Here is a 57,245-nt window from a genome sequence, read left to right as displayed (position 1 = left end):
CGACGAAATTGCCGGCCAGGCTGCGCCAACGGGTAAACCGGCGCAACGACCGGTCGATCGCCGCCGCATCCGCCTCGTCGCGCTCGTAACGGGCGACGAAGTCCTTCGTGCGGCCGCTGATGACATAATCGCCGATGCCGAGCACGGCGTCGGTCAGCGTGCGATAGAGGCCGCCGCGGGCCTTCTGCATCTTGAGCTGCGCCGTCTTGGTCGCCTTGAGCGACGCGTAGGGGAGCACGGCGACCAGGAAGAACAGATAGAGGGCAATCAAGAGCGCGAACGGAACATCGAAGAATCCGAGCGCCGCCACGACAGCCGCATACAGGACCACCGCCACGGCTGCGGGAAACACGGTGCGCAGGTAAACGTTCTGAAGCTGCTCGATATCCTCGGCCAGGACGCCCAGCAGGTCGCCCGTCCCGAACCGGGAGCGGACGAACAGCGCCTGCGGCTCCAGCACGCGGTACAGCCGGACCCGCACCTTCGACAGCACCTTCAGCACGGCGTTGTGGCTGACCAGCCGCTCTACGTATTGCAGGACGGCCCGGCCGATGCTGAACGCGCGCACGCCGACGATCGGCACGTAGACGAGCAGGATGTTTTCCGGCGGAATCGAGGACTTGGAGATCAGGAAGCCCGAGGTGAACATCAGCATGGAGGCGGAAGCCACCGTCAGGATGGCGAGCAGGATGATGAGCGAGAAGCTGTAGGCGTTGCGCTTCAGATAGGGGCGAATCCAGCCCTCCGGTTTCATCCCGTCACCCTCCCCTCTTGAGCCTGGATCAGGCTATAATACACGCCGCGCCGGGCGAGCAGCTCCTCATGGGTGCCCGTCTCGGCGATTCGGCCCTTGTCGAGCACGAGAATCCGGTCCATGTCCGGCATCCAATGCAGCCGATGGGTTGCAAGGAATACTTTGCGCCCTTCGAAGAGCCGGAGCATGGTCTGTTTCAGTTCGTGCTCGGTCTCGATGTCGAGATGCGCCGTCGGCTCGTCGAGCAGCAGCACCGGCCGCCGGCTGAGAAACGCGCGGGCCAGCGCCACGCGCTGCTCCTGCCCGCCGCTCATCGCCCGGCCGCCGCCGCCGACTCTCTCGTTCAGCCCCTGCGGCAGGCGGGCGATCAGGGAGGCGAGACCGGCGGCGTTCGCCGCCGCCTCGACCTCGGCGTCCGTCGCCTCCGGCACATAGAAGCGGATGTTGTCCGCAAGGCTTCCCTCGAACAGATACGGCTGCTGGGGGATGTAGGTGATCTGATCCTTCCAGCCCTTCGCCGCTAGCGAGACGGGCTCGCCGTTCAGGGAAACCTGTCCGGAAACGACGGGCAGGAAGCCGCCCAGCGCATCGATCAGCGTCGTCTTCCCCGCTCCGCTCTCGCCGACGATGCCGACCTTAAGCGGGCCGTCTACCGCGAACGTCGCCTCCTCCAACGAAGCGTCGGCTTCCGACTCGTGCTTGACGGACAAGCCGCTCACCTCGAGGCGGTCGCCGGGGTCAAGGGGGACCGGCCCGGCCTGCGCACCGTCCGCATCGCCCGTGTCCTCGGGAAGCGCGAGGATCGACTCCATATCCGCCGCCGCCGTCTTCCCGTTCTGGGTCGCGTGGAAATCGGCGCCGACCATCCGCACCGGCAGGAAATATTCCGGAGCCAGAATCAATACGGTCAGCGCGGTCACGAGCGTCATATCGAGCTGAATCAGCCGCAGGCCGAGGTTGACGGCGACGATGGCGACGGACAGCATGGTGAAGAAGTCCAACGAGAACGAGGACAGGAACGCCACCCGCAGCGTCTTCATCGTCGCCGCCCGGTACTTGTCGCTCACCCGCCGGATGCTCGCCGCGTGGTCCTTGGAACGGCCGAGCACCTTCAGCGTCTCCAATCCGCGCAGGGAGTCGACGAAGTGGTTGGACAGCAGCCGATAGGAGGCGAGCTGGCTCTGCGTCTGCTTGCTCGCGGCCAGGCCGACGAGGATCAGGAAGATGACCAGAATCGGCATGGTCACCGTCAGGATCACGCCCGAACGCACGTCTCGGTAGTACACATACGCGAGGATCAGCCAGGGGGTGATGCCCATGCCCAGCATTCTGGGGAGGAACAGCTCCAGGTAAGCGCGGAACTGGGTGATTCCTTCCAGCACCAGGGTAACGAGTCCGCCGCTGCCCCGCTTGGCGGTGAATCGCGGGCCCAAGCGGAACAACTTGTCCATCAGCCGCCGGCGAAGATCGGCGGAGGTGGTCTCCGCGAACCGGTAGGCGACTTTTTGCTGCAGCAGCCCGAGGAGATGCCGGCCAACGAACGCGACAAGGAACAGCAGGCTTACGCCATACTGTTCCTTGACGGGGCTTCCGGCAAACAGCGCGGACAAGGCTTCCGCGAGCCACTTGGCCTGAAGGATAATGGCCGCGGTCTGGGCGAGCGTCAGAAGGCCGAGAAGCGCCATCACCGGCCGAATGCCTTTGTAGTTCATCAAGTCTTTTCCCATGCCGAGTCCGTCCTTAGTATTCCAGGTGGTGGTCTTCGTGGATCCGTTTATGGAAGATAAAGTAGCTCCAAATCGTATAGCCCAGCACGAAAGGCAGCAGGGTCAAAGCGACGATCGACATGACCTTGAGCGAGTACGGGTTCGATGCCGCATTGTGAATCGTCAGGCTGAACGCATTGTCGATCGAGCTGACCATCACCCGCGGGAACAGGCCGATGAACATCGCCGCCACCGTGAGGACAATCACGGTTCCGGTCATCCCGAATGCCCAGCCGTCCCGCTTCTTGATCATGAATAAGCCGGAGAGCAGGAAGGCCGCCACGGCGAGCAGCGATACGATCGTCATCGCCGCGCGGTGCTGCGTGAACAGATCGGTCTCGTAGACGGTCCACACGCCGAAGGCGATGACCAGCACGCCGACCGGAATCAGCAGCTTCTTGGCCAGGGAGCGGGCGCGGTCCTGCAGGGGATTGATCGTCCGGAGGCTGGCGAACATCAGGCCGTGCACCAGGCACAGGAGCGTGATCGTGACACCGCCGAGCAGGGTATACCCGTTAATGATGTCGCCGAACAGGCTGGCGCTCATTTCCATATCCTGCCCAATCGGCAGGCCCCTTATGATCGCCGAGAAGGCGACGCCGAACAAGAGCGGCGGCAGCAGGCTGCCGAGGAAGATGCACACGTCCCAAGTCTTGCGCCAGGCCGGGTTGTCGACCTTGTTGCGGAATTCGAAGCCGACCGCCCGCACGATGAGGGCGAGCAGCACGAACACGAGCGCGGTGTAGAAGCCGCTGAACATCGTGGCATACCAGTGCGGGAAGGCGGCGAACATCGCTCCGCCCGCCGTGATCAGCCATACTTCGTTGGCGTCCCAGAACGGGCCGATCGTATTGATCAGCACCCGTCGGTCGTTGTCGTTCTTCGCGATGATTTGGGTGGACATGCCGACCCCGAAATCGAAGCCTTCGAGAAAGAAAAAGCCGACGAACAGCACTGCGACGAGGATGAACCAAAGCTCATTAAGCGATATCATGTTACCCCTCCTTGCCCGTAAAGGAATCGTTGAACGGGTCCTGGGCCATCCGCTCGTCGGGCTTTTGATCAAACGGGCCCTTCTTGATGACCTTGACGAACAGGTACGCCGTGAGGATGCCGAGAATGGCGTAGATCGTCGTAAACGAGATGACCGAGAACAGCACCTGTCCGGCCGTTACGCTCGGCGAGACGCTGTCTTCCGTCCGCATGAGGCCGAATACCGTCCAGGGCTGACGGCCGATCTCCGTCATCACCCAGCCGGCGGTATTGGCGATGAAGGGCATCGAAATCGCGTATACGGCGGCCATTGAGAACCATTTGGGCGCGTTGTCCATTTTCTTTTTCCAGTGCAGATACAGGCCGTACGCGAACAGCAGGAAGCTGATGACGCCCGCCGCGATCATGATCCGGAAGCTCCAGAACGTGGTCCGCACGGGAGGAATGTAGTTGGCTTCGCCGTATTTTTGCGTATATTCCGCCTGCAGCTCGTTGATGCCCTTCACTTCTCCCGAGAACTTGCTGTAGGAGAGGAAGCTGAGCAGGCCGGGAATGTTGATTTCAAAATCGTTCTTCTTGCCTTCCGTATCGATCGCCGCGATGAGGTTCCAGCCGGCAGGGTCGCCGCTCTTGCCCCACTGCGCTTCGCTTGCGGCCATCTTCATCGGCTGGGTCTGAACGAGGTACTGGGCCTGGGCGTGCCCGGAGAAGGCGACGCCGAAGAAGCCGATCAGGCCGAGAATCCCGGCGATTTTGAAGGTGCCTTTAAACAGCTCCGCATCCTGCTTCTTCATCACCTTCCAGGCGCTGACGCCGAATACGAAGGCCGCACCGGTCAACAGAGCTCCGGAGAAGGTGTGCGGGAATTCGACCAAGAGCTGTCCGTTGGTCAGGAGCGCGAGGAAATCGTTCATCTCGGCGCGGCCGTTATTGATCGTATAGCCGACCGGATGCTGCATAAACGAGTTGGCAAGCAAAATCCAAAGCGCAGAGATCGTCGTGCCGATGAAGACGAGCCAGATGGTCAGCAAATGGACCTTCTTGCTCAGCTTATCCCAACTGAAGATCCAGATCCCGAGGAACGTGGATTCCAGGAAGAAAGCAAGCAACGCTTCAATGGCGAGCGGAGCGCCGAAGACGTCCCCGACAAACCGGGAGTAATCCGACCAGTTCATTCCAAACTGAAATTCCTGCAGGATCCCGGTGACAATGCCGACGGCAAAGTTGATCAGGAACAGCTTTCCCCAGAATTTGGCCAAGCTCTTATACGAGTCCTTGCCGGTTCTTACATACATCGTTTCCATGATGGCGACATACAAGGCCAGGCTGATGGATAGAGGTACGAAGAAAAAGTGGAAAATCGTGGTTGTCGCAAACTGCAGCCGCGACAGGAATACTACGTCCATCCTTGCCCCTTCTTTCATTGGTTTATCCTCATGTAGGCTTACTGTATCCCACGGGATTTTTCTTATATATGATATATATCACATGAATCCCGGACGGATCGAAATTAAAAAAGGCGATATTATGTCCAAACGATAAACATATTGTGAAAATCGACGCAAACAATAAGAATATTCAAATTTATTGGTTAATAATTCCTAATCTTAATTGTGAGAAAAATCCGCTGCTTGTCGGTTTATGACGAGTTATGCCATAGGTTGCCCCTTCACGTCCTCCCTTACCAATGGGCTTCTTCTGATTTCCCCGCCAATTCTTCCGGGTGCCGCCAACCCAAAAAACCCCTGTGCCGTATGGGAATACGGACACAGGGGCAATGGTCGGGACGGGGCAGACGTTTAGTCGGCCAGTTCGATCGTAAGCCGGAGGTTGCGCTCGCCGGCCGGAACGCGGATTCCTTCGGCGGTAAGCTCGGCGGAGGCACCGCTCACGGACGAGGCTTGCTCCATGCCGTGCAGGGAGATCGAGAACGGCTTTCCGCCGCCTTCGACGGTCACTTCGACGGTTTTTCCGTTGCGGACCGCACGGGCCGTAAGCTCGATCTCACCGGAGCGATTCCGGATCGACGCTTCCGCCGCCTTCCCGTCTTCCAGCGCGTAGAGACCCAGATCGGCGCCGTCGGCGTGATCGTAGTCGGGCCGGACTTCGTTCGCTCCGGTCGCCAGGATCGAGTTCGGCCGAACAAACAGCGGCAGGCTGAAGAAGTCGTAGGTTTCCTTGAACCAGCGGCCGCCCTGCACGGTCTTGCCGCTCAGGAGGTGCGTCCAGGTTCCTTCCGGCAGGTAGTATGTCACCCGGCCGGCTTCGTCGAAGACCGGAGCGACGAGCAGGTTCGATCCGAGCATATACTGCCGGTCCAACTGATCCGCGGTCGGGTCTTCCGGGAACTCGAGCAGCATCGCACGCATCGACGGGATTCCCTGCTCGTGGGCCGTTCCGGCCGTGTCGAACAGATACGGCATGAGGCGGCATTTCAGCTTGGTGAAGAAGCGGGTGACGTCGACGGCTTCGTCGTCGTAGACCCACGGAACCCGGTACGATTCGCTGCCGTGCAGGCGGCTGTGGCTGGACAAGAGGCCGAAGGCCAGCCAGCGCTTGAACACATGCGCCGGAGCTTTGTTCTCGAAGCCGCCGATGTCGTGGCTCCAGAAGCCGAAGCCGGACAGGCCGAGCGAGAGGCCGCCGCGCAGGCTTTCGGCCATCGATTCGTAGTTGGCGTAGCAGTCGCCGCCCCAGTGAATCGGGAACTGCTGGCCTCCGGCCGTAGCCGAGCGGGCGAACAGCGCCGCTTCGTTCTTGCCGAGCTTTTCCTCCAGCACTTCAAAGACGACCTTGTTGTACAGCTGGGTGTAGTAATTGTGCATCTTGAACGGATCGGAGCCGTCGAAGTAGACGACGTCGGTCGGAATCCGCTCGCCGAAGTCGGTCTTGAAGCAGTCGACGCCCATATCGACGAGGCCCCGCAGATAACCGGCGTACCAATCGCAGGCGTCCGGGTTGGTAAAGTCGACGAGCGCCATGCCCGCCTGCCACATGTCCCACTGCCAGACGTCGCCGTTCGGCTTTTTCACCAGATAGCCGCGCTCCATTCCTTCCTGGAACAGGCGGGAACGCTGGGCGATGTAGGGGTTGATCCAGACGCAGACCTTGAGACCCTTGTCATGGATGCGGGACAGCATGCCGACCGGATCGGGGAATACATCCTTATCCCACTCGAAGTCGGTCCAGTGATAGCCCTTCATCCAGAAGCAGTCGAAGTGGAATACGTGCAGCGGCAGGTCGCGCTCCGCCATCCCGTCGATAAAGGACATGACCGTCTCTTCGTCGTAGCTGGTCGTGAACGAGGTGGTCAGCCACAGGCCGAAGGTCCAGGCGGGCGGCAGTGCAGGCTTGCCGGTCAGGTCGGTGTATTTGACCAGCACATCCTTCGCGGTCGGGCCGTCAAACAGGAAGTATTCCAGCGATTCGCCTTCGACGCTGACTTGAACCTTTTTGACCTTTTCGGAGGCCACTTCGAGGGAGACCTTCTCCGGCTGGTTGATGAACACGCCGTATCCCTTGTTGGTCACATAGAACGGGATGTTCTTGTAGGCCTGCTCGGAGCTCGTGCCGCCGTCTTCGTTCCAGATGTCGACCGTCTGGCCGTTCTTGACAAAAGCGGTGAACCGCTCGCCGAGGCCGTAGACGTATTCGCCGACGCCCAGGTCGAGCTCTTCGCGCACATAGGCGCGGCCGTTCTCGGTGAGGTAGCCCATCGCTTTGAAGCCGCTGCCCGTCAGCCGCTCCCCGCCGCGGTAGAAGGCGACATCCCAAGGAATCGTCTTGGCGATGTGCACGCTGAGCGAGCCGCTGGTCATCACCTTGTGGGTATCGGTCTCCGTGATGACCGCGTGGCGGCCTGCCGCATCCTCCCTCAATTGGAAGACCGGGCCGCGCTCGCGGACGCCGAGGTTATGAATGATCTTGACGCCGATCACGCCGGGAGCGGGAGAACGGAATTCCACCGTCAGGAGCGGGGAGTTGAGCGTATCGCCGCGGTGACCGACCGGCCGGGGAGAGACGAATGCCGTCAAGATGCCGTCCCGTTCGGCAAAATCGACCGCTTGCACCGCGCCTTGAAGATCGACGCCGTCGCGAAGCATCCAATAGCCGTTGTTGAATTTCATGAGTGTTCCGCCTTTCTCTAGCAGATATGGGGGCTGAAAGCCTTTTCAACCCCTTATAGTTTGTATTATACTGATATCGAATGCGAACAACTAACATATCTATGCTTGTTTGTAACACGATATTGATGTTTCGAGGTGAACGCCATGGACCGCACCGCACGTCGGCTGCTGAAGGAAACCCGCGTCCACGGGAGCGACCGTTTTCCGCTCGCCGTCTATCAGTTCGACTATCCTGCCGGGCAGCATGTACTCGATACCCATTGGCATCCGGAGGCGGAATTTTTCCGGGTCACGGCCGGCGAGGTGCTGATCCAGGCCGATACGGAATTCTTCCCCGTCCGGGCGGGGGAGATGGTGTATTTCGACGGCGGCGACATCCAGGCCGGGTATGCGCTCGGCGATGCCGGCTGCAGCTTCGAAGCGATCGTGCTCGATCTCGGCTTCCTCGCCGGCGGAAGCTTCGACGCCGTCCAGGAGCAGGCTCTCTTGCCCCTGCTGCAGAAAAAGCGTACCTTTCCCCGCGTCCTCAGGCCCGACTCCGCCAGCGAGCGGCGGATGGTCGCCTGGATCGGGGAAGCCTGCCGGGCCGCCCGCTCGGAACAGCCGGGGTACGAGACCGCGGTGAAAGGCTACCTCTATCTGGCTCTGGCCGAGCTTCAGGCCAGCGGCCTCGGCACCGACCGCAGCGGCAGCGCCGGAGGCGCGGACAGCGTCAAGGTGGAGCGGTTGAAGAAGGTGATCGGGTATATCCAGGACAACTTCCACCGGCCCGTCCGCATCGAGGAGCTCGCTTCCCTCATCCCGATGAGCGAGGGGCAATTCTGCCGCTTCTTCAAAGCCATGACCGGCAAGACGCCGATCGAGTACGTCAACGCTTACCGGGTCCGCCAGGCGGCCGAGCTGATCCGCTCCACCGACCGCAAGCTGTCCGACATCGCCCTCGATACCGGCTTCGACAACCTGAGCTATTTCAGCAAGGTGTTCCGCCAGGAGACCGGCGACACGCCCTCGGGCTTCCGCAAAAAGAAGCCCTCCGCCTGAACGGGGAGCCTCCTCCTTATTCTGCCGATCACATCGCCGCCGCTTGCTTTTTCCGTCAATTCTCCGCAGCTCGCCATTCCGCCCGCTCCGGCGCGAGGCGGCCGTCCGTCAAGCGGTACGTCACGGCGAGAACGCCCGCCGTCTCGCGGGCGCCGTCCAAGCGGACGGTGCGCTCCGTCACCAACCGGGTTTGATCCGCAGTAAGCCGATACCCGGTGAGCTCGGTTTCGGAGACGGCCACCCGGATGCTTCCGGCCTTCTTCTCACCGCCGTACTTGGCGGTAAACTCGGCCGAAAGGGGCAGAGTCCCGCCCGCGGCAAGCCCGAGGAATCGGACGGTTCCCTGCGTATCGCCCGCATTCCAGTCAAGCGTTCCCCGCTGGATCTCCGCGCTGCTCCACAATACCCGCCAACCCTTCTCTTCCCATGCGCATACGTACAAATCCGGTTCAAGGCCTCTGATCGTCGAATAAGGGGAAACCACCAGCACAGCGGCGCGGCTCCCTGCGGAATCGCGCATCTCCAGCAGCTGCTGAGCTTTCACCGCCGCCGCCCCGGCTTCGTCTGCCAATCGCCGCGCCTGCCCCTCGTTGAACGGCTTCAGGGCGATCCGCTGTCCGGCTCCTTCCAGCACCAGGCTCCCGTTGTCCCGCAGCCGCAGCACGTCCTTTTTCCCATCTCCGGTGACGTCGAACTCCCCCTCGAACAGGACTTTCCCCTCATCCAGCCAATAGAACCGCCGGTCCGCCGGTCCGTCGAGCCGCAGCATCCCGAATATCGCCTGGGCATGGACGGGATCGGCGGCGAGATAGAGCCGGTTGTCGCCGTCCGCATGAGAGATCCCGCACTTCACCGTATACAGCAGCTCGCGGGAATCTCCGGGCCGCTTCAGCCGGTAATCGTACTGCTCCATGCTTTTAAACTGATCGTTGCACTCATAAGCGATATTGAAATCGGCAGGCATGGCCGTACGGAGCAACAGGTCCAGCTCATCGGCCGCTTGTCCGCGAACCGGATGCCAGCTTCCCCCGGGCTCCGCCAGCTGCAGCTCCGGTTCGTTTCCGTTCTCGTGTCCTTTGCCGCTTCCTATCCGGTCCGGTCCAGATGCGGCATTCGACGGCAGGAGGGCAATTGCGATGAGTAGGAACCCGCATACGGCGATCCGAAGCAGCCTGCCGATCCTTCCTTTCTCCACGACATCTCCTCCTTCTTCCTCTATTCATAGGACGTTTAGGATTCAGGAAAGGTTTGGAAACCCGGAACGGGAAGCGCTGCGGCATCTGGTTCTTCTTCCCGGGACAAGGGTAATAGAGAGCACATCCCAAAAGCCTAAGGAGGAGACCGCGATGCCAAGCAAAAAGAAAAGCCTCATGATGACGGCCCTCGGTATGGGCGTCACCTACCTCATGAACAACAAGGAAGCCCGCACGAAGGTAGTGAACGCCGCCAAGGCCGCCGCCGGGGCCTTATCGAATAATACCAAATCGAAGGTAAATTGACGGCCGCAGACCATGCGGTCAACCCAAAAAAGCATCGCCCCGTCTCCGGCGGCCCATCCGCAGGGAACGATGGCGATGCTTTTTTAATCCTGTCTTCGATAGGCTTTACAGGTCGAGATCCTTCAGCACTTCGCGCTTCTCGCCGGCTTCGAAGAGGGTCTCGATCAACCGCAGAACGCGGTACACTTCCTCGTTCTTGACGATCTGCGAGGAATGGCCGTTCAGCGTGGCGACAAAATTCTGATAGAAGGTTTGCGCGGGAGCCGGCGCCTTCTCGACCGGGAAGCGCAGCGTCGATTCCTCGGACGGCGGGGCCATCGTCTTGGTGAGCCCCTGTCCGGCTTGAATCGGCTTCGGCTCGACGCGGGCGACGTCGGGGTTGGACCGGACGACCTCCCCGTTCAGCTCCCAGTCGCGGATGACGACGGTCCCTTCCGTGCCTTTTACATACCAGCGAGGCAGGGTGACATAATTGGTCGTACCCACCTCGATCACCGCAATCAGCTCGTCCCGGAAACGGATATGCGCCGTAAAGCCGTCGTCGACTTCGGTGCCGAGAATGGTGCTGAACTCGGCTGCGACGCTGTCGATCTTGCTGTCCGTCAGGAGCAGGAGCTGGTCCAGCAGATGCACGCCCCAGTCGAGCAGCATTCCGCCGCCGTAAGCCTTCAGCTGGCGCCAGTCGCCGGGAATGCCGTTGGCGCCCTGCACGCGGGATTCAATGCGGAACACCTCGCCGATCTGCTTGGTTTCCGCGATGTGCTTAACGATCAGGAAATCCTCGTCCCATCGGCGGTTTTGGTGCACCGTAAAGATTTTGCCCGCCTGTTTGGCCGCCTCCACGATCTCCAGGAGATCGGCGCTGTGGATCGTCACCGGCTTCTCGCAGATGACATGCTTGCCCGCCTGCAAGGCCTTGATTGCGATTTCTTTATGCACATCGTTCGGCGTCGCCACCAACACGACATCTACGCTAACGTCGGCGAGCACGGCGTCCAGGCTCTCGTAAGACTTGAAGCCCGCGGCGGCGGCCAGCTCCATCCGGTAAGGCACGACGTCGTAAGCGCCCGTTACCTCAATTTGATCGACCGGTTCGATCAAGTGCGCATGATAGCTTCCCATGCCGCCGTATCCGACGATGGCGACACGATAGATCGTTTTATCCACCCGTACCTCTTCCCTTCGCTGGAATATCCGGTACTCATTTTAACACAAGCGCCGATTGCACCGATACGGCTAAAGTCCATAGAAACATGGCTAAAACGAAGAACAACCCACCGCTACTCAAAGCCTGAGTGGCACTGGGTTATTCTCCGCTCGGAACCTAATGAATATCCTTCTTCTTGAATCGCCCACCCATGACGTCGTGGATGTTGCCGATGGCGACGAAGGCGGTCGGGTCCTTCTCTTCGACAATCGATTTGAGCTTCGCTTCCTCCAATCGGGTGATGACGATGAAGATCACCTTTTTGTCATCGCCGGTAAAGGCGCCCTCGCCTTGCAGGAAGGTGACGCCGCGGCCGAGCCGGTAGGTGAGCGCTTCGCCGATTTCCTGGAACTTGTCGCTGATGATCCAGACCGATTTCGACTGGTCAATGCCCTCGATGGTGACATCGATCATCTTGAAGGCGATGAAGTACGCGATGAGCGAATACATGGCGCTGTTCCAGTTGAACACGAAGCCGGCGCTGCCGAGAATGAAGAAGTTGATGAACATGACGATCTCGCCCACCGAAAAGGGCGTCCGTTTGCTGACGAGGATGGCGACGATTTCCGAACCGTCGAGTGAGCCGCCCGCCCGGATGACCAATCCGACACCGACGCCCAGGCAGACGCCGCCGAAAACTGTAGCGAGCAGAGGAACGTCCGTGAGCGCGCGTACCGGATGCAAGAGTTCCGTACCGGCCGACATGACGACGACGGAGAAGAGAGTGGAGAAAGCGAAGGTTTTGCCGATTTGCTTGTAGCCGAGAAAGAGGAAGGGCAGATTGAGGACGAGCAAAAAGATGCCGATCGGAAGCCCGAACAAATGGCCGAGCATGATGGAAATCCCGGTGATCCCGCCGTCGATGATGTTGTTCGGCACGAGGAAAATTTCCAACCCGACCGAGAAAAGCAAGGACCCGAAGATCATGATAATCCCCCGGGACAGCAAGCGTGACGCGGTCATCCGGTTGTGCTGGATTTGAGCGATGGAGCCGTCTTGTGTCACATGAGCCAAAAAGAATCCCCCTTTATCCATCCGTATACTATAATTATATACTAAAGATTCGTAACCTTAATAGCAAAAATTCCGTCTCCGGGTTAACAAAGTTGCCATTGCATTGCGGCACCCGCGTTGTTATAGTGGAAATGTAAATAATTTTCTTGAAAATAGACTTTTTTATGAAAATAATTTTCGGGAAGTGATTCCGTTGAATTTGCTGAACGCGATCCGCGAGAAGGCACCCGCCCTCCACCCGCGCGAGCGGGAAATCGCCGCCTTCGTGCTGTCCCATCCGCAGGAAACGGTGCAGATGACCATCACCGAGCTGGCGGAGCGTTCGGGCGGAAGCACGGCGACGGTTTCGCGGTTCTGCCGGCTGTTCGTGGACGCCGGCTTCGGCGAGTTCAAGATGCAGCTTGCGGCCGACCTCCTGCAGTCGCCGCCGCTGAGCTATCAGGACATCGTCGCCGGCAATTCGCTGACGAGCATCGCCGCCGCGATCGAAGCCAACCACCTGCGCTCGATCGCCGACACCACCCGCTGCCTCGACCTGAAGGAGGTCGAGCGGGCCGTCGAAGCGCTGAACCGCGCCAGGCAGATCGACCTGTACGGTGTCGCCACCTCCGGGGTGGTCGCCCAGGACTTTTATCAGAAGCTGATCCGCATCGGCAAACGGGCCGTCATGTTCAGCGACTCCCACATGCAGCTTACCTCCGCTTCGGCTCTGACGAGCGAGGACGTGGCGCTGGCCATCTCGTACTCCGGCGAGACTCCGGAAACGGTGAAGGCGCTCCGCTCGGCGGCGGAAAGCGGAGCGACGGTCATCTCGCTGACCAAGTTCGGTCCGAATACGCTCGCTTCGCTCGCCTCCATCCGGCTCTGCACCTCGAACCTGGAGGCCGGGGTGCGGCGCGGCGACATGGCTTCCCGAATCGCTCAGCTGCATGTGCTGGATATCCTGTTTACGGCTATGCTCAGCTCAGGCTTTGAAGAGTATGTCCCAAGGCTGGAGCGCTCATTCCAGGTGATCAAAACCTATACCGGCAAGGAGGAACGCTGACATGAACGTCCATGTCTTCGATTCGAACGAGAAGCTGAACGAAGTCGGTGCCGGCATTATCACCGGCACCGTCCAGACCAAGCCGCGGGCCGTGCTCGGCCTCGCGACGGGCAGTACGCCCATCGGCATCTACGAGGAGGTGGTGAAGGAATACCGGCGCGGCCTCGTCAGCTTCAAGAAGGCCAGCACCTACAACCTCGACGAGTATGTCGGCCTGCCCCCGGGCCACCCCGAAAGCTACCTGGAATACATGAAGCACCACCTGTTCGATCACATCGACCTGCCGGCGGAATCGGCCCATATTCCCGACGGAGCGGCTCCCGATCCGCAGGCCGAGTGCCAGCGCTACGACGCCATGCTGGCCGATGCCGGCCATATCGATCTCCAACTGCTCGGACTCGGCCACAACGGCCATATCGGCTTCAACGAGCCGGATCATTCCCTGAACAGCGCCACGCACGTCGTCACGCTCCGCGAGGAGACGCGGATCGCCAATGCCCGCTTCTTCGGCTCGCTTGCCGAAGTTCCGACCCACGCGATCACGATGGGCGTCGGCGCCATCCTGAAGGCCAAGACCATTCTGCTCGTCGTGCGCGGAGCCGACAAGGCGGAGGTCGTCCACCGGGCGCTTACCGGGCCGATCAAGACCGAGCTGCCCGCCTCGCTGCTGCAGACCCACCCGTCGCTCGTCGTGCTGCTGGATTCCGAGGCGGGGAGGCTGTTCCGATGAGCGATTCCGGTATCGGGTCAAGCGGAGCTCTCCTGATCGAGCATGCCCGGGTGGTGACCCCGGAAGGCGTGCTCGAAGACGGCTCCGTCTTCGTGAAGGACGGGCGGATCGCCGGCGTGTGGGCCGGCCAATCGGCCGAAGCTAAGACCTGGACGGCGGAAGCGGCGGCCTTGCCCGAGCCTCAGCGGCTGGATGCCCGGGGAGGCTGGCTCGTGCCCGGCTTCGTCGACGTCCATGTCCACGGCGGCGGAGGCTATGATTTCATGGACGCCACGGAGGAGGCGTTCGATGCGATCACGGCCTTCCACGCCGCGAACGGGACGACGTCGATGCTGGCCACGACCGTGACCGGCTCGAAGGAATCGCAGGACCGGGTCCTCGCGGCGGTGCGCCGCTACCGGGAGCGGACGATGCCCTACGCGCAGCTTGCGGGAGTGCATCTCGAAGGGCCGTTCCTCAATCCGAAGATGAGGGGGGCGCAGAATCCCGAATTCATCGTTCCGCCCCGCGAGGACTGGCTGGCCGACTGGCTCGGCCGCTTCCCGGACGAGGTGAAAATTCAAACGCTCGCCCCCGAGAACGAAGGTGCGCTGCCTTACATCGGCCGGCTGGTCTCCGGCGGCGTCGTCGCGGCGGCGGGCCATACCGACGCCACGTACGGGCAGGTCGAAGCGGCGGCGGATGCGGGCCTCACGCATGCCGTTCACTGCTACAACGCCATGCGGGGGCTCCATCACCGCGAGCCGGGCACGCTCGGCGCGGTGATGACCGACGAGCGCATCATCGCCGAGGTCATCGCCGACGGCCATCACGTGCACGAGGCGGGCGTGCGGCTCCTGCTCGCGGCGAAGGGCGTCGATAAGGTGATCCTGGTCACCGACGCCATCTCCGCCTCCGGCCTGGGCGACGGCGATTACGAGCTCGGCGGGCTTCCGGTCGTCGTCCAGGGCGGCGTGGCCCGGCTGAAGGACGGCGGCGCCCTCGCGGGAAGCACGCTGACGATGATCGGCGCGTTTCGTTTCGCCGTCGAGCGGGCCGGCGCCAGCGTTGCGGAGGCGAGCCGGATGGCAAGCGGCAACCCGGCCCGGCAGATCGGCATCGACAGCCGGACCGGCTCGATCGAGCCCGGCAAGCAGGCCGATTTGCTGCTCCTGGGCAGCGGCCTGGCGCTGGAGCGGGTCTGGATTCAAGGACGGCCGCTAACCTGACAAGGCGAATAAGCCCCGAGAGTTCCGCCGGTCCTGGCGGCCTCTCGGGGCTTTTTTTGGCATCGGCCGCATCCGGACGCGGCGCTATCGGCAGGGCCGGCTCCCCCGCCGTTCCGGAGTTACCAGCCTACGCGAAGGATGACTCCCTTGGGGTCGCCGACCTCCAGGTAGGCGGCCTGTCCGTTCACATCGTCATAGGCGAAGCCGTAGGCCAGCTTGTCGATGGAATGCTCGTGCCAGAACTTCGCGTAATAGTTGGCCGGAGCTGCGTTGTAGTAACGCGAGACATTGTTCCAATCGCTCTCCGTGTAGACATGGCGGTTGATCGCCGCGCAGGTCGCGGCATTGGTCAGCGCTCCGTCGCAGCGCAGGATGTCCTGCGTGCTGTACCCCGAATACCCGGCGAAGTAATTGGCGTTCGCTCCGCCCGCTTTAAAGGACCCGTGGATCGGAGCGACGATGCGGTAAGGGGCTTGGTCGGTGGCAAGCGATTTGAACGCGGCGGGAACCTCGTTCTGGTATTTGGTGAAGAGGCCGGACCGCGTCTCCGATTCCAGTTCGCCGACCGTATGATCGTAATTGCCGGCCTTGTTGACCAAGCGATGCTGAATGGGGAAGCCGAAGCCGTCGACCCGCGTCGTGTTGCCGTGGTAGCCGTCTTTGTCGACGGTGAACTCGACGAAGTCGAAGTAGATATTCAGGTTCGGGTCGGAGGGGTTGTTGATGTCGGGCCCGGCGAAGCCGTCATCGTAGGTTTTGATGTAGAGCGGAGAACCGGCGCTGAGGAACAGCCGGCCGGAGGTGATCTTCGGCAGGCTCGCCCAGGAGGCGTCGCTGATCTTGTGATAGATGTTGGCGTAGTTGACGCCGTTCTTGGTGAGATGTCCGGCGGCATCGTTCAGGGCGTTCGAGATCGGCAGCAGGTTGCCGTTCAGATCCAGGTAGCACCATTTGCCGGTCGCCGGGTTTATGCCGATCACTCCCCAATAAATCTGGCTGTCGGCGTACACGCCGCCGGTGCCGTTCAGGATTTTGAGCGAGATCAGGCCGGTCGCCGGGTTCGGAATCGAGGAAGCGGCGATCGAATAGATCGAATTCGAGCCCGGCGTACCGGTGTTGCCGCCGCTCGCGGTATAGGTGAACCAGCCGGTATCATAGGCCGGGTTGCCGTTGTTGTAGGTGAAGGAATATGTGAGCTTGGCTCCGGACGAGACATTGGCCAACGTCTGCTCGTAGCGGGCTTTGCCGCTGTTGTAAGCCATGCGGATATTCTGCTGGCCGTCTGCGTTGAGCAGGTAGTGAACATCGACCCAGGACGTGGACACGTTCGATTTGAACCAGATCGTCGCCGTCGTTCCCGACAGGTCCACTCCCTGGGTGTAATCCGCCGCCGCGTGGGCCCTTAGTCCGAGCGGGGGCAGCGCGAGCAGCACCATCAGCAGCACGAGCAGAATGGCCTTCATCGTTTTCCCTTGCGCACGTTGTACCCGTTGCCCATTCCATGTACGCATATCATTTCGCCTCCTAGTGGATGTTCCTTGCTTCGATTACGGGTTTGTCTGGAACGCCTCGTAAGCAGGCCCTCTCCTTCCTTGCATCCGAACGTCGTCCCACCTCCCTTCTGCCGAATCGCTTGGATCGGGCTGATGGCAAGCGCGATGGTAACGCTTACAGCATGAGTATAGGACATCCTTTATTTGGAAAATACTCTCCGATTTTCGGATTTGGTGATGGAATTACAGGTTTTGGCAAAAACAAACCGCCGCTTGGCGATTTCTCGCTCAAGCGGCGGCAACTCTGCCGTTCTATTCTCTTAACGCGTCGCGCAGCCGGCTGGAGGCGTGATCGCCGTTTCCCCGGGTCGGCCTGGCCTGCCTCAGCTTCAGCAGCTCCTTGCGCAGCCGTTCATTCTCTTGTTCCAGCTCCTGAATCCGTTCCAGGGCTTCCTTCAGCGCGGAAGGTTCGGGGGATGAGGTCATTCGCGCCCATCCTTTCCTTGGCCATTCTCCGCCGCTCCGCCGCCCACGATCGCCTGAACGCGGCCCACCTGTCCGTCGGTCAGCCGGACCTTGATTCCGTGAGGATGCGTCGGCGAGTTGGTCAGCAGCTCCTTGACAAAGCCCCGGGTCAACCGCCCTGTCCGCTGATCGGCTTTCAGGACGATGTCTACCTCGAGCCCGGGGCGGACATCGCTTCGTTTACGCCCGTCCATCCGGCGTCCGCCTCCTTCTGTCGCGGCAGGCGCGAGAGGCGGCTGTTCCGCCGCCCGCGGCCTGCCGGAAAAATCTTATCGGCCCCGACGTCCGCCGGAGCTCGGCCGGCCACCGCCGCTTTTGCCGCCGCCGCTCTTGCCGCCGCCCGGCCGGCTTTTCCCGCCGCCTCGGGGACCGCCCGTCCGCGGTCCCTTCGGTCCGGTTCCTCCCGGCCCGGCGGAACGGCGGTCACCGCCGTTTGCCCCGGTACGGAAGCCGCCGCCGGCTCCATTCCGGGAACCGCCGCCCGCTTCCTTTCGGGGACCGCCGGTCCCCGAGCGCGAGCCCGCTTCCGAACGCGAGCCCGCCCCCGGGCCGCCGCTTCTCGCCGGACGTCCCGACTCCTGGCGGCGCGTCTCGCGGCGGCCGGATTCCCGGCTGTCCGCACTCCGCTCCCTGCCCGCGGAACGGGTCGAGCTGCGGCCGGCGGAACGGCCTCCCGCCGGAGCGCTCGCTCCGTCCATCCGCCGCTTCTCCAGCGTCATCTGGATGTCCCGCTCGATTGCGGCGAGCTTGTCCCGGTCGCGCGAGGTGACCAGGGTGATGGCCATCCCGGTCTGATTGGCGCGGCCGGTCCGCCCCGTGCGGTGGATGTAGCTCTCGCCGTCCAGGGGGATGTCGTAGTTGATGACGTGGGTCACGCCTTCGATGTCGAGGCCCCGTGCGGCTACGTCCGTCGCCACCAGCACCTGCAGCTTGGCATCGCGGAATCGCTTCATCACCTGCTCGCGCTTGGCCTGGGACAAATCGCCGTGCAGCTCGTCGGAATTATAGCCGTTCTGAATCAGCACCTCGTTCAGCTTCTTCGCCCGAATCTTCGTCCGGCAGAAGACGACGGCCAGGTAGGGCCGGTGCTGGGTGATGAGCTGCATAAGCGCCTGCTGCTTGCCGCGGTCGGTCGTCTCAATCGCGAGCTGCTTGATGCTGTCGAGGGTGATTTTCCGACCCCGGACGATGATATCCTCGGGCTGGAACATGTAACGCGTGGCCAGCTTGCGGACGTTATCCGGCATGGTGGCCGAGAACAGCAGGGTCTGCCGCATACCCGGCATCTGCCGGATGATCCCCTCGACCTCGGGCAGGAAGCCCATGTGCAGCATCTGGTCGGCCTCATCCAGCACCAGGATCGACAGCGTCGACAGCGACACGGTGCCCCGGCCGAGATGGTCGATAAGCCGCCCGGGGGTCGCCACGATCACCTGCGGCGCCGTCTTCAACTTGCGGATTTGCCCTTCCACATCCTGCCCGCCGTAAGCGGCGAGCACCGAAGCTCCCACTGCCGGAGCCAGCTTGCGGATCTCGTCGGTGATTTGGATGGCCAGCTCGCGCGTCGGAGTCAGGATGAGCGCTTGAACTTCCTCGCGCTGCGGTTCGACCTTCTCCAGGATCGGCAGGACGAAGGCCAGTGTCTTGCCCGTGCCGGTCTGGGCCTGTCCGATCACATCCTTGCCCGTCAGGATCAGCGGAATCGTCCGCTCCTGCACCGGAGTCGGCACCGCCACTCCGTTCTGTTGAAGCCTGCGCGCCAGAGCCGGGCGAATCCCAAGCTCGATAAAAGTATCTGCCATATCGTAATTTCCTCGTTTCTTCCGGTCTCTTCCTCGCTTCGCCCGAGGCCGGCTGTCGGTTTCCCGTGAGATCAGCGAAGCAGAATCTCAAGTATAGCATGAAAGGGCGTCCAACCGCCTGGGGAATTTCAAGAATGTTCCTCTGTGCCGATTCCGCAAGGCGGAAACCGATCAAGCAAAAGCGGAGTCAAGTCAATGCTCTTCGCCAACAGGTTGCCCAAACACTCGCGCAAGTAAGCTTCGTCATGCTCGGGGTAGATGGGAACGGCGCCCTGGGAAGGGAGCAGCATGTCCGGTACCTCTCCGTCCGATCCCTCCCTGTCCGATCCCTCCCTGTCCGATCCCTCCCTGTCCGATCCTTCCCTCTCCGATCCCTCCCTGTCTGATCCTTGCTTGCCTGATCCTTCCCTCACCGATCCTTCTCCGTCCGGTTCCCAAGCGGGCCGGCGTTTCCCGCGGTATTCCGCTGCTTTCCACAGCGGGTCGACCCGATATCCCCGCCGTTCCATCTCGTCCATGACCAATCGGTGATACCGGTACAAGCTCTGCCAGGGATGCAAGAAGACGTAATTCACCGTCCGGTGCGGCTTGCCCCAGCCGCCGCCGCGCAGAGCCGCGCATTCACGGTGCTGGCCGAGGAGCTGGCTCCGCGGCAGCAGGGGAATCAGGCTCTGATGCCACAAGCGCATGGCTCTCTCCTCCAAGTTCAGGATTAACGGTGACCTGCCGTGAGCGTGCCCGGCGGATATTTGCCGTTCTTCAACTGGCGAAGCGAATACCCGAAATCCAGCTGCAGGTGCGGATAATCGGGAAAGCTCTCCCAGTCTCCTCCCCACGAAAAGCCGAGCTTCTTGGCGATCTCGACGACCTCGGTCCAATCGGCTTTGCCGTTGCCGTTATCGTCGCGCTCCAGGTCCCAGACCACATCCTTCTGCTTCGTGCGCAGCGCAAAGTCCACCGCCAGACCGTAGTTGTGGTACGAGTCGCCGCCCTTCGCCTTGGTGACGATGGGTCCCTCGGTCACCCGGCCCTGATCGTAGAGAGCATCCTGCTCCTCCATGCTGCGAAAGCCGCCGGTGAGCACGACGCGGATGCCGCGCTTGGCGCTGAGAGCCACCAGCTCGTTTCCTTTCTCTTCGACCTCCGGATGAAGACCGATGACGGCGGCCGGCTCCCGGAGGGGTTCCTTCACGAGCCCCAGCTTACCGAGCGTCAGCCATAGCAGCCCGGCCAACAGCAGCGCAAGCGTCCATCGCAGGAAGCGCCGCCGGGGAGTCCTTCTCCCGGGTATACCGGCCGGGCGGTAGCTCCTCCCTGGAACGCTTGCGGGTTCTCTTTGCAGCATGCGAATCTCCTTCATCTGTTTGTTTTCCCCAGTGTACCATATCCGGGGAAGCGGGCGCACCGATCTCGGGCAAGAAAGCGTTTGCTCTTGGCCCCTTGTCCAGGCTGCCAATATCTTCTATTCTGGAGATAGGGAGATTCGTCTAAAGGAACGGCTGGAAGATGCCTTTCTCCCCCACCCCAACGGAAAGAAGGCTGTCGCATGCCCACATCGGCCCGTGCCACCATTCATTCGTACCTTCCCCGCATCTCACCCGAGGAAGCGGGGCTGTCCTCCGAACGCATCCCGGCGTTCCTGGAAGCCATTCGGAAGAAAGGCATTCGTCTGCATACCTTCCTCGCGGCCAAGGAAGGCCGAGTGTTCGCGGAGGTCTACTATCCGCCTTATTCGCCCGATCAGCTGCAGCAGGTGTTCTCGCTCAGCAAGAGCTTCACTTCGATTGCCGTCGGCCTGGCCGTGGAGGAAGGGCGGTTGAAGCTAACGGACCGCGCCGCCTCCTTCTTTAAGCCCGAGGAGCTGCCGGAGTCTTACGATCCCAAGCTGAATGACCTCACCGTCCGCGACCTGCTGCGGATGGCGACGGGGCAGGCCCGGGAGCAGATGCTCGGCCCCGACTGGGTGAAGAGCTTCTTCCTGGAGCCGAAGGCCGACGAAGCGGGCGGCCAAGTGTTCCGCTATAACACCCTCGCGACGCACCTGCTTGCGGCCGTCCTGGACCGGTGCGGCATCGAGCTGGAGAGCTATCTGGAGGAGCGGCTGCTGAAGCCGCTCGGCATCGGCGGAACCCGCTGGCTACGCAGCCCGGCCGGGGTGTGCGCCGGCGGCTTCGGCTTCAGCGCGGTCCCCGAGCTGATTGCCAAATTCGGCACGCTGCTGCTGCAGGAGGGCCGCTGGGAGGGCAAGCAGCTGCTCCCCGCCTGGTATGTCCGGGAAGCGACCTCCAAACAGATTGAAACGAGTACCGATCCGGCTGCTTCCCGAACCGGGGATTGGGCTCAGGGCTACGGCTATCAATTCTGGCAGTGCACGCACGGTTGTTTCCGCGGCGACGGGATGTTTGGCCAGTTCTGCGTGGTCTCGCCCGCCAAGAGGACGGTTTTTGCCATCACGTCGTTCACCGATGATCTGCAGGGAGTGCTCGACCTCCTGTACGAGCATATTCTGGAACCGCTTGCGGATGTCCCGCTTCCGGCCGATCCGAATGCTGCCGCCGCCTTGGCCGCCCGGTTGCCGCGCGCGGAGGACCCGATTCCGTATCCCGAGCCGCTTGCTCCCACCGCCTTCCATCGCCCGGTTGCCGACAGGCTCGACGGCAAGTCGCTGATCGACACGCGGCTGAACATTCACCTTTCCATCCGCTTCGAAGAGGAGGAACTGCAGCTTACCTGGGAGCAGACCTTTTGCCGGGCGAAGAACGGCGGCTGGCTTGATTCGGCGGCAACCTACCAGGGTCTGGAGGACACGAGGGTGCTGACCGGCTATGCGTTCGAAGGAAGCGACACCCTCGCCGTGCGGCTGTTTTTTCCCGAAGTGATGCAGGATTTGCTGCTAAGGATCACGCCCCAAGAAGACGAAGCGGACTTCCATCTGTTCGACGTTCACACGGGACAAGAACAGCCGCTTCTGACTTCCCGCGGAATTCTTCGGTAAAAAAGAGAAACAGGCTTGCATTCGTCACATTTTCCCTAACCTTTTTTTCGAGAAATTTAGTATAATATACAGGATGCCTTCCGGGAGACCCTAAGCGCTTCCGGATGTTTTTTTGCGAAATGAGGTGAACCCGCAATGCCTATTATCATTTATGACCTGGAAATGACAGTCTGCCGAAAGAAAACCCAGATCTCCGAGATCATCGAAATCGGGGCCGCCAAGGTCGAAGAGCGGGACGGGCAGCTCGCCATTGTCGATACCTTCCAAGCCTTCGTCCAACCCGCCAAGAACCCGGTGCTGACCAAAGCCACCACCGAATTTACCGGGATCACCCAGGACGACGTCCGCACGGCCGGTCAATTTCCCGAAGCGCTCGCCCGGTTTCTCGCCTGGATCGGCTCGGCCGAGTACTTCCTGTGCTCCTGGGGCCCCGACGATAAATTGCAGCTCATCCGTGAATGCCGCAGCCACAAGCTCGACATGACCTGGATTCGCAACCACAATAACCTGCAGCGGCTCTTAACTTCAATCCGCAAGCAGGAGAAGCATCAGCAGATGGGGCTGAAGGCCGCCCTCGAATGGCTGGAAATTCCGTTCGCCGGCTCGCATCACCGGGCCATGGACGACGCCGTCAACACCGCCCAGATTTTCGTCAGGCTGGCCGATCAGATGAAGCTGGAACGCAACGAATACACCGAAGAGAAGCCCGAGGATGAGGTCGTCTATAAAACCGGCCACTTTGCCAACAACCCGTTCGGCAACCTGGCTGACCTTTTGGAGGAAGAACCTTATGCGGGATAAAGAACCCTTGGCCGTCTCGTCGGAAAGCCGCGCCTCCATTGCCGTTCCCGATAAGCTGCGGCGATTTGCTCCGCTCCTCGGCATGCTGATGTTCCCGGTTATGGGAATGTTCTACGCCCTGGTCAACGGAGCGCGGGGCACGGTGCATACGCTGGTCACGCCGCTCGATACTTGGATTCCGTTCGTCAAATTCTTCGCTCTGCCCTATTCGGTCTGGATTTTTTACATTTATCTTTGCTTGCTCTATTTTCTGAAAAAGGACCGGAAGGTCTACTACGAATGCCTGGTCACCTATGCGGTTTGCGCCATGACCTGCTACGGGGTCTACCTGGTGTTCCAGACCACCGTGCCGCGCCCCGTCCTGACGGGGGACGATCCGTTCACCAATCTGGTGCGCTACCTGTACCGCCGCGACCAGCCGTTCAACGCCTTCCCCAGCATCCATTGCTTCTCCAGCTATATGGTCATGCGGGCGCTCGCCAAGAGCGGCTTCAAGAACAAGCTGAACCGCGTGCTCATTTATGGCATGTCCACCACGATCATTCTGTCGACGTTCTTCGTGAAGCAGCATGTGGTGCTGGATGCGTTGTCCGCCTTCCTGCTTGTCGAGATCGTCCATCGGTTGGTCGTATCGCGTTCCAATGCCGGTTGGCCGCTCGCCCGCAAGCTCGTCTCGCAAATGCGCGGCTGGTCCGCCTAGTAGGAAACACGCGCTGTTGCAAAAAGAGAACCGCCTGTCCGCTTACGTCCGGAGCTTCCCTGTGGACGTGCAGCGCTGACAGGCGGTTTTTTGATGAGCGGATTCCGGGCATGTTGCCCCTTCCTGATTAAGTTCCGGTCTGCCGGGTTAAATACATCTGCAAGCCCATCAACCGAAATGCCGATTTGAAAGGAAGGACCGTCATGCAGCACGAACGAACCGAAGACTACGTCATGATTATAAAGACCGAAAACGATATTCAGGTGGAGACGATCGCCTCCGTCGACCTCCCGGACGTCTTGTCCGCCGATACGGAGGGAGCCGGCATACCCGGGTTCGAGTTGATCCCAATGAGCGAATTTAACCGCCGGCTCGATGAGATGGTGTTGGAATATTGATCCTTGTACGGAAGCCCCGAAGACCGGTTAAACCGGGTCGGAGGCTTCCGTTTTGGTTTTGGCTTTGCGGACAAGCTGGCGAAAGGTGCCCTCCGACGTGACGATGAGCTGATCGCGGTCGTTCACGATTCGGCAGGCGGCCCGCCACAGCTCCCCGCTATGCTCCGTCACCCAGGCGTCCGCCGTCAGGCGCTTGCCGATGCCGGGGTTGTGATAGGTGACGTTCATGTCCAGCGTTACGAATTTGTCGGGAGCGGGAATCCGTTCCTCCAGCATCCAGGCCATGGCCATATCGGCCAGCGTAGCGGTCACCCCCCCGTAGACGATCCGATAGGGATTCTGCATATCGGGGCGGATCGGCATGCCGCAGCGGAACACCCCTTTCTCTCCGCGCTCCTCCTGCTCAATCTGCCAGAAGTTTCCGAGAAACGGGTAGCCGTTCTCCTTCATTCCTCCGATTGCTCTCAACGCTTCCTCCACGACGCGCACTTCCCGTTCCGACAGCTCTTCGAGTCTGGCGGCCAGCTCTTTTCTCTCCATGGTTCGCTCCCCTGTCCGATTCGTTCGCCGTTCCCTCGCGGACCGGCCTGTCCTTCCATCTTACCTCATTGCCGATTCATTCGAAAAGCCTTCAAGCGACCCGCCCCCGGAAGGAGCGCGATTCGCCTGAAGGCTGTTGATCATCTATATAGATTGAACTAATTATTTTCGCCTGCGCAGAGGGAATGTCATTCTCCGGCTTTCTTTTTGTTCAATCTATATGGCCCAATCAGTTGGTCTTCTGCTTCACCACAACGGTGAAGGTCTTGGTCTCGCTCGCCTGCTCGTTCCAGAGGATTGCGGTCAGCGTCACGGCCTGATCCCCCGTTCCGGCCGCGGGCCGGATCACGGTTTTGCCTCCGTTCGGAATCACGCTCGTGTTGGAGGACAGCCAGAGGATGCGGGAGCCGTTCTCGCCTTGGGAAGGAAGCTTCAGCTCTCGGGTAACCGAGGATGCGTTATCCGTTCCGGTAAAGCCGACGGCGAGAGCCGCTTTATCGGCGGCCACCTTCTGCGCTTCCGTCATAACCGGAAGCACGGTCACCGTAAAGCTGAGGGTATCGCTTGCACGGCCGTTCGTGATTACCGCGTTCAGCAGCACGGTTCCGCTCGCGCCGTAAGCCGGGCGGTTGACCGTCTTGCCGTCGTTGGAGATCAGCGCCGGGCTCGACGAATACCAGACGATGGTCGACCCGTTCGCGCCCTTCGTCGGCAGTCCGATCGGCTTAGTCACGGACGACGCCGAGTCGCCCTTGGCGAAGACCGGCTTCAGGGCCGCTTTGTCCAGCGCCACCTTCTGGGCGTCGCTGATGTCGGCCTTGACCGTCACCTCGAACACCTTATAATCCTGGGCCGTGCCATGGGTAAGCACCGCGATCAAGACCACCTTGAGATCGCCGGAGCCCGCCGCCGGGCGGCTAAGCAGCTTGCCTTCGTTCGTAAGGACGGACGGATTGCCGGATTGCCAAGCGATCTTCGTTCCGTTCTTGCCCGTCTTCGGCAGCTTGTCGAACGAGACGGTGACCGAAGCGGCCGTGTCCTTGCCGCCGAAATCGATCGCAAGGGCTGCCTTGGCTTCCGCGACCCGGGCGGCGTCCGTTTTCTTCGCGTTCTGCTTATGCGACTTCTTCCATTGCTCGTAGAATTTCTCCAGCATTTGCCGGGATTTATCGTTCCCGGCCAATTTCTGATGCGCCTCCCAGCCGGGCAGCTTGGCGCCGCCTTGAGCCGAAGCCGCCGCGGGAACCGCCGCTCCAAAAAGCAAAGTGCCCGCCGTGACCAGGGCCAGTGTCTTGGTCTTCATCACACGTGATCCTCTCCTTTTTCTGATGAGATACTTTATCCGCTCATACAGATTCGGAAGAATCCGGCACTTTCAGGGCGTCGGTCGATCAAACAAGACGCCTCAGAACAGCAAATCGAGGATTTCGTCCTCCGTTACCGGCCCGAAATAGTGCTTCAGGTCCAGCCCGGCGAGCGCTCCCTTCACCGAGTCGCGGTCGTATTTGACCCCAGCCAGCTTCGCTTCGACTTCCGAAACCTCGCCCACGCCGAAGAAATCTCCGTACAGCGAAGCCCGGGCGATCCGTCCGTTCTGCACGTCCAGCCGGAAATCGTAGGTGCCCGCCGACAGCCGCTTCACCTGGCGGTAGTTGAAGTCGGGCGATTTGCCGTAGTTCCAGTCCCAATTGCCGTAACGCTCGGCGGAAATGGCGCGCACCGCCTCCCAATCCTTTTCCGTAAGCGGATACCGCTCGATCTCCTTGCCTTCGAAAAAGGACTCCAGCAAAAATGCGCGGAAGGCCTCGATGGTCATCGGCTTGTCCAGGAACTCGGTGATGTTGGCCACCCGGCTCGCCACCGACTTGACCGCCTTTGACTTGAACTTTTCGGCGTTGACCTTGAGCGCCGCCGACACCTTGCCGAGCTCGGTATCAAACAGGAGCGTGCCGTGGCTGAACATGCGCCCCTTTTGCGTAAATTGGGCATTGCCGGATATCTTGCGCTCGCCGACCTGAATGTCGTTGCGTCCCGACAATTCGGCCTCGACGCCCAGCTTGCGGAGCGCCGCCACCACCGGGTCGGTGAACTTGCGGAAGTTGTGGAAGGAGCTGCCGTCGTCATTGGTGATGAAGCTGTAATTCAGGTTGCCGAGATCGTGATAGACCGCGCCGCCGCCCGACAGCCGCCGGACCACCTTGAGTCCCTCCTGATCCACGTACTCCGTATTGATTTCCTCCATCGTGTTCTGGTTCTTGCCGATGATGATCGACGGCTCGTTGATATAGAACAGCAGATAATCGGAATCCGCCGGCAGGTTCTTCAGCGCGTACTCCTCCAGCGCCAGGTTGATCCGCGGATCGGTGATTCCTTCATTGTCGATGAACAGCATATCGGGTACCTCCGCTTTCGTATGTAAGAGTGTTTGTCCGATGTTCACGATAGCACGACGAAGGCCCGGGCGCAAATTCCCGGATTGACAGTGAGTTGACAGTTAGATATCTAACTGTTAGTATTGAGACATTAAGATCCGAATTCAATTATATCGAAAGCTGGGATGGATTTATGGAAGAACAAGCAAGCAACCCGTACTATCTCGAATCGGCTCCCATTCGCAAAGCGATTGCTCATCTGTCCGTTCCGATGATGATCGGCATGTCCGTCGGCACCGTCTACAACGTCATCAACGCGTATTTCATCGGGCTGCTCCGCGACACCGACATGCTGTCCGCCATTACGCTCGGCCTTCCTATCTTTACCGTGCTGATGGCGATCGGCAATGTCTTCGGCGTCGGAGGCGGCACCTTCGTCACCCGGCTCCTTGGCCGCAAAGACTTCGCTAAGGCCAAGCAGGTGGCAGGCTACACCTTCTTCGGCAGCATCATCGGCGGCCTGCTCGTCTCGCTGGCCGCTTTGCTCCTGCTTACGCCGATCACCCGGCTGCTCGGAGCGGATGCGGCCACTGGCGGATATACCCGCAGCTACACGGCGGCGCTGTTGGCCGGGGGCTTCGCGGTGGTGCTGAACTTCGCTCTGGAGCAATTGGTCCGCTCGGAGGGCGCCTCCAAGGAGTCGATGTACGGAACGTTCGTCAGCACGGCGCTCAGTCTGATCCTCGATCCGCTGTTCATCCTCGGTTTCCGCTGGAACGTCACCGGCGCGGCCTTGGCGATGGTTTTGGCCAATCTGGGCTCGGTGCTCTACTACCTGTACTGCCTTGAAAAGAAAAGCGAGCACCAGCGCGGCTTCCTGAAGCACGTCCGGCTTCCCCTGCGCGACCAGCTCGAGGTGTACAAAATCGGCATCTCCCAACTGCTGCAGGCCGCCTTCCTCATTGTGTCCACGCTTCTCCTGAACAACTTTTCCGTCCTCTACGGAGACCATGTCGTGGCCGGCTTCGGCATCGCGCTGAGGATCGTCCAGGTTCCCGAGTTCCTCGCCATGGGCTTATTCCTCGGCCTGATTCCCTTCTTCGCCTTCAACTTCGCAAGCGGCGACACGGCGCGGTTTAAGGCGGGCTTCCGCCAAGCTTGCCTCTACATCGGCCTTCTCTCGCTGTTGTTCGCAGGTCCGGTGTTCCTGTTCCGGACGCCGGTCATGGAATGGTTCTCCCGCGATGCGGACGTTCTCCGCATTGGAGCAACCATTATGACCGCCATGCTCATCTCCGCCTTGTTCAACGGCTTCACCGGCTTGTTCACCAGCGTGTTCCAAGCGGCCGGCCAGGGCCTGCCGACGATGGTCATGTCGGTCACCCAAGGCGTTCTCTACATTCCGATGATCCTCTTCCTGCACACCTTCTACGGGCTCGACGGCGTCATTTGGTCGATGACCGTTACCGAGGCCATCACCTGCTTGCTGGGACTCGCGCTCTATATTCCTTTCCACCGCAAGCTCCGCCGGGGCGCAGCCGTCCCCGCCGTCCCCGCCGTCTCGGAGGAAGGCTGATTGAAGCGGCGGCTGCCCGCTTGCGCGGCGCAAATGGAAAACCCCGTCGGGCGTGACCCGGCGGGGTTTTGCAGTCGGTTTCCTCAGTTGGCGGCCGGTTCCTCGGCCTTCTCGAAGCTTTCCTTCGGAGCTCCGCATGTCGGGCATTTCCCCGGACGGCAGCGGCCTTCCTTCGTCTCGCCGCAAGCCTTGCATTTCCATACGGCCATGGTCTCCACCTCGCTTCCCTCGGCGCGGGCTTCGCGCTTGTTCTCTTCTGAGAATTTCGAGAAAAAGGCGAACATTCCTTCCCCTAATTGTGGCGGTTTTGGAACTTCGATGGGAGGCAGCCGCCTCACGACAGGGACCGTAAGGGTAGCGAAGCCTGTTACAACGGGTACACTGCGGACTTAAAGCAGCCCAATCACCCAAAGGATCCACCAAGCGGCCGGCACGAGCAGCAGTTGGGCCGCCATGGTCCCGAGCAGACGGGTGACGATCATCAGGGCGAAAATCTTGCCGAGCCGTTCGCGGTCCTTCGGGTAGGCGAGCGCCCGGTCGGTCATGATGCCGAGCTGCGGGTCGATCAGGAGAGCGAGGATTACCGTAGCCAGGCCATTGATAAGCCCCGAGGATTGCGAAGCGGCCATGCCGTGCTCGGGGCTGAGGTAGGAGGCATAGAGCGAAGAGAGAACGCCGGTCGTGTAGATCGCCGTCGTGAGGATGTTGAGCGCGAGCAGCCGTTTGGGCACCCCATAGATGCGCAGATTCCGCAGCATGGTCCAGGTCGGCGGACGCAGATGGGCCTGCGCCTTCTTGAGCTGCTCGACCGTGACGCTCGTCACCATCTTGCTGAGCGAGCCCGCCGCTTCCAGATGGCTGAGGAAGCGGGAGGCGAAGACGACCAGGGTCGGAAACAGCAGGAGCCCGACCACGGTGCCGACGCTCGACGCGGTCAGAATGGAGCGGAAGGACGAGAGCAGCGGATAAGCGGCATCCCGCTTGGCGAGGTCGACCATCTTGCCGAGAATCGGCGACTGGATCAGGTTGGAGGTGCGCGAGACGAGCAGGATGATCCCCGTCAGCGACAGGGCGACGGCATACTTGCCGGTGCGGACTCCGGCATAGCGCAAGGAGTACGACAGGGTTTCCACGGCATGGATCACCACCGTCAGCAAAAACACGAGCAAAAATCCGCTCACGGCTTCCTCGCCTCCTCTTATCGTTTCCTCCGGCGTGGGGACAGCCCCCGTCGCTCTATCCTATGAAAAAAACCGGACGGGTTATGACCCGTCCGGCGAAAAAGGCCCTCGATTCACCAATACCGGCGGGAAGCGCAGTGCTCGCGGATCAGCTTGTATCCGCTTAGGCTCACCCGCTCGATGCGGCTTCCGGAATCGGGAGAATGGATCATCTGCCCGTCCCCTGCATACAGGCCGACGTGATGGACGGCTCCTTTGCCCTCCTCATACGCGAAGAACAGCAGATCGCCCGGCAGCTCGCGGCCCGGTTCCACGGCCAGCCCGCCCCGCGCCTGATCGGAGGCGTCGCGCGGTAGGAGGATGCCCTGGGAGCGGTGCATGCTGTAGGCGAAGCCGGAGCAGTCGTATCCATAGGAGGACATGCCGCCCCACAGGTAAGGCAGGCCGAGGAACCGAACGGCCTGCTCCCGAATTCGCCGGCCGCGGGCGCCGGGCCGGGAAGAAGCTGCGTCGGCCGCCCGCCCGGCCGACCGTTGGGGAGCGGCCGACGTGTTCCGCTCAACCGGCCGCGGCCGAAGCAGCGCATCCTGCCGCCGGAGATACCGCCTTCCGCGCGGCGTGAAGACTTCGAGCCACGGGCTGCCCGGCTCCGGGCTCCGATAGGGCAGCTCGGTCAGATAGGACAGCCCGAGCTCCGGCTCCCCTTCCGGGCGGGCGTACAGCCCCGCCCGGTCCGCCGCGATCACCGCCGTTCCCTCCGCGCCTTCCGCCTTCCATGCAGCGTCCGCTGCGGCATCCTCTTGAAATCCTGCCGATTCCGCCGAACCTGCCGCTCCCGGAGCGGATGCCAACTGAACGGCGGGTACCCAACCCGGATAGCCGCGCTCGTCCTTGCGCGTGGGCTGGTCGGGAACGGCAACCCGGACCCAATCGTCGCGCTCCTCCAGGACGATCACCGCCGTACCGAACAACGCCTGCGTCTGCACCCGGTTCGCGTCGTACAAATCCAGCTTCGCCGCCAAATCCATGGAGGCAAGCCACCCCGGCAGGTCGACCGGGCTGCCGAGAACCGGCGCATCGAGCGGCCGCGGAGAATCCGGCGACGTCCAGAGCGTCGCGACGGAGACGGCTACCGTGCGGAGCTCTCCCGCACCCGCTGGGTCCGCACGGAAAGCGGCCGTCGGCTCGCTCTGGGCGGCTGGCGCGGCCGGGAGCGCCGACAGGGCCGAGGCGACGGAAGCCGCTCTGCCGCTTGCAGGCCGAGCCGAATCGGCGGTCGCGGCGGACCGGTCCTGTGGAAACCGGCCGCTCATGAGCCCGCCCCCACCCGGTCGGAGCTGCGGACATCGCGAATCCCGAGCCCCGGAGCGGCGGGAAACGTCATTTCCCGGCCGCGGTACTGCACGCCGCCCTCCACCGTATCGTTCAGCAGCATCAGCGGGGCGTCGAAATCGAACCGGGTGATATTCTTCTTGGCCGCCGCCAGATGCGCGGCCGCCGTTACGGCGATCCGCGATTCGATCATGCTGCCGACCATGCATTCGACGCCGCATTCCTCGGCGAGGTGATTGATGATCTGCGCCTTATAGATGCCACCGGCCTTCATCAATTTGATGTTGATGAGATCGGCCGCCCGCCGCTTCAGCACCTCGAACGCCTGAGCCGGCGAGAACACGCTCTCGTCCGCCATGATCGGCGTCTCGACGGCATCCGTCACGGCTTTCAGCCCGTCGATGTCCTGCGCCTTCACCGGCTGCTCGACGAGCTCGATGTCGAGACCCATGTCCTCCATTCGCCGGATAGAGCGGACGGCGTCCTTCACGCTCCAGCCCTGATTGGCGTCAAGCCGGATCTTGACGCCGCCGCCGACGCTCCGGCGAATCTCCTTGATCCGCTCGAGGTCCTCGGCGATTCCGTCCTTGCCGACCTTGATCTTCAGCACATTGAAGCCGGCGGCCACATAACGGGAGGCATCCGCTCCCATCTCGTCCGGCGAATTGACGCTGACCGTGAAGTCGGTCTCCAGTCGGTCCTTGTATCCGCCGAGCAGTTGATACAGCGGCAGGCCGCACTTCTGGCCGAGCAGATCGTAGACGGCCATGTCCACGGCCGCCTTCGCAGAGCTGGACCCGACCATCGCCGCATGCAGCGCGTGAAAAATATCCTCGTGCCCCAGAAGGCTCTTGCCAATGAGCGGCGGCCCCAGCGTCTGGGTCACCGCCGATTCGATGCTGTCGAGGCTGTCGCCGGTGATCACGACCGTAGCCGGGGCCTCTCCCCAGCCAACTCTGCCGTCATCCGCCTCGATGCGGACGATGACGGATTCGGCATGGGTGACCGTCCGCAGGGCCGTCTTGAACGGCTTGATCAGCGGAACCGACTGGCGCCGGGCGGTGATACGGTGAATCTTCATCTCTTGGTCAGCCTCCTTCTCAGGTCTGTACGGCAGGCTCCCGGCATTCGAGAACCCGGTCGGTGGTGCGAAGCGAGGCTTCGATTCCGAAGGGAACGGCGATATTCGGCGAGCAGTGGCCGATGCGGAAGCCGCTGAGGCAGGGCTTGCCGGCCGGAAGCAAGTAATCGTCCAGCACCTCCCGCAGCGTGAGCGATTCCGTCCGCTTCTTCGGGTCGCAGTTGTGGAAATCCCCTACGGCAATCCCGGAAGCATCGGCGAGCTTGCCCGCGAGCCGAAGCTGGTTCAGCATCCGGTCAATCCGGTACGGCTCCTCGTCCACCTCCTCGAGGAACAGAATTTTGCCGGCCGTATCAATCTCGTCGGGCGTCCCCAATCCGCTTGCAAGGAGCGACAGGTTGCCGCCGACGATCTCCCCTTCCGCCCGGCCCTCTACCAGCACCTCGAGCGGTGAAATGTCCTCCCCGTAGCGGAAGACGAGCGGCCGCAGCAGGCTTTGAAACGATTGGATCGTCAGCGGATCGACCTCGGGCTTCGCCAGGTCGATCAGCATCGGGCCGTGAAAGGTGACCAGCCCGGCGCGCTGGCCGATGGCGGTGTGCAGGTACGTAATGTCGCTGTAGCCCCAGAAAATCTTCGGATTCCCGCGGATGACCCGGTAATCGAGCCGGTCGGCGATCCGGCCGGTGCCGTAGCCGCCGCGGGAGCAGACGATGGCTTGAACGCCGGGATCGGCGAACAGGGCGTTCAGTTCGTCCGCCCGTTCCCGGTCGGTCCCGGCGAGGTAGCCCCGCCGGAGGCCGAGCGTTTCGCCGAACCGCACCTGAAGCCCCAGCCTATGCAGGCAGCAGGCCGCCCGTTCGGCCGCATCCCGGTGGCCGGGGCTCGCCGGCGCGGTGATCGCCACCGTATCGCCGGGCCGAAGCGCGGGCGGCTTGATTCGGGCCGTCCACCGCCGACCGCCGGGCTCCGCAGCCGCAAGCTTCGTTTCCATCCTCCCCATCCCCCCGTTCCTATCGCTATTTCAAATCCGCCCATTTGAAATCCATGTAGCCGAACGCGTGCCGGACGATATCGACCGCTTTGTCGCTCAGGAGATAGGCGGTGCTGTAATAATAGAGCGGCAGCACCGGAGCTTCCTCCATCAGCAGCTTCTCCGCGTCGTGCAAGAGGGCGAACCGCTTCGCTTCGTCCGGCTCCTTGTACGCGTTCTTGATCAGCTTGTCGTACTCCGCGCTGGACCAGCCGGTGCGGTTCATCGGGTTGCCGGTCTGGAAGGCGTCGAGGTAGTTGATCGGGTCCTGGAAGTCGGCCAGGAACGAGGAGCGCGAGAACTGGAGCTTGAGTTCCTTTTGCTCGGCGGTCAGGACCTTGCTCTCCTTGTTCTCCAGCTTGACGTCCACGCCGAGGTTATCCTTGAACATCGCCTGCAGCGCTTCGGCGATCCGCTTGGACAAGTCGTTGGTGTTGTACGTCATCGTCACCGTCGGCAGCGCCGAGTACCCCGCCTCGGTCATTCCCTTGGCGAGCAGCTCCTTCGCCTTCGCCGCGTCGAAGGCGATCAGCTCGCCGCCCGCCTCGCGGAAGTCCTTGCCGGACGGCTCCTTCATGCCATAGGACACATAACCCTCCGCAGGCTTCTCCTTGCGCTTCGTCACCAGATCGACCAGCTTCTGCCGGTCCACCGCCGCCACGAAAGCCCGGCGAATGTTGACGTTGTCGAACGGAGCCTGAGTCACGTTGAACCGGTAAAAGGCGGTCCCCGCTCCGTCCGCCACCTGCACCTTGCCATCCTGGAAGAGCTGGTCGGCCATGTCGGACGGGACCGCCGAGGTGTGCAGCCCGCCCGAGACGAAGGTCTGGTATTCCGTGTTGGAATCGTTGATCATCAGGAACTTGACGCCGTCCAGCTTGACGCTGTCCTTATCCCAGTAGGTGTCGTTCTTGACCAGCTCGATCTCCGAATCGTGCTTCCATACGGTGAGCTTGAACGGCCCGTTGCTGACGAGGGTAGCCGCTTCTCCGGCCCACTTGTCGCTCGCTTGCACCACCTTCGGGTCCACCGGGAAGAAGGCCGGGTTGGAGACCATGCTGAGGAGCCAAGTTGCCGGCTCGTTCAGCTTGACGACCAGCGTCTTGTCGTCGGGAGCCTGGATTTGGACGTCGTCCGCCGAGCCTTTGCCGGAATTGTAGGCTTCCGCCCCTTGGATAATATATGCGAGCGGCGCGGCCTGGGATGCCGTATCGGGAGCCAGCAGCCGCTTCCAGGCGAATTCGAAATCCGACGCCTTGAGGTCGTCGCCATTCGACCACTTCAAGCCGTCCCGCAGCGTGAAGGTGTACGTTCGGCCATCCTCGGAGATTTTCCACTCCTTGGCTAGGGCGGGGGCGGGCTGCTGATCCTGGCCGAGCCGCGTCAGGCCTTCCATGAAGTTGTTCAATATGTCGTAAGATACCTGGTCAAAACCCACCGGCGGATCGAGCGAGGTCGGTTCGCGCAGGTTGTTGTACAGGAGAATTTTGCTCCCGCCGCCCGCGGAGCCCTTGTCTTGGGAACAGGCGGCGAGGGTGGAGCCGAGGACAAGCAGGAGAACAAGCAGCAGGATCGAACGGTTCTTCATGGTCATGGATACCTCTCCTTCACGGCGGAATGGGAAACAAGGCAAAGGAAACTCGGGTTGCGGGCGGAAGTTGCGGGTGATGCGATGCGAAACTTCCAAGTCAGCCATCCATGAAAGGGTTGGCCGGCGCGGAGCCGGCGCCCGGTCTTCAAGACGGCCTGGCCGTTTCGGCGAGAGGGGCGGCCCGCAGCGATCGCGGGTCCTGAAGCCAGCAGGCCGCCTCGTGGCCATCGGCCACCCGGGTCGCCGGCGGCGGATAGGCGGCGCATACCTCCATGGCCCGCCCGCAGCGGGCGGCGAACGGACATCCGGCCGGCGGTGCAAACAAATCCGGCGGCGTTCCCGGAATCGGCGCGAGCGGGACGCTCCGGTCCATGTCGAGCCGGGGCATCGACGCGAGCAGTCCGAGGGTATACGGATGCTGCGGGCGATAGAAGATTTCGTCCACCGTCCCCGATTCGACGATCTTCCCGGCGTACATGATGTTCACGCGGTCGGCGATCTTGGCAACCACCCCGAGGTCGTGGGTGATGAGCACGATGGCGACTCCCAGCTCGCGCTGCAGCTCCTGGAACAGCTCGATGATCTGCGCCTGAATGGTGACGTCGAGCGCCGTCGTCGGCTCGTCGGCAATGAGGATGTCCGGGCCGCACACCGCCGCCATGGCGATCATGATCCGCTGGCGCATCCCGCCGCTGAACTCGTGAAGGTGCTGCTTCAGCCTCAGCTTCGGCTGCGGGATGCCGACCCGCTCCAGCATGGCGAGCGCCGCCTCGCGGGCCGCTTGCCGGTCGAGTCCCCGGTGATGCCGCAACCCCTCCGTGAGCTGCTCGCCGATGGTCATCGTCGGGTTGAGCGCGCTCAGCGCGTCCTGGAAGATCATGCCGATCTCCGAGCCGCGGATGCGGCGCAGCTCTTTCTCGCCAAGGGCGGTAAGTTCGCGGCCCTTGAAGCGGATGCTGCCGGAGATTCGCCGGGTCGAGCGCTTCGGCAGGAGCCGCATCAGGCTGCGGGCCGTGACGCTCTTGCCGCTGCCCGATTCGCCGACGATGGCCAGCGTCTCGCCCCGCCTCAAGGAGAACGACACGCCCTGGACCGCTTGGATCTCGCCGCGAAAAGCGGAGAAGGAAACGCGCAGGTCGCGCACGTCGAGCAGCGGCTCCTCCTCTGGCTCCAGGCGCAGCGCGCCATTCGCCCGGCTGCGTTCTTCCTCCCGGACCGGCTGGAGCCGGAGTTGTTCCCGACCGTTTGCGGTTTCCAATCGACGCAATGGGGACATCGTCATGGCGTTACCTCCTCTGTTTGGGATTAAAGGCGTCCTGCAGGCCGTCGCCGAGCAGGTTGAACGCGAGCAGCGTGACCGAGATAAAGAAGGACGGATAGAACAGCCGCCACCAATGGCCGGACAGAATCGTCGGCAGTCCATCGTTGGCCATCACGCCCCAGCTCGCCAGCGGCGGCTGGATGCCGAGACCGAGAAAGCTGAGGAACGCCTCGGCAAAGATGGCCGACGGAATCGAGAAGGTCACCTGCACGATGATGACGCCCATGGTATTGGGCAAGAGGTGTCGGCGGATGATGTAGCCGGCTCCCGCTCCCAGCGTTCGGGCGGCGAGCACGTATTCCGCGTTCTTCAGCTTCAGCACCTGGCCGCGGACGATCCGGGCCATGCCGATCCAACCGGTAATGGTGAGGGCGACCAGAATCGTCCCGAGCCCGGGACCGAGGACGACCATCATCAGGATGACGACGAGCAGGTAGGGAATTCCGTAGAGGATATCGACGAAGCGCATCATCAGATTGTCGATCCGCCCGCCGAAGTACCCGGCGACGCCGCCGTAGAGCATGCCGACGGCGAGGTCGATGACGGCGGCGGCCACGCCGACGAACAGCGAGATGCGGGCGCCATAGAGAATCCGGGCGAAGACGTCCCGGCCGAGCTCATCCGTGCCGAACCAGTGAGCGCCGTTCGGAGCCTGGTTGGCGAGGGCAAGCTGCTGCTTTGCATAGCTTTGGGTCGTGAGGAGCGGGCCGAAGACCGCCAGCAGCCCGAGCAGCAGGATGACGGCAAGGCCGATCACGGCCAAGCGGTTGCGGGCAAGCCGCAGCCAAGCCTCCTGCCAGAAGCCGAGCTGCGGCCGGACCAGCTTCTCGGCGGCTTCCGCCTCTTTGCGGAGCGGGACGAAGAGAGAGTCGGGAACGCTCATGCGCTCGCCTCCTTCCGGTGCAGCTTGATTCGCGGGTCGATGAAGCCGTAGGCGACGTCCACCAGGAACATGAGAAAGATCAGCAAAGCGCTGTAAAACACGGTCGTTCCCATGATGACGGAGTAGTCGCGGTTGTTGATGCTGTCGACGAAATATTTGCCCATGCCGGGGATGGCAAAGATCTTCTCAATCACGAAGCTGCCGGTGAGGATGTTGGCAACCAGCGCACCGAGCAGGGTGACGACGGGCAGCACCGCATTGCGCAGCGCATGCTTGAGAATGACGCGCCAGGGCGGAAGTCCCTTCGCTTCCGCCGTCTCGATGTATTCCTCCGTCAGCACCTCGATCAGGTTGGCGCGGGTCAGCCGGGCGATGATGGCGACCGGCCCCGCCGCCAGCGCCAGCACCGGCAGCACCATATGCCGCCAGGTCCCCCAGGTGGCGACGGGCAGGAGCCGCCACTCCACGGCGAGGTATTTGATGAGCAGCGTGGCGAACACGAAGTTCGGCACGGCGATGCCGAGGACGGCGAGCAGCATGGCGGCATAGTCGATGAGGCTGTTCTGCTTGAGCGCCGCCACCGTCCCGATGGCGATGCCGGACACGATGGAGAAAGCGATGGCGACGATCCCCAGCTTCAACGAAACGGGAAAGCCGCGGCCGATCATGCTGTTCACCGAATCGGGATAGTGCGAGATGGACGGGCCGAAGTCGAAGGTGAGCAGGGATTTCAGATAGGAGACGTACTGCCGGGGGAGCGGCTGATCCAGGTGGTAGCGGGCGTTCATGTTCTCCAGAACGGTCGGGTTCATGTTCTTGCCTTCCTTGTCGAAGGGCGAGCCCGGAACGGCATGCATGAGGAAAAACGTCACCGTCACGATCAGCCAGAGCGTGACGAGCATGGACACAAAACGCTGAAGAATGTAACGGGCCATCCCAAACCTCCTCAACTCTCTGTAGTGGACTCCGGCCCACCAAGCAGGGCGTCCGGAGCCGAACCGTCCTGAAATTGCGGCCGGGACCGCTTATGTACACGGATTCCAACCGACGCCGGGTTCAATCCGGAAAACGGTCCCTTCTTGAAGCGCCTTCGACGAGATGCGGTCCGTTCAGCAAAACGCCGTGCGCATCGCCAGCTCCGTCATCACCAGCATCGCCTGATAAGCGTCGAGGATCGTCTTCGCCTGATAGGTCACAAGCGGCGCATCGGGATCGATCTCCGTGCCCGGCATCAGATGCGCCCATTCCGCCTGCCCGTAATTGGCGAATTCGACGGTCAGCCGCGGCGCATCGGGCGGCGCGAGCGGCTTTATCCGGTCCCGGGCGGCGAGGGCCTCGCGCGTCTTCTCGCGCAGGAGCTGGCCGGTCTTCTCCGGCGTCAGGCAGAGCGCCGAGGTGCGCGAGACCCGCTTCTTGACGATGGCGACCACGACGCCCGGAATGAGTTCTTCCGCTTCGGCGGCCGTTTCGTCGTCTCCCGCGACAAGCAGGATCGGCACACCGTAATGGCCCGCGACGTACGCATTGAAGCCGAGCTCGCCGATCGGCCGGTCGTTGATCCACATGCCCCGCACGCCGAAGATCATCGTATGGCTCATCACGCCGGGGCGGCCGGCGCGGGTGTGGTAGCCGAGGAAGGCAGCGCCTCCGAAGCTGGCGTCGAGCCCCTGCACCATGGAGAAGGGCTTGACATCCCCGGCGATCAATTGGGTTTCCGGATGCAGCTTCTCGATTAGCAGGTTGTTCATCTTGGAATGGCTGTCGTTGACCACCACCTCGGTACAGCCTTCATCGAAGGCGGTGTAGATGACGTGATTGGCTTCGTCGGTCATGAGCTGCCTTCCCCGCTCGTATTGGTACTGGCGGGAATCGACATACGTGTGGTCCACCAATCCGGTGATGCCTTCCATATCGACGGACAGGTACAGCTTCAAGGGATCGCCTCCTTTTCAATGGTTTGCCTTCCCGGCGGATACGCCGAAAAGCACAAAATCCAGCCCATGCCGCCAAACGGTCGCACGTTTGGCATCATCGGCTGGATTTTATCAACGCGGGATGTCTCCATCCGGTTAAATAAAGCAGCTTGCCCGGTTCGGGAGCTCGGCGAAGCCGGAAGCTAATCCCGAAGGTCGAGGGCGGTTTTGTATTTTTTTTGGGCATCCTTGAACGCCACGATGAGCGCCTTCTGCGAGGAGCCGTGATAGCGCCGGCGAATCTCTTCGGCAACCGGCTCGAGCGCCAGGATGCTGTGTCCGATGAAGATGGACTTGACGAAGTCGCTGGTCAGCGCGATGGTGCTGGAGCAGGCGGCATCGAGGATGGTATGGTCGGTCGAGTCCACGACCAGCCCGATGAAAAAGGCGCTGTACTGCTGGGTAATCGGGTTGTTCACCGAAGCCTGGGCATCTCCGATTACATATAAGGTAGATTTCGCGTAACTCACGTCAATCTCTCCTCATCGGCCGTGCAGTCCGCCGATATGTCAATTATCTTAACATTGACGCTCGATGCTTGTAAATCCTCAATAACTTATCGAGGTGAAAACATTTTTTCATAGAGCAGCCGGGCAATCTCTTCCTCTGCGGCGAAGAAAACCCCCGATTCCTTGCGCTGAACGAGTCCGTTCATGGCGAAGCAAAAGCCCCATCCCGCTTCCGGCTCGTAATAGAAATCGCTGAGGAGCCCGTAGGCGTCTCCGGCGTGGCCGAACAAGCGGATGCCCGGCAGCAGGTCGCCGGTGATCTGAAGCTGCAGGCCGCTTCCCCGAAAAAAACCGCTGCCGCGCCGGCCCGTCCACTCCGGACGCCGCATCCGCTCGACGCTCTCCGGCTTCAGGATGCGCCTTCCCGCCCATTCACCGCCGTTCAGATGGGCGCCGAGGAAGCGGGCGAGGTCGGCGATGCTGGTGCGCAGCCCTCCCTGGGGGCTGAAGAGGGCGGCATTGGTTCCCGGTTCATAGGCGGCGAGATTCGGCTGAACAGGACGGCCCGCCGCCGGGTCGTCCATGACCGGCCGAAAGCCTCCATCTTCCGCAGCTTCATACAAAACCGCCAATTTTTTGAGATCGTCATAAGCGTCCAAGGAAAACGAGGTGTCGTTCATCCCGAGCGGCTCGAACAAGCGCCGGCGGCAGTACCGATCGAACCGCTGCGATGTCACCTTTTCTATCGCCGTAGCCAGAAGGATGGCTCCCAGATTGGAATAATCGAATCCGTTCGGATCGCCCGGCTCCAACCCTCCCCAGAGTGCATCGGGATGAAAGCGGCCGCCGGGCAGGATCAGCTCCGTCAGCGGCAGCCGAGGAACCGTCTGCGCCCGAGAGGCGGCGGCAAATTCGGCATAGACGTCGCGCAGCCCGGAAGTATGCGTCATCAGGTGGACGACCGTGACCGGCTTGTCCGGATAGCGGGGATTCCGTACCGGGTAACCGAGCAGCTCTCCGATGTCTTGATCGAGCCGACACACCCCCTCTTCGACCAATTGGAGGTAAGCGGCCGCAACCGCCAGCTTCGAGACCGACGCGATCCGGAACACCGTGTCCGGTTCCATCGGCAGCCGTAGCGCCAGGTTCCGGTACCCCCAGCTATCGCTCCAGACGGTTCCCTCCCGCTTGACGACGGCCGCGGCCAGTCCGACAATCCGGTGGCGTTCGATGATGCTCTGCATCTCCTGCTCCATTCTCATGTCCATCTTCTCGGCTCCTTTCCCGATAAAGGTCAATTTCCGGTCCGCCGAAGCGGAGTCATTTTCCCTCTATGCCGCATTGAATAAGGATAAATCGGCCGGCAGCGGCAGACGCCGGGGGAGGGCGACGCACGGATGAAGCTGGAAGACATCGCCGGAGAATACCGCTTGATCTACAGCGTCGGCTGCGACGGCGAGCCCGCCCGGCAGCTGCTTCGAAACGGTCTCTACCGTAGCGCCGGCCCCCTCGACTGGATGCTCTCGGATCTGTCCGAGGCCGGGCGGCTGCTCGAACGGCGCTTTGAGGGCTTCATGGAGCGCAGCCGGCTGCGGATCGTCGGCAGAGACAGCCGGGACATTCATTACCTCGTTCTCGATGCCGATTCCGGAGCGATCGCGAACCAGGACTTCCCCGTTCTCGGCGACCCCGACGGAAGCCTCCCCGGCTACACCGACTTCGCTCACCGGCTGCGGCGCCGGGTGCATGGTTTCCTTAACGGCCTCGAAGCGGACGGCCGCCTGCTTTTCCTTCGAACGGGGGCGACGCTCGCTCAGGCGGCGCGTTTCGAATCGCTGCTCGCAGGGCGGGTTCGCGGGGATTTTCGCTGCCTGGTCGTCAATTACGGCCCGCTTCCTCGCATCGCCGACTGCGGGTGGCCGCTTGAGCGCACCTGCGGGGTACTGCTGCCTGCGGAGCCCGGCCGGATCACTCACGATGCCCGGTGGAGAGCGCTGCTGAGCGAGATTCGGTTGGAGCCGCTGCCGGCTTGCTCGAAGCCCATGCTAGAGGCCGGTCCGTCTCTTCCCCCTGAAGGCAAAGGGCAGGTACAGCAAGCCGAAGAGTGCAAGTGCCACTCCCTCCAGCGAGAGCAGGTACCAGGGATAAGGACCGAGCAGGTCAAGCAGCGAAGCCGTATCCGGCTTGCGGGCGATGAACATGTAATTGCCGCCGGTCAGCCGATTGACGGCCCACACGGGCAGGAGCAGCGCATTCAGCCAGCCGAAGGCGGCGAACAGCGAGCGAAGCGTCGGACGGACTCCTTCGATCCAGACCATGTGCAGGGCGGCGAGGATGATGAACAGGTGGGCGATAAAGAATTCAAGGAAGCGAAAGTGGGGAAAGCCGTACCCCAACACGGGGGTGACGATGGCCTGGAGCGCCCCGCCGATGCCGGCAAAATAAACGAACGGCAGCAGACGGCGGCTGTTCATCAAGAGCATGAAGACGGCCGCATAGAGCGTGATGCTGCACAGCTCGAACGGCAGGGTGTTGCCCGCATCGAAGACGTTTTCGGCGGCGTACCAGACATTGAGCGAGAGCTCGCAGAGGATTAACCCGGCCGCGATTGTCCATCGGGCATATCGCGGTCTCTTCCCCGCCCTGAGCCAGCCCCGCAGCCGATACATCAAAGCCGCCAGCAGAACGCAAACGCCGATAGCCGCGATGTGCTGCGGCGAAAACGCCGTGAACTCCGGCGCCTCGTATGCGTCAAACCATCGATCCATAATAAAACACCCCCGGAGCTTTCCTTCCGCTCCAGTGTACCAAAAGCGGGGGAATTCCGGGGGATATTTTCGCGGACGCTTGTTAGGCTAAAAGCTTCTTCCCTAAGCGGTTGAACCCTGCACTACGCCAGAGGCAGCCAGTTCAGGACACGTTGAATTTGTCGGTCCCAGTAGCCCCATTCATGTTCGCCCGGGCCTTCCTCGTAGCGCAAATCGAGATTCAGCCGGCCGGCATGCTCGCGGAAGATCTGATTGTCTTCGTAGAGAAAATCCTCCGTGCCGCAGCATTGGTACAGAAGCGGCTTCGGTCCTTCGCTCGCCGCCATCCGTTCCGCAAGCGCCTGCAGGTCGTTGTCGCTGCCGGGCAGCTTGTCGAGGTCGCCGAAGATCATGCGCAGCTCGTCCAGGTTGTTCAAGCGATCGCGCTTCACCATGGTGACCACATCGAGCGCGCCGGACAGGCTGGCCGCCGCCGCATACCGGTCGGGATGCGCGAGAGCCAGCTTGAAGGCGCCGTATCCGCCCATCGACAAACCGGCCGCGAAGGTGTCTTCGCGTTTGTCCGAGACCGGGAAGAAGGAGCGGACGATCTGCGGCAGCTCCTCGCTGACGAAGGTCCAGAACTTCATTCCCTGGGCCATGTCCGTATAGAAGCCGCGCTGGCCGGCCGGCATGACGATCACAAGCCCCAGGGCCGCCGCATACCGCTCCACCGAGGTGCGGCGCAGCCAGATCGTGTGGTCGTCCGACAATCCGTGCAGCAGGTACAGCACGGGGTATTTCTCCTTGCCGCCCGATGACGCCATGCCAATCTGGGAATAGCTCTTCTGCGGCAGAATCACGTTCATGGAGGTGCTCAGGCCGAGCACATCCGAGTAGAAATCGCATTGGATCAAAGCCATCTTCTGGTCCTTCCTCTCTGCCGGTTTGGCCCGTTCATTCGGCCGCCGCTTCGCGGAAGCGGACGGTCGGCGTACCCTTCACGCCCGGCTTGATCCGGAACAAGCCTCCGGCCGCCGGCTGCCGCTTAAGCTGCTCCTCGGACAGACCCGTGCGAGCCGTGGTGATGTACAGCTCGTCCAGCTCCCGGCCGCCGAAGGCGCAGGAGGTCACCTGCTCCGCCGGCACCGCAATTTCCGCGAGCCGCTCGCCCGTGGCCGGGTCGAAGCGCGACACCTTGCCGCCGCCCCAATGCGCCACCCAGAGCATTCCCTCGGCGTCGATCGTCATGCCGTCCGGAAAGCCCTCCTCCTCGGGAAAGCGCACCGCCGCGCGCGGCTGCGATACCTCTCCCGTATCGGGGTCGAAGGTGTAAGCCATCACGAGGAGCGTCGGGGTGTCGATGTGGTACATCGTCCGGCCGTCGGCCGTCCAAGCCAACCCGTTGGAGGTGGTGAAGCCGTCCAGGATGGAATGGACCGATCCGTCGGCGTCCAGCCGGTACAGTTTGCCCCGCTTTTGCTGCCCGTTCAGGCTCATCGTTCCGGCCCAGAACCGGCCGGCGGGATCGCATTTGCCGTCGTTGAACCGGTTGTCCTCCGGTTCCGCCTCGGGCTTAGCGACTTCAGCCAGCCGGCCGGTCAAGGGGTCCAGCTTGCAGAAGCCGTCCTTCGCCGCCAGCAGAAGCCCGCCTTGCTCGACGGGAACGGCGGCTCCGACCATCCGGCCGACCGGAATCGTCCGGTCCGTGCCGTCGGCCGGGTTGAACTCGTGCACCCGCTCGCCTTCGATATCGACCCAATACAAGAGCTCCCGCTCGGCATCCCAGCTCGGGCCTTCGCCCAAAACGGCCTTCACGTCAGCCACCAATTCCAATTCCCGTCCTGTCATCGCTATCGTCCTTTCGCTTTGGAATGGGTTTTAGAGGATGAGGTCCTTTTCCCGCGTCGTCAGCTTGCGGGCCGGAACATCGAGGACGATCCGGCCGTCGGACAAGCCGATGATCCGGGTGGCAAAGCGCTCCGCCAGATCGAGCTGCTGCATGGCGCAGACGAGGAGCACCTTCTCCCGCTTGGCGACGTTGCGGAAGTCCTCCATCACCCGGTTGACGGAGGCCGGATCGAGTCCCTTGATCGGATCGTCGGCGGCGATGAATTTCTTCTCCTGAATGAGCGCCCGGGCCAGAGCGACCCGCTGCTTCTCGCCGCCGCTCAGCTTTTCCACCTTCTCGTGGCCCTTGTCCAAGAGGCCGACCTTCTCCAGGAAATCGTTCGAATACACATGCTCGTCCATCGACGATTTGCGAATGATCTTGCGCCAGAGCGGCATATGGCTCCAGCGCGCCTCCAATACGCTCTCTATGGCGGTCTTCTTCGGGCTCAGCCCGGTGCTTTCCTGCAACGATACCCACTGGCGGCGAACCTTCCATTTGGCCAGGGGACCGCCCTCCAGCACGTTATGGCCGTCGAAAATATACTCTCCCTTGTTCCAAGCTTCCTGCAGGGTCAGGCAGCGGAGCAGCGTGGTCTTGCCGCTTCCGCTTGCGCCGACGATGGCGATGAATTCCCCCGGGTCGGCTTGAAAGCTCAAGCCCTTCAGCACCGGATGCTCCGGGTATCCCTTTTCCAAATGACGTACGATCATAGCTCCTTGGCTCTCCTTTGCGGCGGCTTACTGCGCATCGAGGCGGGCCAGATCGCGGGCGATCAAGCGTCCGTGATGGCGTCCCGTCTCGATAAAAATCTCGTTGGCCCGGCTCCCCGCAGCCACGACTCCGGCGATGTACACACCCGGCACCGGGGTTCTCATGGTCTCGGGGTCGTAGAGGGGCGCGCCGGTCTCCTCGTCTACTGCGACTCCCGCCTGCCGGAGCAGCTCGCGGTTCGGACGGAAGCCGGTCAGCGCGAGGACGAAATCGTTTTCGATCCACGATTCCTCGCTTCCCGTCGCCACCCGCACGGCGTCCTCGCGGATTTCCCTCAGCTCGCTGGAGAACCGAACGCGGATGCGTTCTTTCTCCATCAGGCTGACGAGCATCGGCCGGGTCCAGGCCTTGATATAGGGGGACAGCTCGCTGCCCCGGTAGACGACGGTGACCTCCGCCCCTACCCGCGTCAGCTCCAAGGCCGCATCCACGGCAGAGTTGTTGCCGCCGACGATGACGATCTTTTTCCCGGCATAGGGATGGGCCTCCGTGTAATAGTGGCTCACCTTGGCGAGCTGCTCTCCGGGAATGCCGAGCTCGTTGGGCTGGTCGAAATAGCCGGTGGCGATGACGATCGCCTTCGCATCGCAGGATTCCGTGCGTCCGAGGTGGTCCTTCAGCTCCAGCGTGAATCCGCTTGCGGACTCGGACTTGGCTATTCCGGTCACCTCCGTATAGGTGCGAATCCGGAGTCCCTTCCGTTCGGCGACGAGCCGGTAATAATTCAGACCCTCGAGCCGGGTCGGCTTTTCGTTCGGGGTGACGAACGGCACTCCGCCGATTTCCAAGAGCTCAGGCGAGCTGTGAAAAGTGAGGTAGGTGGGGTACCGGTAAATCGAATGGACGATGGAGCCTTTCTCGATGATTAGCGGATCGAAGCCCTCCGCCTTCAGCTCCGCCGCCGCCGACAGCCCGCAAGGGCCCGCTCCGACGATAACGACTTGTTCCACAGCGTTCTTCTCCCTTAAATCGGTTTCTTCCTTGATTATACTGTACCCCGGCGGAAAACACACGCTTGCCCCGCCGGATTCGGCCGGCCGAAATGCGCAAAAGAGCGAACCGCTCGGAACCCGGTTCGCTCTCTTTTACCCCTTTTGCTGCTGACCTGGACGACCTGACTCAGCGATACAGCCAGACCCGCAGAAGCGACAGCAGCTGCGAGCTGTTGACCGGCTTGGTGATATAGTCGGAGGCCCCCGCTTCGATGCACTTCTCGCGGTCCCCCTTCATCGCCTTGGCGGTGAGGGCGATGATCGGCAGCTCCTTGAAGCGCGGAATCTCGCGGATCGCCCGCATCGTCTCGTAGCCGTCCATACCCGGCATCATGATGTCCATCAGCACGACGTGGATGTCCGGCGTCGACTCGAGAATGTCGATGGAATCTTGTCCATTCTCGGCCGGAATCACCTTCATCTGGTGACGCTCCAGGATGGTGGTGAGGGCGAAGATGTTGCGGATGTCGTCATCGACCACCAGCACCTTCTTAAAGGCAATCGCCTCGTTGGTCTGGTGCAGCTTGGACAGGGTTTCCCGCTGAGCGTCGGACATGCCCTCCACCCGCCGGTGCAGGAACAGGGCCGTCTCGTCGAGCGCGCGGACCGCGGTCTTCGCCTCCTTCAGCACATGCTGCTTGGTCAGCTCCTCCAGCTCCGCCGCCGCGCTCTTGGCCAGCTTGCCCTCCGGATTGAAGACGACCGGCAGGGACGGATTCCGGGAGACCTTCAAGGCTTCCCGCAAGAAAGCGACCAGCCCCGGCTCGGGAAGATCGGCGTGCACGTAGAAGGCATCGTAGGCCTTCGCTTTCAGCTCGGAAATCGCCTTTTTGGAGGAGGCCGTCTCGGTGATCTTGACGTCCTCCCCGGCCAAATCCTCCCGGTCGGGATCGTCCGCACCGCCGGTTCGGAGCACCAGCAGCTCCTTCGTTTCCTTGCGGGCGAAGGCGATCAGGTTGTCCAGCGTCTCTTCCAGCTCGCTGCCGGTGATCGGCTTGCTCATGAAGGAATATGCGCCGCGCTGAAGCACCGGAATCCGCTCATCCTCCACCGTGATGACGGCGATGGGGATATGCCGGACATCGATGTCGCTCTTCAGGTAGTCCATGACGGCCCAGCCGTCTCCTTCGCTCATGCGCAGGTCGAGGGTGATCGCAGCCGGCTTGAAGTGGCGGGCCAGCTCCAGGACGCCGTTGCCCTGGGTGGTGACGATCGCCTTGATGCCCTTCTTGTGGAGCAGGTCGAGCATGATCTCGGCGAACTTGATATCGTCCTCGACGACCAGGAAGACGAGGTCGCCCGGCTTGATCTCGGCCCGGTCGTCCGGCAAGTCCTCGGCGCCGAGGGTAAACACGGTCGGCAGCTTCTTGGCGGCGGGATGGCCGGCTGCTTCGTCGATGACATCGGGCACGAACTGCCCGGTCGGCTTCGGCAGAACCGGCGGCTCGGCCGGATCGAACAGCGGAACCTCGCCCGCCGGCTCGGGGCTTGGGGCCTCCGGCGACGTTGCTTCGGAGCGCATAGCCGGCGCCGGGGCGCCGCCCTCTGCGGCGGCTGCCGAAGGCTTGCCCGAAGCGGCAGCGGGAGCTTCCGCCTCTACCGGCGCTGCGCTGAGCGCGAGCGGGCGCTTCTCTTCAACCGAGAGCGGCAGATACAACGTGAAGATGCTGCCGCGGCCGGGAACGCTGTAGAGCTTGATCTCGCCGTTCAGCATCTGGGCGATCTCGCGGCTGATGGCGAGGCCGAGGCCGGTGCCGCCGTACTCGCGGCTCGTGCTGCCGTCCGCCTGCTGGAAGGCCTCGAAGATGATCTGCTGCTTGTCCGCCGCGATGCCGATGCCGGTATCGCTGACGGAGAAGGCGATGACGCTGTCGGCGCGCGACAGCTCCGCATGGTCGGGCGACCAGCCGTCCTTCGCCTTGCGCAGGATCAGGTGCACCTCTCCCTTATGCGTGAACTTAAAGGCGTTGGCCAGCAGGTTGGCCAGCACCTGCTGCAGCCGCTTCGCGTCGGTCATCAGGAACTCGGGCAGCCCCTCCTCCCGGCGGATGGCGAAGTCGAGCTTCTTGTCCGCCGCCACATGGCGGAACATGCGCTCGATGCCGTTCGTCAGGTCGGTCAGGCTGACCGGATTCAGCTCGGCGCTCATGGTGCCGGATTCGATCTTGGACAGATCGAGGATGTCGTTGATCAGGTTGAGCAGATCGAGCCCGGATTCGTGGATGGTGGCGGCGTATTTCACCTGATCCTCGGTCAGATTGCGCTCGACGTTGTCCTTGAGCTGCTCGGACAGGAGCAGCAGGCTGTTGAGCGGCGTCCGGAGCTCATGCGACATGTTGGCGAGGAACTCGGATTTGTACTTGGAGGTCAGCGCGAGCTGCTCCGCCTTTTCCTCGAGGAACAGCTTGGCCTGCTCGACCTCCTGATTCTTGCTCTCCACCTCGGCCTTCTGCTGGACGAGCAGCCGGGCCTTCTCCTCCAGCTCCTCGTTCGTATGCTGCAGTTCTTCCTGCTGCTGCTGCAGCTCCTCGGCGAGCGACTGGGACTGCATCAGCAGCTCCTCGGTCCGCATGTTCGCCTTGATCGAGCTCAGCACGATGCCGATGGTATCCGCGAGCTGGTCGAGCAGAGCCAGATCGATCTCCGAGAAGCGGCGGAACGAGGCGATTTCCAGCACCGCCAACACCTGCTCCTCGAAGATGATCGGCAGGAGGGCGATGTTGAGCGGCGTCGCCTCGCCGAGACCCGAATTGATCGTGACGTAGTCTCCGGGAACGTCGGTCAAAAGAATTCGCTGCTTCTCCAGGAGGCACTGGCCGACCAGCCCTTCGCCCGGCCGGAAGGCATTCGCCAGGTGCTTGCGCTGCTGGAAGCCGTAGGACGCGAACAGCTTGAGGACCGGCTCGCCGCTCTCCTGCTCGTTCATGAAGAACACGCCGTGCTGCACCGTGAGGAGCGGAGCCAGCTCGGACAGGATCATCCGGCAGACCGCGTACACGTCGCGCTGGCCCTGCAGCATCCGGCTCAGCTTGGCGAGGTTGGTCTTCAGCCAGTCCTGCTCCGTGTTGATCCGCGTCGTCTCGCGCAGGTTGCGGATCATCTCGTTGACGTTGTCCTTCAGCTCGGCGACCTCGCCCACCGCCTGAACATCGATCGTCCGCGACAGATCGCCCTTGGTGACGGCGGTCGCCACCGTCGTGATAGCCCGCACCTGCGTGGTCAGCGTCGTCGCCATGTAGTTGACGTTGTCGGTCAAATCGCGCCAGGTGCCGTAGGCGCCCGGAACGCTGGCTTGGCCGCCCAGCTTGCCCTCCGCGCCGACCTCGCGGGCCACGGTGGTGACCTGCTCGGCGAAGGTGGCGAGCGTGTCGGTCATGTTGTTGATCGTCTCCGCCAGCTCGGCAATCTCGCCCTTGGCGTCCACGGTCAGCTTGCGCTTGAGGTCGCCGCGCGCGACCGACGTGACGACCTTGGCGATGCCGCGCACCTGATTGGTCAGGTTGGTCGCCATGATGTTGACGTTGTCGGTCAAATCCTTCCAGATGCCGCCGACGCCCCGCACGACCGCCTGGCCGCCAAGCCGTCCCTCCGTTCCGACCTCCCGGGCCATCCGGGTAACCTCGGAGGCGAACGAATTGAGCTGGTCCACCATGATGTTGATGGTCTCCTTCAGCTCGAACAGCTCGCCTTTGACGTCGACGGTGATTTTCTTCGACAGGTCGCCGTTCGCCACCGCCGTCGTCACCGCCGCGATGTTGCGCACCTGATTGGTCAGGTTGGCCGCCATGTAGTTGACGTTGTCGGCCAGGTCGCGCCAGGTGCCCTCGACGCCGGTGACTTGGGCTTGCCCGCCGAGCCGTCCTTCGGTGCCAACCTCGCGCGCCACCCGCGTCACCTCGGACGAGAAGGTCCGCAGCTGATCCACCATCCGGTTGATCGTGCTCTTCAGCTCGAGAATTTCGCCGCGCGCGTCGACGGTAATCGTCTTGGAAAAGTCTCCTTTGGCGACCGCCGTGGTGACTTCCGCGATGTTGCGCACCTGGTCGGTCAGGTTCGACGCCATGTAATTGACGCTGTCGGTCAAATCCTTCCAGGTGCCGCCGACGCCCTTGACATCGGCTTGACCGCCCAGCTTGCCCTCGCCGCCGACCTCGCGCGCCACCCGCGTGACTTCGGACGCGAACGAGTTGAGCTGATCGACCATCGTATTGATCGTGATCTTAAGGTCGGACAACTCGCCCTTGACCTCGACGGTGATCTTCTTGGACAGGTCGCCGTTCGCGACCGCCGTCGTCACCGCCGCGATGTTGCGCACTTGATTAGTCAAGTTCGACGCCATGGAATTGACGTTGTCGGTCAAATCCTTCCAGGTGCCGGCAACGCCTTTCACTTGGGCCTGGCCGCCGAGGATGCCGTCGGTGCCGACCTCGCGCGCTACGCGGATCGTCTCCGAGGCGAAGGTGCTGAGCTGATCCACCATCGTGTTGATCGTGTTCTTCAGCTCCGAGAACTCGCCGCGCGCCGAAACGCTGATTTTCTTGGACAGATCGCCGTTCGCGACGGCGGTCGTGACATCGGCGATGTTGCGCACCTGATCGGTCAGGTTCGACGCCATCCGATTGACGCTGTCGGTGAGCAGCTTCCACGTGCCCGAGACGTCCTTGACGTCCGCTTGGCCGCCCAGTTTGCCTTCGATCCCGACCTCGCTAGCCACCCGCGTGACTTCCGAGGCGAACGTGCTGAGCTGATCGACCATCGTGTTGATCGTGTTCTTCAGCTGCAGCATCTCGCCCTTGACGTCGACGGTGATCTTCTTGCCGAGATCGCCCGTCGCTACCGCCGTGGTGACCTCGGCGATGTTGCGCACCTGATTGGTCAGGTTGGACGCCATGTAATTTACGCTCTCCGTGAGATCGCGCCAGGTACCGCCGACGCCTTCGACCTCGGCTTGGCCGCCGAGCATGCCCTCGGTGCCGACCTCGCGCGCCACTCGCGTTACTTCCGAGGCGAACGTGCTGAGCTGGTCCACCATCGTGTTGATCGTGTTCTTCAGCTCCAGGATCTCGCCCTGGGCGTCCGCCGTAATCTTCTTGCCCAGGTCGCCCGTCGCAACGGCGGTCGTGACCTCGGCGATATTGCGCACCTGATTGGTCAAGTTCGACGCCATGTAGTTGACGCTTTCGGTCAAATCCTTCCAGGTGCCGCCCACGCCCTCGACCTCGGCTTGACCGCCGAGGATGCCCTCGGTGCCGACCTCGCGCGCCACCCGCGTCACTTCCGACGCGAATGTGCTGAGCTGGTCCACCATCGTGTTGATCGTGTTCTTGAGCTCCAGGATTTCGCCCTGGGCGTCCGCCGTGATCTTCTTGCCCAGGTCGCCCGTCGCAACCGCCGTCGTGACCTCGGCGATGTTGCGCACCTGGTTGGTCAGATTCGACGCCATGTAATTGACGCTCTCCGTGAGATCGCGCCAGGTGCCGCCGACGCCCTCGACCTCAGCTTGGCCGCCGAGAATGCCCTCGGTGCCGACCTCGCGCGCCACCCGCGTCACCTCCGACGCGAACGTGCTGAGCTGATCCACCATCGTGTTGATCGTGTTCTTCAGCTGCAGCATCTCGCCTTTGACGTCGACGGTGATCTTCTTCGTCAGATCGCCGCCCGCCACCGCCGTCGTGACCTCGGCGATGTTGCGCACCTGATTGGTCAGGTTCGACGCCATGTAATTCACGCTCTCCGTGAGATCGCGCCACGTGCCGCCGACGCCTTCGACCTCGGCTTGGCCGCCAAGCATGCCTTCGGTGCCGACTTCGCGTGCTACGCGCGTTACTTCCGAGGCAAATGTGCTGAGCTGATCCACCATCGTGTTGATCGTGTTCTTCAACTCCAGGATCTCGCCCTGGGCATCCGCCGTAATCTTCTTCGTCAAATCGCCGCCTGCGACCGCCGTCGTCACGACGGCGATGTTGCGTACCTGATCCGTCAGGTTGAGCGCCATGTAATTGACGCTCTCGGTCAAATCCTTCCAGGTGCCGCCGACGCCGATGACCTTGGCCTGGCCGCCCAGCTTGCCTTCCGTGCCGACTTCGACGGCGACGCGGGTTACCTCGGAGGCGAACGTGCTGAGCTGGTCCACCATCGTGTTGATCGTCTGCTTCAGCTGCGACATCTCGCCGCGCACATCGGCCGTGATCTTCTTGGTCAGATCGCCGCTCGCGACGGCCGTCGTCACCTCGGCGATGTCCCGGACCTGATTGGTCAGGCTGCGCGACATGTCGTTGACGGCGTCGGTGAGCTGCTTCCATGTGCCGGAGACATTCTTCACGCGGGCTTCCTCGCCCAGCCTGCCCTCGGTACCGACGGCGTAGGCGACGCGCGTAATCTCCGAAGCGAAGGCCCCGAGCTGATCTACCATCGTGTTGATGCTGACGGCCGTCCGATTAAATTCGCCGGTGAGCGGCCTTCCCTCGAAGGAGAGCTCCAGCTTTTTCGACAGATCGCCCTTCGCTACGGCATTGATGACCTGTCCCATCTGATTAAACGGCAGGACCAAGTCGTCGATGAGCCCGTTCACCGAACCGGTCAGACTTGCCCAAGAGCCGGAGAGCCGGGGCCGGGCCAGCCGATGGGTCAGCTTCCCGTCCTTGCCGACGACCTGGGCCATCTCGCGCACCTCGTCCGCCAGCGCTTCCTGCGTATCGAGGATTTCGTTGAACACATCGGCAATCTTGCCCGTCAGGCCTTCCCGGTCATAAGGCAGCCGGACCGTGAAATCGCCTTTTCGGTAGGCAAGCAGCGCCTGAAGAAGCTCCTTCAGCGTCTCGGACTCGCTGGCCGATTCCTGTTGCGGCTCGTGGTTATCGTTATGCTCGCTTGTCATTCGGGAACGTCCTTTCCGCAGATAGGTTATGTACAAATTCACAAAGCGCCCGATCTTCGCCGGCCGGCAGCGTGATGATTTCTTCTCAAACTCTACTCTATTGTAGCGAGTTTCGGCTTCGGATGAAAGTTCTTCGAGCTATGCCAAAAGTTACAAAAAAACCGGAGACTTCCCATCAGGAAGCTCCGGTCCGTCGTTTATTCCGTTCTCGTCTTACAAAACCTTTGCCAGAAAGTCGCGGGTGCGGGCATGCTGCGGATTTCCAAACACCATCTCCGGCTTGCCCTGCTCCACGATGACGCCGCCGTCCATGAAGATGATCCGGTCGCCCACCTCGCGGGCAAAGCCCATTTCATGGGTAACCACCACCATGGTCATGCCTTCGGCCGCCAGCTTCTTCATGACATCCAGCACCTCGCCGACCATTTCCGGATCGAGCGCAGAGGTCGGTTCGTCGAACAGCATGACATCGGGCGACATGGCAAGCGCCCGGGCGATGGCGATCCGCTGCTTCTGTCCGCCCGACAGCTGGTTCGGATAGCTGTTCGCCTTATCCTCCAGGCCGACGATCTTCAGCAGCCGGCGGGCGTTCTCTTCCGCAGCCGCCTTGCTCTGGCCGAGCACCCGGATCGGCGAGATCGTGATGTTCCCCAGCACCGACAGGTGCGGGAACAGGTTGAACTGCTGGAACACCATGCCCATCTTCTGCCGCAGCTTGTTGATGTCCTGCTTCGGATCGGTGATGCGCGTGCCCTCGAAGACCACATCGCCCGAGGTTGGCACTTCCAGCAGGTTCAGGCAGCGGAGAAACGTGCTTTTGCCGGAGCCGCTCGGTCCGATAACCACGACGACTTCTCCCTTGTCCACAGTGAGGTCGATTCCGTTCAGCACCGCCAGCTTGCCGAAGGATTTATGGAGTCCGTTCACCTCAATCACTGGCTTTCAGCCTCCTTTCGGCGACACCCAGGAACTTCGACAGGGTGAAGGTGATGACAAAGTAAACCATGGCCGCCGCGATCAGCGTCTCGAACGACTTAAACGTCATGCCGCGGACCACGTTGGCGTTGTACATCAGGTCGGCGATGCCGATGACCATGACGATCGAGGATTCCTTGACCACGACGATAAACTCGTTGCCGAGCGCCGGAAGGATGTTCTTAATCGCCTGCGGCAGGATGATGAGCCGCGTTGCCAGCCGGTTCGTCATGCCGAGCGAACGGGCCGCTTCCATCTGGCCTTTGTCGATCGACTGGATGCCCGCGCGGAAGATTTCCGCGATATAAGCCGCGCTGTTGATGGAAAGCGCAATGACGCCGGAGGTGAAGTCCGGAATGTTGATCTGGGTGAGCTGCGGTATCCCGTACGTGATGATGAACACCTGCACGAGCAGCGGCGTTCCGCGGATAAACTCCACGTAGGCCGTACCCAGCCAACGCACCGGCGCTACTTTGGACATCCGCATGAGGGCGATGAAGACGCCGAGCAGCACGCCGAAAATGACTGTAAAAAAGGACAGGGAGAGGGTGATCCCCGCCCCCCGGAAGAAGTAGTCGATATAATCAGGAAGGAAAGAAAAATCCAGTTCCACTCGGCTTCACCCTATTCCTGCGCCATTTGGTTGGAAGCGTCCTGCACGTACTGGTCCAGCTTCTTCTCTGCGATCAGCTTGTCGATCACCTTGTCGATTTCCTTGACCAGGGAGGGGTTGTTCTTCTTAACGGCGATGGCGGAACCGCCTACGTCGTCCTTCGGTTTGGCGTCGGCCAAGATCAGATCGGGAGCTTTGGCGATATACGCCTCGGCAACCGGCAGCTCGACGATCAGCGCGTCGACCTTCTTCGTCTGAAGCTGGAGAATCAAGTCCGCCACCGAGCCAAGGCTCTTGAGGTCGGCATTTTTTACCTGCTCCTTGGCGATGTCTTCCTGGATCGAGCCGGTCTGCACGCCGATCTTCTGGTTGTCCAGGCTTTCCAACGTGGTGAATTTGTCCTTGTCTTCTTTGCGGACGATGACGCCCTGAGCGGCGGTATAGTAGATCTTCGAGAAATCGACGCTCTTCTTGCGCTCATCGGTCGGCGTCATGCCGGCGATGATCATGTCGATCTTGCCGGCCGTCAGCGCCGGCAGGAGGCCGTTAAAATCCATGTCCTTGATTTCCAGCTTGACGCCGAGCTCGTCCGCCACCGCTTGGCCGATGGCGATGTCAAAGCCGATGACCGTATCCTTGCCGTCAATCTTCTTGTGGAACTCGTAAGGAGGATACGTGGCGTTCGTGCCGAGCACGATTTTACCCGCCTTTTGAATCTCGCCGAGCCTTGCATCCTTCTTGCCGCAGCCCGTCAGAATCGTGGTCAATACCAAAACGGATGCCAGCAGCACCGTGAACTTTTTCATCTTAAATAATGCCTCCCTTTTTTCTATGGTTAACGATGAATAGAAATACAATGTTGCCATTATATAAGGTGGAATCGCATAAATCAAGGATTCTAACCATTGTTCACTGAATTTTTATACATTGGCATACATATTCAACCATTGGCTTTCGCGAATGCCCGATCCGCTGCTAACGGGTATAATGGAAGCAATGTCATTTGCCAAGGAGTTGCTGATTGTATGAAGGAAAAGATTGTCGCCGCCATCGAGGAAAGCTTTCCGCTGCTCGCGGAGACCGCCCTGTTCATCGGCTCGCATCCCGAGCTGGGCCATGCCGAATATCTGGCCTCCGCCAGGCTCGAGGAAGTTTTCGGCGCAGCCGGGTTCGAGGTCGAGCACGCGCCGCTCGGCATCCCCACCGCCTTCGTGGCGGTGCGTAAAGCCCGGAAGCCGGGCCCCGTAATCGCCCTCTTGTGCGAATACGACGCGCTGCCGGAGCTTGGACATGCCTGCGGCCATCATCTCATCTCCGGCATGAGCCTCGGAGCCGCCCTCGGCGTCGCTTCGGTGCTGGAGGAAACCGGCGGCACCCTGCGCGTCTACGGCACTCCCGCCGAGGAGACGATGGGCGCCAAGGTGGATATGGCGACAGCCGGTCTGTTCCGCGACGTGGATGCCGCCCTGATGGCGCACCCTTATCATTCCCACGTCCGCTCCGGGAATTCCCTGGCGATGGATGCGCTGCAGTTCACCTTCCATGGCAAAGCCGCCCACGCGGCGGCCAGCCCCCAGGAAGGCATCAACGCACTCGACGCCGTGCTGCTGCTGTTCAACTCGATCTCGATGCTCCGCCAGCAGCTGCCGGATCACGTGCGCGTCCACGGCATCATCTCGGACGGGGGCAAAGCGCCGAATATCATTCCCGACCGGGCGCAGGCGCAGTTCTACGTCCGTTCGGCCAATCGGCCGGTCACCGACGAGGTGGCGGCCAAGGTCCGGCGCTGTGCCGAAGGCGCCGCGCTGCAAACCGGCTGTACGCTCGACATCGACAATTACGAATACTCGTACGACGAGCTGGTGACCAATGCCGCGCTGTCAGATTGCTTCACGGCCAATCTGCAAGCGCTCGGCGTTCCGGACGGCGCCATCCTTCAGGGCAAGGATACCGGTTCGCTGGACCTCGGCAATGTCTCGCGGCAATGTCCGACCATTCATCCGTATATTCAGGTCGTGGACGCCCCTTACCTGCTGCACACCCCGGAGTTCCGCGACTCCGCCATGCTGCCGCGCGCGCTCGAAGGCATGAAGCTGGGCGCCCAGGCGCTCGCCTTGACTGCCTGCGACCTGCTGGCCCATCCCGAATTGGTCGAACAGATCAAGCGGGAGTTCCAGACCGCCGTCGCTGAGGCCTGACGCCGCAGTGGCATGACGTCGCAGTGGCATGACGTCGCAGTGGCATGACGTCGCAGTGGCCTGGCACCGCAGTGGCATGACCCCGACTGAGCCGAGTGCGGGTGTTCAACCGACGATCCGGCAAACAGGCCTCTCTTCCCAGCGGAATCCTGGGAGGAGAGGCCTGTTTAGGTTATAGCGCAGAGAAGCGGATCACTCAGATCTTAAACTTGGACAGGCTGTGCTGCAGCTGTTCGGAGAGGGCGTTCAAGTCCTCGGCCAGCTTGGCAAGCCCCTGGCTGACGCTGAGCTGCTCGTTGCTCAGCGACGCCACTTCCTCCGAGGTCGCCGACGATTCCTCCGACACCGCACTGACGTTGGCCATCGCCTCCGTCAGCTCCCGCTGGTTCGCTTCCAGAATCCCGATCGATTCCGTCACCTCGCCCAACTGAGTCACGAAGCTCGTCATGTGTCGGTTGACGCTCTTGAAGATGCCGTCCGCTTCCTTCACCGACCGAATCTGGTCCTGGAACAGCGGATACGCCTCCAGCAGCACCTTCACCGTCTCGTCGATTTCGCCCTGGATGGTCTCCGTGATCTCCGCCACCACGCCGATGTTGTCCTTCGACTGCTCGGCCAGCTTACGGATCTCGTCGGCCACCACCATGAAGCCCTTGCCCGCCGTCCCGGCCCGCGCCGCTTCGATCGCCGCGTTCAGCGACAGGATGTTCGTCTGCTTCGTCATGTTCCCCAGCACGTCCAGGATCTT

At 61.9% G+C, this 57,245-nt stretch carries 50 protein-coding genes and 1 pseudogene (1 of these 51 running past the window's edge); 12 read left to right on the top strand and 39 right to left on the bottom strand.

What is annotated here, in order from left to right; genetic code table 11:
- From cydC to yicI, 5 genes are all read right to left on the bottom strand, one after another.
- On the bottom strand, nt 1–754 hold the 5' end (the start) of the coding sequence (gene cydC / locus ACSEXS_RS10455; protein ID WP_438433172.1) for a thiol reductant ABC exporter subunit CydC. The gene continues 1,067 nt to the left of window position 1, outside the view; only the first 754 of its 1,821 coding nucleotides appear in the window; it begins with the start codon at nt 752–754; the stop codon falls past the left edge of the window.
- The gene (cydD, locus tag ACSEXS_RS10450; RefSeq protein ID WP_438433171.1) at nt 751–2,481 is read right to left on the bottom strand and encodes a thiol reductant ABC exporter subunit CydD; all 1,731 of its coding nucleotides are present in this window, start codon (nt 2,479–2,481) and stop codon (nt 751–753) included. The genes cydC and cydD overlap by 4 nt, the downstream gene beginning before the upstream one ends.
- A 13-nt stretch (nt 2,482–2,494) precedes the next feature.
- Nucleotides 2,495–3,514: a cytochrome d ubiquinol oxidase subunit II gene (gene cydB, locus ACSEXS_RS10445; protein ID WP_438433170.1), complete on the bottom strand. Its 1,020-nt coding sequence runs from the start codon at nt 3,512–3,514 to the stop codon at nt 2,495–2,497.
- Nucleotide 3,515: 1 nt separating this feature from the next.
- Nucleotides 3,516–4,919 carry a cytochrome ubiquinol oxidase subunit I gene (locus tag ACSEXS_RS10440; RefSeq protein ID WP_438433169.1) on the bottom strand — a complete coding sequence of 468 codons (1,404 nt, stop codon included), beginning with the start codon at nt 4,917–4,919 and terminating at the stop codon, nt 3,516–3,518.
- 393 nt (nt 4,920–5,312) lie between these two features.
- A complete protein-coding gene (gene yicI / locus ACSEXS_RS10435) occupies nt 5,313–7,640 on the bottom strand; it encodes an alpha-xylosidase (protein WP_438433168.1) in 2,328 nt (775 codons plus the stop codon).
- Nucleotides 7,641–7,784: 144 nt separating this feature from the next.
- Between yicI and ACSEXS_RS10430 the strand changes: the two genes are divergently transcribed.
- The gene (locus ACSEXS_RS10430; protein WP_438433167.1) at nt 7,785–8,681 is read left to right on the top strand and encodes an AraC family transcriptional regulator; all 897 of its coding nucleotides are present in this window, start codon (nt 7,785–7,787) and stop codon (nt 8,679–8,681) included.
- A gap of 55 nt (nt 8,682–8,736) precedes the next feature.
- On the opposite strand, the gene ACSEXS_RS10425 is transcribed toward ACSEXS_RS10430, so the two are convergent.
- On the bottom strand, nt 8,737–9,876 hold the full coding sequence (locus ACSEXS_RS10425; protein ID WP_438433166.1) for a hypothetical protein: 1,140 nt from the start codon (nt 9,874–9,876) through the stop codon (nt 8,737–8,739).
- 151 nt (nt 9,877–10,027) lie between these two features.
- Between ACSEXS_RS10425 and ACSEXS_RS10420 the strand changes: the two genes are divergently transcribed.
- On the top strand, nt 10,028–10,180 hold the full coding sequence (locus ACSEXS_RS10420) for a hypothetical protein (protein WP_438433165.1): 153 nt from the start codon (nt 10,028–10,030) through the stop codon (nt 10,178–10,180).
- 105 nt (nt 10,181–10,285) lie between these two features.
- On the opposite strand, the gene ACSEXS_RS10415 is transcribed toward ACSEXS_RS10420, so the two are convergent.
- A complete protein-coding gene (locus ACSEXS_RS10415; RefSeq protein WP_438433164.1) occupies nt 10,286–11,347 on the bottom strand; it encodes a Gfo/Idh/MocA family protein in 1,062 nt (353 codons plus the stop codon).
- A 157-nt stretch (nt 11,348–11,504) separates the two neighbouring features.
- The gene (locus ACSEXS_RS10410; protein WP_438433581.1) at nt 11,505–12,350 is read right to left on the bottom strand and encodes a YitT family protein; all 846 of its coding nucleotides are present in this window, start codon (nt 12,348–12,350) and stop codon (nt 11,505–11,507) included.
- A 244-nt stretch (nt 12,351–12,594) separates the two neighbouring features.
- Here ACSEXS_RS10410 and ACSEXS_RS10405 point away from each other — a divergent pair, with 244 nt between their 5' ends.
- Genes ACSEXS_RS10405 through nagA form a run of 3 tightly spaced genes read left to right on the top strand, consistent with a single transcriptional unit; the run spans nt 12,595 to nt 15,384 of the window.
- Nucleotides 12,595–13,446: a MurR/RpiR family transcriptional regulator gene (locus tag ACSEXS_RS10405; RefSeq protein WP_438433163.1), complete on the top strand. Its 852-nt coding sequence runs from the start codon at nt 12,595–12,597 to the stop codon at nt 13,444–13,446.
- A 1-nt stretch (nt 13,447) separates the two neighbouring features.
- Entirely contained in the window at nt 13,448–14,176 is a 729-nt protein-coding gene (nagB, locus tag ACSEXS_RS10400) for a glucosamine-6-phosphate deaminase (RefSeq protein WP_438433162.1), read from the top strand.
- Nucleotides 14,173–15,384 carry an N-acetylglucosamine-6-phosphate deacetylase gene (gene nagA / locus ACSEXS_RS10395; protein WP_438433161.1) on the top strand — a complete coding sequence of 404 codons (1,212 nt, stop codon included), beginning with the start codon at nt 14,173–14,175 and terminating at the stop codon, nt 15,382–15,384. The genes nagB and nagA overlap by 4 nt, the downstream gene beginning before the upstream one ends.
- 119 nt (nt 15,385–15,503) lie before the next feature.
- On the opposite strand, the gene ACSEXS_RS10390 is transcribed toward nagA, so the two are convergent.
- The 6 genes from ACSEXS_RS10390 to ACSEXS_RS10365 form a co-directional block, all read right to left on the bottom strand.
- Complete coding sequence (locus ACSEXS_RS10390; RefSeq protein ID WP_438433580.1) at nt 15,504–16,820, bottom strand: glycoside hydrolase family 64 protein; 1,317 nt, start codon at nt 16,818–16,820, stop codon at nt 15,504–15,506.
- 369 nt (nt 16,821–17,189) lie between these two features.
- Nucleotides 17,190–17,363: a hypothetical protein gene (locus tag ACSEXS_RS10385; RefSeq protein ID WP_438433160.1), complete on the bottom strand. Its 174-nt coding sequence runs from the start codon at nt 17,361–17,363 to the stop codon at nt 17,190–17,192.
- Nucleotides 17,360–17,596: a YwbE family protein gene (locus ACSEXS_RS10380; protein ID WP_438433159.1), complete on the bottom strand. Its 237-nt coding sequence runs from the start codon at nt 17,594–17,596 to the stop codon at nt 17,360–17,362. The genes ACSEXS_RS10385 and ACSEXS_RS10380 overlap by 4 nt, the downstream gene beginning before the upstream one ends.
- A gap of 75 nt (nt 17,597–17,671) precedes the next feature.
- Nucleotides 17,672–19,204 carry a DEAD/DEAH box helicase gene (locus ACSEXS_RS10375; protein WP_438433158.1) on the bottom strand — a complete coding sequence of 511 codons (1,533 nt, stop codon included), beginning with the start codon at nt 19,202–19,204 and terminating at the stop codon, nt 17,672–17,674.
- A 128-nt stretch (nt 19,205–19,332) separates the two neighbouring features.
- Nucleotides 19,333–19,893, bottom strand: a complete 561-nt coding sequence (locus ACSEXS_RS10370; protein WP_438433157.1) for a TIGR02328 family protein — start codon at nt 19,891–19,893, stop codon at nt 19,333–19,335.
- Nucleotides 19,894–19,916: 23 nt separating this feature from the next.
- Nucleotides 19,917–20,549, bottom strand: a complete 633-nt coding sequence (locus ACSEXS_RS10365) for a M15 family metallopeptidase (protein WP_438433156.1) — start codon at nt 20,547–20,549, stop codon at nt 19,917–19,919.
- A 201-nt stretch (nt 20,550–20,750) separates the two neighbouring features.
- Here ACSEXS_RS10365 and ACSEXS_RS10360 point away from each other — a divergent pair, with 201 nt between their 5' ends.
- The 4 genes from ACSEXS_RS10360 to ACSEXS_RS10345 all read left to right on the top strand — a co-directional run bounded on the left by ACSEXS_RS10360 (nt 20,751) and on the right by ACSEXS_RS10345 (nt 24,098).
- Nucleotides 20,751–22,199 carry a serine hydrolase domain-containing protein gene (locus tag ACSEXS_RS10360; protein WP_438433155.1) on the top strand — a complete coding sequence of 483 codons (1,449 nt, stop codon included), beginning with the start codon at nt 20,751–20,753 and terminating at the stop codon, nt 22,197–22,199.
- Between the two features lie 135 nt (nt 22,200–22,334).
- Nucleotides 22,335–23,000 (top strand): 3'-5' exonuclease, encoded by a 666-nt coding sequence (locus ACSEXS_RS10355; protein WP_438433154.1) that lies wholly within the window; start codon nt 22,335–22,337, stop codon nt 22,998–23,000.
- Nucleotides 22,990–23,700, top strand: a complete 711-nt coding sequence (locus ACSEXS_RS10350; protein WP_438433153.1) for a phosphatase PAP2 family protein — start codon at nt 22,990–22,992, stop codon at nt 23,698–23,700. Before ACSEXS_RS10355 ends, ACSEXS_RS10350 begins: the two co-directional genes overlap by 11 nt.
- 203 nt (nt 23,701–23,903) lie before the next feature.
- Nucleotides 23,904–24,098, top strand: coding sequence for a hypothetical protein (locus ACSEXS_RS10345; RefSeq protein WP_438433152.1), 195 nt, complete (start codon nt 23,904–23,906; stop codon nt 24,096–24,098).
- A gap of 27 nt (nt 24,099–24,125) precedes the next feature.
- On the opposite strand, the gene ACSEXS_RS10340 is transcribed toward ACSEXS_RS10345, so the two are convergent.
- The 3 genes from ACSEXS_RS10340 to lplA all read right to left on the bottom strand — a co-directional run bounded on the left by ACSEXS_RS10340 (nt 24,126) and on the right by lplA (nt 27,030).
- Nucleotides 24,126–24,638, bottom strand: coding sequence for a PaaI family thioesterase (locus ACSEXS_RS10340; protein ID WP_438433151.1), 513 nt, complete (start codon nt 24,636–24,638; stop codon nt 24,126–24,128).
- Between the two features lie 229 nt (nt 24,639–24,867).
- Nucleotides 24,868–25,941 (bottom strand): immunoglobulin-like domain-containing protein, encoded by a 1,074-nt coding sequence (locus ACSEXS_RS10335; RefSeq protein ID WP_438433150.1) that lies wholly within the window; start codon nt 25,939–25,941, stop codon nt 24,868–24,870.
- Nucleotides 25,942–26,043: 102 nt separating this feature from the next.
- Nucleotides 26,044–27,030: a lipoate--protein ligase gene (gene lplA / locus ACSEXS_RS10330; RefSeq protein ID WP_438433149.1), complete on the bottom strand. Its 987-nt coding sequence runs from the start codon at nt 27,028–27,030 to the stop codon at nt 26,044–26,046.
- Nucleotides 27,031–27,203: 173 nt separating this feature from the next.
- On the opposite strand from lplA, the gene ACSEXS_RS10325 reads away from it, so the two are divergent.
- A complete protein-coding gene (locus ACSEXS_RS10325) occupies nt 27,204–28,586 on the top strand; it encodes an MATE family efflux transporter (protein WP_438433148.1) in 1,383 nt (460 codons plus the stop codon).
- A gap of 83 nt (nt 28,587–28,669) precedes the next feature.
- On the opposite strand, the gene ACSEXS_RS10320 is transcribed toward ACSEXS_RS10325, so the two are convergent.
- The 12 genes from ACSEXS_RS10320 to ACSEXS_RS10265 form a co-directional block, all read right to left on the bottom strand.
- The gene (locus ACSEXS_RS10320; RefSeq protein WP_438433147.1) at nt 28,670–28,795 is read right to left on the bottom strand and encodes an RCKP-type rubredoxin-like domain-containing protein; all 126 of its coding nucleotides are present in this window, start codon (nt 28,793–28,795) and stop codon (nt 28,670–28,672) included.
- Nucleotides 28,796–28,975: 180 nt separating this feature from the next.
- Nucleotides 28,976–29,767: a lipid II flippase Amj family protein gene (locus tag ACSEXS_RS10315; RefSeq protein ID WP_438433146.1), complete on the bottom strand. Its 792-nt coding sequence runs from the start codon at nt 29,765–29,767 to the stop codon at nt 28,976–28,978.
- Nucleotides 29,768–29,880: 113 nt separating this feature from the next.
- Nucleotides 29,881–31,080 (bottom strand): C40 family peptidase, encoded by a 1,200-nt coding sequence (locus ACSEXS_RS10310; protein ID WP_438433145.1) that lies wholly within the window; start codon nt 31,078–31,080, stop codon nt 29,881–29,883.
- A complete protein-coding gene (locus tag ACSEXS_RS10305) occupies nt 31,077–32,180 on the bottom strand; it encodes a dipeptide epimerase (protein ID WP_438433144.1) in 1,104 nt (367 codons plus the stop codon). Before ACSEXS_RS10305 ends, ACSEXS_RS10310 begins: the two co-directional genes overlap by 4 nt.
- Before the next feature lie 19 nt (nt 32,181–32,199).
- A complete protein-coding gene (locus ACSEXS_RS10300) occupies nt 32,200–33,174 on the bottom strand; it encodes a S66 peptidase family protein (RefSeq protein ID WP_438433143.1) in 975 nt (324 codons plus the stop codon).
- Between the two features lie 25 nt (nt 33,175–33,199).
- Nucleotides 33,200–34,801 (bottom strand): peptide ABC transporter substrate-binding protein, encoded by a 1,602-nt coding sequence (locus ACSEXS_RS10295; RefSeq protein ID WP_438433579.1) that lies wholly within the window; start codon nt 34,799–34,801, stop codon nt 33,200–33,202.
- Between the two features lie 148 nt (nt 34,802–34,949).
- Entirely contained in the window at nt 34,950–36,086 is a 1,137-nt protein-coding gene (locus ACSEXS_RS10290) for an ABC transporter ATP-binding protein (RefSeq protein WP_438433142.1), read from the bottom strand.
- Between the two features lie 4 nt (nt 36,087–36,090).
- On the bottom strand, nt 36,091–37,008 hold the full coding sequence (locus tag ACSEXS_RS10285; protein ID WP_438433141.1) for an ABC transporter permease: 918 nt from the start codon (nt 37,006–37,008) through the stop codon (nt 36,091–36,093).
- Nucleotides 37,005–37,943 carry an ABC transporter permease gene (locus tag ACSEXS_RS10280; protein ID WP_438433140.1) on the bottom strand — a complete coding sequence of 313 codons (939 nt, stop codon included), beginning with the start codon at nt 37,941–37,943 and terminating at the stop codon, nt 37,005–37,007. Before ACSEXS_RS10280 ends, ACSEXS_RS10285 begins: the two co-directional genes overlap by 4 nt.
- A gap of 174 nt (nt 37,944–38,117) precedes the next feature.
- Nucleotides 38,118–38,942, bottom strand: coding sequence for a D-aminopeptidase DppA (gene dppA / locus ACSEXS_RS10275; protein WP_438433139.1), 825 nt, complete (start codon nt 38,940–38,942; stop codon nt 38,118–38,120).
- A 182-nt stretch (nt 38,943–39,124) separates the two neighbouring features.
- Nucleotides 39,125–39,451 carry a DUF3870 domain-containing protein gene (locus tag ACSEXS_RS10270; protein WP_438433138.1) on the bottom strand — a complete coding sequence of 109 codons (327 nt, stop codon included), beginning with the start codon at nt 39,449–39,451 and terminating at the stop codon, nt 39,125–39,127.
- An 86-nt stretch (nt 39,452–39,537) separates the two neighbouring features.
- Nucleotides 39,538–40,698, bottom strand: coding sequence for a serine hydrolase domain-containing protein (locus ACSEXS_RS10265; RefSeq protein WP_438433137.1), 1,161 nt, complete (start codon nt 40,696–40,698; stop codon nt 39,538–39,540).
- Between the two features lie 129 nt (nt 40,699–40,827).
- Here ACSEXS_RS10265 and ACSEXS_RS10260 point away from each other — a divergent pair.
- A pseudogene (locus ACSEXS_RS10260) lies at nt 40,828–41,190 on the top strand (DUF1796 family putative cysteine peptidase); the annotation flags it as partial.
- A gap of 285 nt (nt 41,191–41,475) precedes the next feature.
- On the opposite strand, the gene ACSEXS_RS10255 reads toward ACSEXS_RS10260, so the two are convergent.
- From ACSEXS_RS10255 to ACSEXS_RS10215, 9 genes are all read right to left on the bottom strand, one after another.
- On the bottom strand, nt 41,476–42,198 hold the full coding sequence (locus ACSEXS_RS10255) for a YwaF family protein (protein ID WP_438433136.1): 723 nt from the start codon (nt 42,196–42,198) through the stop codon (nt 41,476–41,478).
- 122 nt (nt 42,199–42,320) lie between these two features.
- On the bottom strand, nt 42,321–43,100 hold the full coding sequence (locus ACSEXS_RS10250; protein ID WP_438433135.1) for an alpha/beta hydrolase: 780 nt from the start codon (nt 43,098–43,100) through the stop codon (nt 42,321–42,323).
- A gap of 34 nt (nt 43,101–43,134) precedes the next feature.
- Nucleotides 43,135–44,028, bottom strand: a complete 894-nt coding sequence (locus ACSEXS_RS10245) for an SMP-30/gluconolactonase/LRE family protein (protein ID WP_438433134.1) — start codon at nt 44,026–44,028, stop codon at nt 43,135–43,137.
- Between the two features lie 30 nt (nt 44,029–44,058).
- Nucleotides 44,059–44,781: a phosphonate ABC transporter ATP-binding protein gene (locus tag ACSEXS_RS10240; protein ID WP_438433133.1), complete on the bottom strand. Its 723-nt coding sequence runs from the start codon at nt 44,779–44,781 to the stop codon at nt 44,059–44,061.
- Between the two features lie 27 nt (nt 44,782–44,808).
- The gene (locus ACSEXS_RS10235; RefSeq protein WP_438433132.1) at nt 44,809–45,792 is read right to left on the bottom strand and encodes a YpdA family putative bacillithiol disulfide reductase; all 984 of its coding nucleotides are present in this window, start codon (nt 45,790–45,792) and stop codon (nt 44,809–44,811) included.
- A gap of 169 nt (nt 45,793–45,961) precedes the next feature.
- Nucleotides 45,962–52,711, bottom strand: coding sequence for a HAMP domain-containing protein (locus ACSEXS_RS10230; RefSeq protein ID WP_438433131.1), 6,750 nt, complete (start codon nt 52,709–52,711; stop codon nt 45,962–45,964).
- Nucleotides 52,712–52,924: 213 nt separating this feature from the next.
- Nucleotides 52,925–53,647 carry an amino acid ABC transporter ATP-binding protein gene (locus ACSEXS_RS10225; RefSeq protein ID WP_438433130.1) on the bottom strand — a complete coding sequence of 241 codons (723 nt, stop codon included), beginning with the start codon at nt 53,645–53,647 and terminating at the stop codon, nt 52,925–52,927.
- Nucleotides 53,640–54,299: an amino acid ABC transporter permease gene (locus ACSEXS_RS10220; protein ID WP_438433129.1), complete on the bottom strand. Its 660-nt coding sequence runs from the start codon at nt 54,297–54,299 to the stop codon at nt 53,640–53,642. The genes ACSEXS_RS10225 and ACSEXS_RS10220 overlap by 8 nt, the downstream gene beginning before the upstream one ends.
- 11 nt (nt 54,300–54,310) lie before the next feature.
- The gene (locus ACSEXS_RS10215) at nt 54,311–55,105 is read right to left on the bottom strand and encodes a transporter substrate-binding domain-containing protein (protein ID WP_438433128.1); all 795 of its coding nucleotides are present in this window, start codon (nt 55,103–55,105) and stop codon (nt 54,311–54,313) included.
- Between the two features lie 219 nt (nt 55,106–55,324).
- Between ACSEXS_RS10215 and ACSEXS_RS10210 the strand changes: the two genes are divergently transcribed.
- The gene (locus ACSEXS_RS10210) at nt 55,325–56,497 is read left to right on the top strand and encodes a M20 family metallopeptidase (RefSeq protein WP_438433127.1); all 1,173 of its coding nucleotides are present in this window, start codon (nt 55,325–55,327) and stop codon (nt 56,495–56,497) included.
- Nucleotides 56,498–56,693: 196 nt separating this feature from the next.
- Here ACSEXS_RS10210 and ACSEXS_RS10205 read toward each other — a convergent pair.
- Nucleotides 56,694–57,245 (bottom strand): methyl-accepting chemotaxis protein (locus tag ACSEXS_RS10205; RefSeq protein WP_438433126.1); only part of this gene is annotated, 552 nt, incomplete at its 5' end.

Source organism: Gorillibacterium terrae, from assembly GCF_051594785.1.
Lineage (GTDB): Bacteria > Bacillota > Bacilli > Paenibacillales > NBRC-103111 > Gorillibacterium.
Note: the sequence above shows the minus strand (reverse complement) of the source record. Positions and strands in the feature narration are given on the sequence as shown.

Excerpts from the sequence above, each read along its gene's own strand:
- ACSEXS_RS10390 (WP_438433580.1), bottom strand. The coding sequence starts at position 16,820 with ATGGTGCTGCTCGCGCTGCCCCCGCTCGGACTAAGGGCCCACGCGGCG.
- ACSEXS_RS10300 (WP_438433143.1), bottom strand. The coding sequence starts at position 33,174 with ATGGAAACGAAGCTTGCGGCTGCGGAGCCCGGCGGTCGGCGGTGGACG.
- ACSEXS_RS10280 (WP_438433140.1), bottom strand. The coding sequence starts at position 37,943 with ATGGCCCGTTACATTCTTCAGCGTTTTGTGTCCATGCTCGTCACGCTC.
- ACSEXS_RS10285 (WP_438433141.1), bottom strand. The coding sequence starts at position 37,008 with ATGAGCGTTCCCGACTCTCTCTTCGTCCCGCTCCGCAAAGAGGCGGAA.
- ACSEXS_RS10320 (WP_438433147.1), bottom strand. The coding sequence starts at position 28,795 with ATGGCCGTATGGAAATGCAAGGCTTGCGGCGAGACGAAGGAAGGCCGC.
- cydB (WP_438433170.1), bottom strand. The coding sequence starts at position 3,514 with ATGATATCGCTTAATGAGCTTTGGTTCATCCTCGTCGCAGTGCTGTTC.
- ACSEXS_RS10365 (WP_438433156.1), bottom strand. The coding sequence starts at position 20,549 with ATGCTGCAAAGAGAACCCGCAAGCGTTCCAGGGAGGAGCTACCGCCCG.
- ACSEXS_RS10360 (WP_438433155.1), top strand. The coding sequence starts at position 20,751 with ATGCCCACATCGGCCCGTGCCACCATTCATTCGTACCTTCCCCGCATC.
- ACSEXS_RS10380 (WP_438433159.1), bottom strand. The coding sequence starts at position 17,596 with ATGGACGGGCGTAAACGAAGCGATGTCCGCCCCGGGCTCGAGGTAGAC.
- ACSEXS_RS10310 (WP_438433145.1), bottom strand. The coding sequence starts at position 31,080 with ATGAGCGGCCGGTTTCCACAGGACCGGTCCGCCGCGACCGCCGATTCG.
- ACSEXS_RS10340 (WP_438433151.1), bottom strand. The coding sequence starts at position 24,638 with ATGGAGAGAAAAGAGCTGGCCGCCAGACTCGAAGAGCTGTCGGAACGG.
- ACSEXS_RS10210 (WP_438433127.1), top strand. The coding sequence starts at position 55,325 with ATGAAGGAAAAGATTGTCGCCGCCATCGAGGAAAGCTTTCCGCTGCTC.
- ACSEXS_RS10385 (WP_438433160.1), bottom strand. The coding sequence starts at position 17,363 with ATGACCTCATCCCCCGAACCTTCCGCGCTGAAGGAAGCCCTGGAACGG.
- ACSEXS_RS10420 (WP_438433165.1), top strand. The coding sequence starts at position 10,028 with ATGCCAAGCAAAAAGAAAAGCCTCATGATGACGGCCCTCGGTATGGGC.
- ACSEXS_RS10410 (WP_438433581.1), bottom strand. The coding sequence starts at position 12,350 with ATGACCGCGTCACGCTTGCTGTCCCGGGGGATTATCATGATCTTCGGG.
- ACSEXS_RS10215 (WP_438433128.1), bottom strand. The coding sequence starts at position 55,105 with ATGAAAAAGTTCACGGTGCTGCTGGCATCCGTTTTGGTATTGACCACG.
- ACSEXS_RS10295 (WP_438433579.1), bottom strand. The coding sequence starts at position 34,801 with ATGAAGAACCGTTCGATCCTGCTGCTTGTTCTCCTGCTTGTCCTCGGC.
- nagA (WP_438433161.1), top strand. The coding sequence starts at position 14,173 with ATGAGCGATTCCGGTATCGGGTCAAGCGGAGCTCTCCTGATCGAGCAT.
- ACSEXS_RS10290 (WP_438433142.1), bottom strand. The coding sequence starts at position 36,086 with ATGACGATGTCCCCATTGCGTCGATTGGAAACCGCAAACGGTCGGGAA.
- ACSEXS_RS10250 (WP_438433135.1), bottom strand. The coding sequence starts at position 43,100 with ATGGCTTTGATCCAATGCGATTTCTACTCGGATGTGCTCGGCCTGAGC.
- ACSEXS_RS10230 (WP_438433131.1), bottom strand. The coding sequence starts at position 52,711 with ATGACAAGCGAGCATAACGATAACCACGAGCCGCAACAGGAATCGGCC.
- ACSEXS_RS10430 (WP_438433167.1), top strand. The coding sequence starts at position 7,785 with ATGGACCGCACCGCACGTCGGCTGCTGAAGGAAACCCGCGTCCACGGG.
- ACSEXS_RS10355 (WP_438433154.1), top strand. The coding sequence starts at position 22,335 with ATGCCTATTATCATTTATGACCTGGAAATGACAGTCTGCCGAAAGAAA.
- cydD (WP_438433171.1), bottom strand. The coding sequence starts at position 2,481 with ATGGGAAAAGACTTGATGAACTACAAAGGCATTCGGCCGGTGATGGCG.
- ACSEXS_RS10245 (WP_438433134.1), bottom strand. The coding sequence starts at position 44,028 with ATGACAGGACGGGAATTGGAATTGGTGGCTGACGTGAAGGCCGTTTTG.
- ACSEXS_RS10375 (WP_438433158.1), bottom strand. The coding sequence starts at position 19,204 with ATGGCAGATACTTTTATCGAGCTTGGGATTCGCCCGGCTCTGGCGCGC.
- ACSEXS_RS10335 (WP_438433150.1), bottom strand. The coding sequence starts at position 25,941 with ATGAAGACCAAGACACTGGCCCTGGTCACGGCGGGCACTTTGCTTTTT.
- ACSEXS_RS10325 (WP_438433148.1), top strand. The coding sequence starts at position 27,204 with ATGGAAGAACAAGCAAGCAACCCGTACTATCTCGAATCGGCTCCCATT.
- ACSEXS_RS10305 (WP_438433144.1), bottom strand. The coding sequence starts at position 32,180 with ATGAAGATTCACCGTATCACCGCCCGGCGCCAGTCGGTTCCGCTGATC.
- lplA (WP_438433149.1), bottom strand. The coding sequence starts at position 27,030 with ATGCTGTTCATCGACAATGAAGGAATCACCGATCCGCGGATCAACCTG.
- ACSEXS_RS10440 (WP_438433169.1), bottom strand. The coding sequence starts at position 4,919 with ATGGACGTAGTATTCCTGTCGCGGCTGCAGTTTGCGACAACCACGATT.
- ACSEXS_RS10255 (WP_438433136.1), bottom strand. The coding sequence starts at position 42,198 with ATGGATCGATGGTTTGACGCATACGAGGCGCCGGAGTTCACGGCGTTT.
- ACSEXS_RS10350 (WP_438433153.1), top strand. The coding sequence starts at position 22,990 with ATGCGGGATAAAGAACCCTTGGCCGTCTCGTCGGAAAGCCGCGCCTCC.
- ACSEXS_RS10240 (WP_438433133.1), bottom strand. The coding sequence starts at position 44,781 with ATGATCGTACGTCATTTGGAAAAGGGATACCCGGAGCATCCGGTGCTG.
- ACSEXS_RS10345 (WP_438433152.1), top strand. The coding sequence starts at position 23,904 with ATGCAGCACGAACGAACCGAAGACTACGTCATGATTATAAAGACCGAA.
- nagB (WP_438433162.1), top strand. The coding sequence starts at position 13,448 with ATGAACGTCCATGTCTTCGATTCGAACGAGAAGCTGAACGAAGTCGGT.
- ACSEXS_RS10370 (WP_438433157.1), bottom strand. The coding sequence starts at position 19,893 with ATGCGCTTGTGGCATCAGAGCCTGATTCCCCTGCTGCCGCGGAGCCAG.
- ACSEXS_RS10265 (WP_438433137.1), bottom strand. The coding sequence starts at position 40,698 with ATGGACATGAGAATGGAGCAGGAGATGCAGAGCATCATCGAACGCCAC.
- yicI (WP_438433168.1), bottom strand. The coding sequence starts at position 7,640 with ATGAAATTCAACAACGGCTATTGGATGCTTCGCGACGGCGTCGATCTT.